The organism is Geobacter sp. DSM 9736 (assembly GCF_900187405.1).
In the GTDB taxonomy this organism is placed as follows: domain Bacteria; phylum Desulfobacterota; class Desulfuromonadia; order Geobacterales; family Geobacteraceae; genus DSM-9736.
On record NZ_LT896716.1, the window covers coordinates 2,906,096 to 2,963,766 of the forward strand.

Here is a 57,671-nt window from a genome sequence, read left to right on the forward strand (position 1 = left end):
GGGTGTGCATGCGGCAAAGATCGAGCATTTCTATGGTTCCTTTTGGCGTGGTTTCAGGTGAAGGTTACACAAGAGGAGAGGAAAGGCAAGTATTCCGACCCGGTCAGGGAATATAGTCAGGCGGAACCATCATCTGTGGGGGAGGCGGTGGCGGGATGGCTCTCTTTACCCGATTGTGCTGCACGCGGCCCGGAATCTGATTCACTTCTGCATACATGCACTGCATATAGGCGTGGTCATACCTGCGCTGGGCTTCCCATCCGTAAACCTCTCCTGCATTGGCGCCTGCAGCAGTACCTACCAGCAATCCGCTACCTGCACCGATGGCCGCCCCGGCGCCGGCGTTGCCGGATGCGGCTCCCAGAAGCGCCCCGGCGCCAGCACCGATGGCGGTTCCCAGGGTAGCTCCTTTGACGGTATTGCGGTTGGCTGTATCCTGAGCGCTTATTCCGAGCTGCTGTCCTGCCCACTGCCTGCAGATTCCGTCTTCAGCCTGAAATTCGCTCAACGCCTTGCCGCGACTCGGCAACACCAGGACGCTCGGCCCTGTCGGCAGGGTCGCGCACCCGCTCAGCGCCAGTAACAGCGCACCGGTCAGTATCCGCTTGACGAACATGACCTCACTCCTCTCCATCGGGCGGAGTTGTGGAAGGAACGACCTTCAGCCACCCTTTGGGACAGGTTTTCACATAGGGATAGTATCCCTGCGGATCCGGGCAGTAGTACCAGTATTGCTGTTCTTCTGCCGGAGGGGGCGGTACGTATTCTTCACGCGGTTGCTGGATGATGATGGGCGGCTGCTGATAGTAGGGGTAATAGGGGTATCTTGGACCCCACCATCCCGGTCCCCACCATCCCGGGGAAAGGAAGATGCCGAAGTGAGTACCGCCATGCCTGCCGTGTCCTCCACCATGCCCGCCGCCACGTCCGCGGTCGGCGTAGACTGGGGTAGCCAAGGCCATGATTAGTAACGCTATGAGCATGCGTGTGATCTTTTTCATAACCGCCTCCGGATTTTTGCTTCTCTGTTACCGAGCCTCCTCTATCTTGTAATCTCATTATACATCCAGCTGAGGTCAATGCGTGTGAACAAAATTAAAATAGGGAGGCTGGGGGCGGCTATCGGCATGTCATGGAGGAGGGGGTTTGGAGAGCGGAAATAGGCGGAGGAAGCCCCGGGATGGGAATCAGAAGATACTCAATCAGGTGGAGGCAATTATGGAATACCCGTGGTTCAAGCTACAGTGACTCTTGCGCAGGCAGCGGCACAGACGCCGGTACTGACTGTGCCGACGACCCGTTCACTTCTTGTGGAGGCCGCATGGTGGGGAGAACCAGGATAACAGAGTACCTCTCAGCTGTGAAATTACTGCGTGCAACCTCCACTTCCATCGATCTAAGCTTTGTAACAGATGCCCTTGATTGATCAAAGGTAATAGTCGCGATTTTTCCGGTCGCTGCGAATGAGCCGGCGGAAATGGCCGCCAGACGTACCGTTCCCGAGGTGGTAACCGATGCCGAGGTTATGGTGCCTGCCAAATGTGAGTTAAATTCTACCCGCGGGTTGGTGATAGTGGCGGTATCATAGACAACGGATACCGAAATTCCTATTACATCGGACAAGCCACGTGCAGTGACGTCGAATACACCAGGTGCAGACTCCACAATCTCTATGGGCAGACCACCTCCGACCGAGACCGCTGCGGTGTTACTTCTTCCCGGATCTGAAACACTCGTCGCCTTCACATGATATGTTCCGGGAGTCGAGGGAGCTGTATAGATTCCCTCGGGGGTGATAGTGCCGCCGCCTGCTTCCTCAACGCTCCAGATGAAGTGTTCGTTTGCAGCTCCGGCCCTGATTGCCATAAAGGAAAAACTCCCGCTAGCCTCCACTGTTGCTGTGATCGGCCATACGGAAACTTGGCCTGCGCGAGGAATAGAGGTAGCTACGAGATCAAACGATCCTGAATCCAGGTCAGAAAGATGTGTATAGCTGGTCCGGTTCAGGCCCCTGTCGGTAACCTTAACCACGCCGTTGCTCGTGGAAATAGAGGTCATGTCCAGAAATAGGTCGAGTCCGGTATGGTTCGCTGCAAATGGGTCGGAAATGAAATTGGCCGTCGTTGCTTCAAACCAGACAAGCGTCGGCTGAAAAACCCTCTGGAGGGCTGTGATCGCATCGGGCAGAGCCGCAGCAACGGTGCGCATTCTAGCCGTATCAGTAGAGCTGTAAAGATCGGTGAGGTTGTCGCTTCCGTTTGCCATGGATACGGCAAGGTGAGAGAGCGGGTTTATATTGGCAATGCCTGGGGAGCTTGAAGCGGAATAAAGCGTAACGCTGCTCCCGTTGGATGTGCCGGCTGCTTTAAGGAGAAAAGGTGGTGTCAGATTGGTGACATCAAAGGAGAACGACCCGTCTGCAGCTATGGGTACCGAAAGTTCAACAGCTGGGCTGGAGGAATCCTTGAGGTACGCGGTGCCGGAGAGGGGTGCCCCGGCAGCGGCGACTCCGGACACGGTGGAAACGGAGCTGTTCCCGCCGCCACACGAAGAGAGCAGCAGGAGTCCGGCCACTACACTACAGTACATAACCATTTTCTTCACCATGTTCAAACTCCCTAAGTCAATATTACAGCCCTGAGACTTCCCGATCCTTCGGGTACTCCACGGCGATACCGAAGGTGAGCGCCTCTTTCTTCCCCGGCTCGACCCGAATCTTCCACGTCAGTGTGCCATCCGGCTTCTGCTCGTCCGGCTTCCTGCTTGGGCTTTCGAGGGAGACCTTGATCTCCTCGTCCTCCGCCACCGGCAGCTGGTCGCGGATGGTAAGTGTCTGCCCTTCTTTCCGGAAGTTCCCTGCTTCGATGCGGTAGAGGTAGGTCTGCCTGTTTTTGCCGAAAAGCCCGGCCTCAGCGTGGCGCTTCAGCTCCTCCCGCTTTACTGTTATCTGGTCGTCGACTCCGAAAAAGAGGTCGAACTTCTCGCCGGGGGCTACCCTTTTCAGGTACGAACTGCCGGTAAAACTGCCGCCGGAGAAAATATTCACCTTGCCGGGAAGAAGAGGGTAGGTGGCCCTGTTCACTAGCTCCGACCGGAGGTAGGCGTGGGGAGAGCGCTTCGGCACTGCAAGGTACTCCACCGTCACCGGAATCTTCTGGATCGCCACCACGTTCCCGTGCCGCGTGCCGTCGGAGGGGATGTCCACCGATCGCGATATCTGGAAGAGGATCGACGTCTGCTCTTCTGCCACCTGTGCGGTGAGATAGTCCGCAGCCGGAGCCGCCTCCGCCATGGCGGCGCCATCTTCCGCTTTTGGCGCTGCCCCGTAAGCCCTCATTCCGAGTGGCGCCGGTGGCGGTGCCGAAAAGGCGCGGACAGGCATCGGACGGAAGAAGGAGACCCGCCAGGGATTCAGCTCGGGGGGGGTTCCGCCGATGGCGGGGCGGGCGGTGGAGAGGGAAAGGTTCACATCATTCCAGTCCTCCCCCGTCTGCTGCCGCACCTGGGCCCTGAATACAAGCTCCGTCGAGCTTCCTTCGGGGGAGAGGCGCGCATCGTAGGAAGGCTCCCACCCTGCATGGGGTACAACCCCGGAAAGCTCCAGCGTGAGTTCTCCGTCAGCAGCCGCCTCGACCGTCACCTCCACGCGCTTCGATTCCCTCTGGGATGAGCCGCGAACGGCTTCCAGCTCGCGATGGAGCGCGTCAATCCTGTCACTGAGCCGAGTCTTCTCCGTCTCCAGATCCCGTGTCTTCTCCTCCACCGTCGCCACTCCGTCCCCGACGAATGTAAGCGCCTCGTTCAGCTCTGTCGAGGTCGGTTTCCCCACTGCCAGCTCCTTGGATATCCGGTCCCCCCATGCCACCCTGATCGATTCGATGAACCCCTTCTGGGCAGAGAGTGCCGTGATACGGGCATCCAAGCTCCCGAGCTTGCGCTGCAGGGTCCGTATCTCCTCCTCGATCTCCCCGGCCCGCTTTTCCGGGACCTGCTCCAGGAAGGTCCGCTTTACCTCGGTGCCCACGATGGTCGCCCTGGCGCTTCCCTTCCCCTCGACCCTGATGGAATCGTCCTGCAGGAGAACCGGCAGCGGTTCCAGCGCGATGAGGTAGCTTCCCCGTGTCAGCTTCACGGTTGCCGTGCGGGTCGTCATGGCTCGGTCTGGGTAGACGGTGACGGCGGTTATTCGTGGAATCGCCTGCACGCTGCGGAACTCGGTGGCATTGGCGAAAATGGGAAGGAATAGAGCGAGGAGGGGGATTATGCGGATGAGGTGCATGGTAGTCTCCTGTTGCTGGGCTTAGGTCACGAGCCTGGGATAGCACACCTCGAAGATGTTTCCGGAGGGATCGCGGAACAGGATCGTTTCCCCTTCCCGTTGCGGTTTAGGTCCTGAAACTATCTTCGCCCCGAGCCGCTTCACCTTTTCCACGACATCGGGAAAATCCTCCTTGGCGCAGGAAAAGGCGATGTGGGCCATGGTGTGCCGGCTGAAATCGTACTCCTTGTTCTCCATTATGCCAAGTACAACGCTTCCGTTGCCGACAAAAGCCTGCCTCGGTTCGTCCCAGCGCTTGATAACGCTGAACCCGAACATCTCCTGGAGAAACGCAATGCTCTCATCCACATCAATTACATTCAGACCGACGTGGTCATATCCTGGTTCGATCATAATTTCCTTGCAATGGCAGCGAGGGCGAGTTTTTGTAGGCCCTTATGAGGCTTTTACCATTAAACAGTCGGCTTCGGCAGGATTTGCCGAAAAGTACTTTAGAACTGGAAGTGGCAGGCACTAGTATTACCCATCTCACAGGCAGACCTGATATCTGTCTTTGCCTCAGCATTATTATTTAGTCTTAAGTGCGTTTTTCCGCGTACTAAGAGAGCATCTGCATAATCTGATTTAAGAGATATTGCCTTGTCAAGGTCGGATAAAGCTTTTTTGAATTCATCCTTTTTTATGTATAACTCCGCTCTCTCCTTATATCCCCTGGGATAATCTGATTTTAACTCGATAGCCTTGTTAAGGTCGCTCATTGCTTTTTCTAGCTCACCAATTCTGACAAATGCTGCGCTTCTTAAGCAATAAGCATCAATGTATTCAGGATAGTATCCAATTGCCGTGGTAGTGTCGCTTATTGCTTGGTTATAGTCATCATTTTTGTACGGTTCTTCACCATTATATTTTTCTGTTGCTAGTGAAATCCTGCCTTCCTTACTATCGGGATATAATTTGACATTAATATTGTCATCATAAATTTTCCACATTGCTCCTGTAGCGGGATCTACTATTAGAATGCCAATTAATCCACCAAAGATAATGTTGCCGAAATACCATCCGTTAATGCTTGAATCAATTTGATGTTCTTGGGGCAAATAACCATCCTTAACTAATTTGATCTTGTATTTTGCATTCTGGAAAAAACCAGCCGACCGTTCAAGGGTGGCAGTGTAAGGCGTTCTTGCCTTAAGAATTGTATTTCCCGTCCTAATGTCAATGATTTCAAAATTTGCCTCATCCGGTTGAGACATGATGGGCAGTGTCTTTGGACCACCTGAAACTATAGAAGCGCAACTACAGAGATAAATTATTGATGACAGTAGTGCAATTCCCTTTATCCAGCTAAGACCTGACATAATATTCCTCCTGTTATATAATTTTAAATGGCTAATATTTTTGGATGCTGCTTAACATGTAACAAAACGTAATGACTAACACTTATGCTGCTTTTCTGGTTGACTAACTCCTTCTTTTCCTGGGGAAATACAGACTAAGACAGCAGCAATAATACAAAAGAACTTCTACAACCTCTTCATGCATTTCCCTCTATCGTGAAATGAAAAAAAGCCGCCCCGACAGCTAATGCTGACAAGACGGCTCAAAGAATCGAACTAATGAAACATCTGCGCTCCCAATGCATAGTGTTACACGACCGTGACTGTGTAACACCGGCATCAGGAACAAGTCAAGCTGAATGTGTATTTAAATTAAGGAGGGGCAAAATAATTCGTAAATTTGAATGAATGTGTAAACTTTATTTACGGACAGGTAAAATGTTTTTTACGTTAAACCCAGAAAAACGCTTCGAGTACCACCGAATCGCCGGAGTAAAATCGAAGTGGTGCAGGAATCCGCAGTTGCATCTCCGGGGAAAATCAGGGACACTCCACATTTATTACACATTCAGGGAAACAGGGAAGTGTATCTTTTTTTAGTGCAGGCAGGCTGACCCTACGCTCTTAACTCGCGTACAATCGATTTTCCCAATGACTTAGTGATGCAAGTTAGCAGAAGTGACCAACCTGAAGCCCTCCAGGACTGCAGCTTTGCAGACCCCACTTGCTCTCCATGGCCGCGAATCGAACTGTGAGAGAGGAGTGTATGCCTAGCTTCGTCCGTTCAACATACCTGACGTATCCTCTTTCATAAATTCTACGACCTTTTCAGGTGTCATCGGCCTGCTGAAGAGATATCCCTGGATCTCGTCACACATGGTGTCGCGCAGGAAAGATAGTTGCCCCTCTGTTTCGACGCCTTCGGCAATGACATTCAAGTTGAGATTGCTGCCCAAAGAGATGATGGCCTTGGCTATCGTCGCGTCAGTTACATTGGTGACAACATTACGCACGAACGATTTGTCGATTTTCAGGGTATTTACCGAAAAACGCTTCAAGTGGGAAAGAGAGGAATAGCCGGTACCGAAATCATCAATCGAGATGTGGATCCCCATCTCCTTCAGTTCACTAAGCACGGCAACGGTAAATTCTGGACTCTGCATTATTACCGTTTCGGTAATCTCCAGTTCCAGGTATTGGTACTCCAGGCCGCTTTGCTCCAGCGCCTGCTTCACCACTTGAACGAAATTCTTCTGCTGGAGTTGATGACCTGATATGTTGACGGCAATACGGAGCTTGAAAAGCCCCTCTGCCTGCCACTGCTTGTTCTGGATGCATGCCATGTTCAGCACCCATTCTCCCAGAGGGAGGATCAGCCCCGTTTCTTCGGCGACAGGGATGAATTCCACCGGGGAGACGAGCCCAAGGTCGGGGTGTTCCCAGCGCAGTAACGCCTCCATTGCCGTTATCTCTCCCGTCACGATATTTACCTTGGGCTGATAGTGCAGACGGAATTCGTCATTTTCGAGCGCTTTGCGGATGCCGTTTTCAAGCGTGAATCTCTTGTAAGCATGTTCGTCCATGGAGGCGTCATAGAACTTGAAGGTGTTGTGCTTATGGCTCTTTGCTGCGTACATGGCAATGTCGGCTTTTTTGATCAGGTTGTCCAGATCCTCATCATCATCAGGATAGAGGGAGATACCGAGGCTGGTCGTGATAAACAGTTCGTGCTCATCGATCAGATACGGTTCGGACAGGGCCGATAATACCTTTTGGGCGATTTTGTCGGCATCGAGCCTTTCCTTTATCTGCTCCGCGACGATGATGAATTCATCGCCACCGATGCGGGCAACGGTATCAACTTCGCGCATACACGCGGAAAGCCGTTTGGCTACCGACTGGAGCAGCTTGTCTCCTACCGGGTGCCCCAATGTATCATTTATGATCTTGAATCGATCCAGGTCGAGAAACATGATGGCGATTCCCGATCGGGATCGGCTCGCCTGCGCCTTGGCCCGTTTCAGCCAGTCTACGAACATGGCGCGATTGGGGAGGTTGGTGAGGGTGTCGTAGTGTGCCAGGTAGTAAAGCTGCTCCTGGGCGATCTTGCGCTCGGTTATGTCGCGGAATATCCCCCATACCGCCACTTGCGTTTCATTCTCACGGCTGCAGGTTACTGCTCCTTCGAGAGCCAAGTCCTGTCCATCACGTGTTGTAAAAGTAGTCTCGATAACCGCGCCGCTGCCCCCTTCGATGACATGCTGCACATGCTTCTTGAACTGTGTCCTGCTGTGTGGATGGACCATGTCCCATAGTAGCGTTCCGGCAGATTCCTCTGGGGAATATCCCAGATCCTGCCGCCAGGCCTCGTTCACGTAGATAACCTCTCCTTTCGGAGTAACGCAGACGATAAGGTCATTTGCCGCATCGATGAAGCTGAGCAGTCGTTCCTCGCTTTGTCGCAAACGGCGTGTTTCAAGCCTGATCACCGACATGAGGAACGTGAGGATAACCGCAGCCGTAGTGTTCAGAATGGCGACCCATGACCACATCAGGACAAGATGAAGATAATCCAGGTGAACGTCACCTGCTACAAACGGCATTTTCATGTGTTGAACGGATCCGGCGTATTCCGCTGCCAGCAATGTTCCGTATATAACGCCGCCGACAGCGCCCATCACCCATACATCCCTGGTCCGGTCCAGGAGAAAAGCCGCTTCGATCGTGACCAGCAGATACACTGGCCAAAACCAGCTGGCAACTCCGCCGCTGAAATGGATGAGGATGGTGACGAAGAGGATGTCGAGCAGAATCTGGAAAAAACCTGCCCACCTGATCCGGGAGATCGTTCCATAGAAAAAGTGATAGGCAGAGTTGTAGAACACAACTGCGAGCACGCTGCCTAAAAGGACGAGCTGCTGTGAATGCGTAAGGAAGAAGCCGAATCGGCTGAAATAAAAAAAACTTCCCGCGCAAGCACCGTAAATACCTATCAACAGCAGTATGATCCATCTCGCTTTGGCTACCAGCACCGTCCGGCGATGGAGATCGCTGAATTGCTCCTTTTCATGAAGTTCATGACCCTTAGTGATTTTTCTGTAGAGGGTGCGAGTTACGATGTCAGACCAGGTGGAGGCATCGTCTTTCAATATTCCCATTCAATTGCTCCGGAAGTTGTAGTTGTTATGTTTTTTCTTCTTCGGGAAAAAACGGACTTTCTTAACAAGACAGGCACCCATCCGGGCAGGCGGGGCAGCAGGCAGAATTCTCAGGGGGCAGGCGGGGGCTACCATCCTATCGCCATCAGGAACAAGACAAGCGGATTTAACTATTATCTCTTACACCGTTCGGCACTGTCTCGTGTACGTTTGACGCATGAACAGGCCGAAGCTCAGCTCACGCGGCATAGTCGGCCGGTTTGTGGAAGTACTCGAACGCTGCTCTCAGCCGCTCCTTCTGCGCCTGCTCGACGCCATCGAACTCGACGCCGCACGCCAGGCCGTGCTCCTGGTTTCGGCACCACACTACCCGTGCCCCCACCTTAAACGGTTGCTGGCTGTTGTACTCGGCGAGCGAAGCGCAGGGGGTCATCACTTCGAGCAGTACCGGGTCGCCGGTGGAAACACCTGCCGACACGGGGATTCGAAGCTGCATCCCCGACATGCTGAAGTCGCTGCTGATCCCCTCGACCTTCGAGACCCCGTCCGGGAGATGCAGAAGCGTCAGCAGGCCATTATGTGCCCGCGGGTGGCGGCGTTTCTCAAGGCCGGCCGTGCGGACAACGGCGTCCTTGTTGAAGTGGAACCGCGCCATCATCGAGTTGAGATCGTGAGCAACCCGGTTGAGGTCGGCGCTGATGGTCGCAGTCACTTCCACTCTCGAGGTGCTCTCCCTGAGCGTCGTGGCGAGGGAACCGAGCGTTTCCTGGAACTGCGCGAGTCTTGCCATCTGCTCCCGGCTCTCCTCCGATATGCGCAGGTTCGCCGTCGCCGAGTGGCGTACCGAATCCACCATCCGCTCAATCACTGCGGCGGTTTCCTCGGACTTGCTCTCGCTCTCTTTCACCCGTGTAACGACTGTTTCCATGGTGCGGGTCGTCTTGTCCACCTGCCCTCCGAATTCATCGATGATGCGAGCTATCTCTTCCGTCTCTTTGGAGGTGCGGGCAGCGAGCGAGCGGACCTCGTCTGCAACGACGGCGAATCCGCGACCCTGGTCTCCTGCCCGTGCAGCTTCGATGGCAGCGTTGAGCGCGAGCAGGTTCGTCTGGTCCGCAATATCGGTGATGCTCACCACGATCTGCTGGATCTTTTCTCCCACGGACTGAAGCGCCGACGTCTCCGCCGCCGCAACGTCAACCTCCCGCACGGTGCTCTTCATCATCTCGATGTTGTCGGTAACGGCCTGCATCCCGCGTTCCGCCTCGGTCTGGGTTTCTCCCGCCTTTCCCCGCGCAGATTCCGCCATCTCCCTGATCGAGTCGGAGGTCTGCTGCAATTCGACGGTCGCGGAGGAAACGGCCTCGAAACGCTGCTGCTGTTCCGCGCTCACCTCCGAGAATTTCCCGGAGATGTCCGCGATCTGGAAGGAAGACTGCTCCATCTGAAGCCCCGCATCCTGCACCCCCGAGAGCACTCCGCACATCGATTCCTGCATCGCCATCATCGCCCTGAGCATCCGGCTCAGTTCGTTGTCGAACTCGATCTCCATCTGCCTGCTCAGGTCACCCTGGGACATCGTGTTCAGATGGCCGACCGCCCGCTGAAGCGGCCCGTCGATGGACCAGATATTGAGAGCGCCGAAGATCCCCCCGAGAATGATGAAGAGCGCGAGAGAGCCGTACTTGACGGCAAAGGAATCGAACTGGAAGGCGACTGCGGTGGCAACGATGCAGGCACTGTAGCAGATGCAAAGAATGGCGAGGCGCACTCTGATGGAGAAGTCGAGGTAGAAACTCCAGAGACGGTTCATGAGCATCCTTTCTATATGTTTAAATATATATTGCCGTTTCGGCAGCAACACCCTGCACTTGAGCCTGCTGGAGCTGACACGGCGAATGCCGGGCGGGGGGAGCTGGAAGGAGTTTGCTGCGGGAGGGTTTTTGGGGTGTAGTCAAATTCCTGTTTGCATCAGGCAGCCCATTGGCTATAGTAACCGTTACCAGCCTGCAGCAAAAGCTGCCAAGCGTGGCACCGCTGCTGTGCGATTTCTGCCATTGCTTCATGCGACTTGAAAGGTATCGATGACTCAGGATAAAGATGAACGCAAACGCCCCCCCCTGCGGCTTGTGGTGAACAATCCCGAAAAGCGGGGCAACCGATCCAAAGGGAAGGAAGAGGAACAGTTCATTCCTCTCGAAGAACTGATCGACGCCCGTGATGCGCTGCGCACAGGATTTTACCGTGGCATGGACCGTTGGCAGACAAAGGCATACCAGCACCTGGAGCGCTACCTGCAGAACCGAGAATGGCCGTACGGTCTCGATCCCAACCACGGACAGCTCATGGTGCTTCCTGCCGCCGTGGTCTGCACTGAAACGGCAGGGCACGGGGGATCACCCCAGGACGAGCTTCTCCTCTTCATCATGGAGGACGTGACGGGGGAAGGTCTTTGCCTCTCCCTGGAAACGATCCTTCCGTACTGGAGCGACGACGAAAGCATCATGGAGGAAGCTCTTCTCTATGCCCCGATCCATCAATACGGCGGGCTGTTCCTCGAAGAGAACAGGCACGACGGGCTGCTCGACCTTGTATACCGCCTGGCGCTCCCCCTTTACCCCCCCGCACCAAACGGAAAGATTTTCCGGCGGTTCTTCGGCATAGCCGCCCTGGAGCTAGCGGACACGCTTCGTCACCTTGCGGGAGAGTAACGTCAGGGTGTGATCCACCCCCATTTCCTGAATATCTTAGCCCCCTCAGGTGATGCTAGAAAATCAGCAAATCCCCTGGCCGCAGGCTTTCCCTTCCCCTGCAGGGTCAGAGCTATGCCGGTGTCGCGGTAGATGCGGTATTCCGGCTCCAGGGGGACCGTCTCTGCGAGCTCCCGGTTTGCCACCTGCCAGATATTCCAGATGAGCCACACGTCGATGTCCTGCCGCTCCATCCACATCTGACGAGCCTCTGCGCTGCTTTTAGCGAATGCGGCTATATTGCCCCGTATCGTTCGCACTGTCCCGATATCCCCCTTCCGCCCCGCCATATCCTCCCATACTCCGCTCTGCCCCGCACCGTTCACCACCAGGATCTTCACGTCGGGCCTGAGCAGGTCGTTGAATCCCTTGATCGCTCTCGGATTACCCGGGCGGACCAGCATCGACAGGGGCCGCAGATAAAGAGGTCGAACGTCGGTGTGAGAGATGATGCCTTCCAGAGCAAACACCAGATCCGTCATCATGGTTTCCGATCCGCTGTAGATAATGTCGGCATCCTTTTTTGCACGATCGACCCACTGACTTGACGGCCCTGCTGTAATTTCGATCTGCACGCCCGCCTTCTTTCCGAATGTCGTCGCCGCTTCCTTCATGGCAGGGGCAGGCCCTCCCGGCCCGTACAAACGGATCACCTCCTGCGCCTGTGCCGAAGTTGCACCGACCAGGAACCATGCGACTGCCGCCAGCATCAGTTTTTTCATGATTTCCCTCCTTTCAGGGCGACCAGTTTCCCGACACGCCGTTGATACATCCATTGTAACAAAAGAGATCAGGGAAACATGCGCCATCCCCTCGCAACAACGGGATATTTAATCTATACTATTGACCTAGCCCACTTCCGAAGCTAATAGATTGGTGTGGAAGCCATGCGCAAAGGAGGTTCACTATGGATGCACTTGAAGCTATCAGGACGAGAAGGAGTGTACGTAAATTTTCGAGTCGCCCGGTAGAGGCGGAAAAACTTGCCGCAGTCCTCGAAGCGGCCCGCCTCGCCCCATCCTGGGCCAACATGCAGTGTTGGCGATTTGTTGTGGTTGAGGACCCGGAAGCGCGCGCGCAGCTCAGCCAGTTGTCCAACGTGGAAAGCTACTTCGCACCCAGGGGATACAAGACCAACCCCGCCCAGAAGGCCTTGGCGGAGGCTCCGGTGGTGTTGGTCGCTTGCGGAGTGCCGGGAGACTCGGGTGACCTTCGGGGGCAGCAATACTACCTCTGCGATGTGGGGATCGCGGCCCAGAACCTGATGCTCGCCGCCCATGCCGTGGGGCTGGGATCGGTCTTCGTCGGGGTGTATGACGAAGAAGGAATAGCCGAAATCCTCGATATTCCACCCGAAATACGGATCGTAGGGCTCTTCCCCCTGGGGTATCCGGAAGGTGAGTCTAAGGGAGGCCCGCCGCGCAAGCCGCTGGAGGAAATCGTCTTCCGCGGAAAATGGAAGGCATGAAGCACCTCATACTCGGCACAGCAGGGCACATCGACCACGGCAAGACATCACTAGTCAAAACCCTTACCGGGATCGACACGGACAGGCTTCCCGAGGAGAAGGCGCGCGGGATTACCATCGAGCTCGGCTTCGCCCACCTCTCGCTACCGGGGGGCATCGAAATCGGCATCGTCGATGTTCCCGGTCACGAACGCTTCGTACGGACGATGGTGGCGGGAGTCGGGGGGATGGATCTCGTTATGCTCGTCATTGCCGCTGACGAAGGAATCATGCCGCAGACCCGGGAACACCTGGAAATCTGCCAGTTGCTCGGGGTGAAACGGGGGGTTGTGGCGCTTACCAAAAGCGACCTCGTGGATGCGGACTGGCTTGCCCTGGCGGGCGAGGAGGTTGCCGACTACCTCTCGGGCACCTTTCTCGAAGGAGCACGGATCATCCCGGTATCGTCCAGGACGGGTGAGGGGATCGATGCACTGAAAGTCGAACTGGCACGTCTCTGCGCCGAGGTGGAAGAGAAGAAGGCAGCGGGCCGGTTCCGCCTTCCGGTTGATCGCGTATTTACCGTCCCCGGGTTCGGGACGGTGGTCACAGGAACGCTCCTTTCCGGGGAGGTACGGGTGGGTGATGAGGTCGAACTACTCCCGCTGCACCGGGAAGGGCGGGTGCGCGGCGTTCAGACACACGGCATGAAGAGCGATGTTGCCTCTGCCGGTCAGAGGGTCGCGGTGAACCTGCAGGGGGTCGAGCACACGGAGGTTTCCCGTGGTGACATCGTGGTTCCACGGGGCATATATCACCCTACCTGGACTGTGGACACACGACTTCACTACCTCCCTTCCGCACCGCGGGAACTTCGACACCGGGCAACGCTCCGCCTTCATTCCGCTACCTACGAAGTGCCCGCCCAGGTCATCCTACTGGACCGCGACAGCCTGAAGCCGGGAGAAACTGCTTTTGCGCAATTGCGGCTCGGATCGTCGGCACTCCTTCTTCCCGGGGACCCTTTCGTATTGCGGAGCTATTCACCCCAGGCAACCCTGGGAGGTGGAAGGGTGCTCGATCCGGCGCCTCCCCGCCGCCGGCGCCGCAACGAGGATGCCCTCGCCCTGCTGGCCGCTCTGGATGAAGGGGATGAAGCCGACCGCGTTCTTTTTCTCGTACGGGAAGCTCTACTGTCGGGCATCTCTCTTGAGGAACTCTCCCAGCGAAGCGGCCTTCCCATCAGGCGGTTGGATGTTCTCCTGGCGGAGCTCCTGTCAAAAGGCTCAGTTGTGCAGGTAGTGCGGGAACCGAGGATCTTCATGACCCGCCCCACCTTCGACTCGCTGAAAGAGTTTATCTCATCCGAACTGGCAACTTACCTCAGGGAGAATCCGCTCCGCAACGGAATGGGAAAGGAGGAGCTCAAATCCCGAATCCCGAAGCGTGCCGACTCCCGATTCTTCGGGCCTCTTCTCGCTGCACTGGAAAAAGAAGGGAAAGTGGCGGTGGAGCGGGACCTCGTGAAGGCAACGACGGGAGAGAAGCCCTCCGATAATGGGTCGCGTCTCTCTGTCCCCTTGCAGGCCGCGCTCCGGAAGGCAGGAATCGAGCCCCCCACCGTCAAGGAACTGGCCGAGGCCGTCAAGGCGAAGGAGAAGGAAGTGCTGGACCACCTCCACCTCCTTGTTCGCGAGGGAAAGAGTGTGAAGGTGAAAAACGACCTCTTCTATGCGCCGGAGTCCCTTGCGCTTCTCCGGGAAAAGCTCGTCGGGTTCCTTAAGGAGAAGAAGGAAATAACGCCCGGAGAGTTCCGTGAACTGACGGGGTTATCCCGTAAATTCATGATTCCGGTCCTCGAATATTTCGACCAGGAAAAGGTGACAATTCGTGTAGGAGACAAGCGGGCGCTTCGGCGGGGCTGATGCTCACTGAAAAGGTCGTTGAAAAAACTCGGGTTGTTCAAAAATAGCCAGATAGTCGCACCCGCAGAAAGCCCTACGGAGGCGTAGCAACACTACGCCGCACACGGAGGTTTTCGAGGACGGCGGCGAGATGGCTGTTTTCAACAACCTTCCGATTACCAGACATAATCCTTGGCGATCTCTCTTTTATCCTTGCCGTAGAGAACGTGGAATACCCTGAGCTGCTTCAGCTTGACCGGGGACAGTGAGCCGAGGGGGATGTAGACGATCTTCTTGCCGAGCCTGGCAGCTATCTGCCGAAAATAGCTCCGCGGAGGTTTTGCCGCTGCATAGACCACGTGGGGCTCCCGGGAGTAGTCCAGGGCGGCAAGAAGCAGCACTTCCGGCTTGCTTCGCGCAAATGAATAGTCCGGGTCGTGCCACACATCGAGCATGCGGCGGGGCGGGTAGGAGAGGATAAGCCCTCCATACTCGCAGCGCGAGATTCCAGGCCCTACGATGTTGTCGCCGGGAGCGGTCCCGTAGAAGGCCATGTCCGACTCCTGCTCGTGCTCTCCAAGCCAGGTCATGAGGTAGGGGTAGCGGGAGCTTCCCCCGTCTTCGTCGAATATGACTACGACAGCCCCCACGCCTCCCTTCACCCGCTGGTTCTCCCGCACGTAAATCCTCCCCTCGTGCAGGTTGCGCAGAGTTTCCCGCATGTCGATCCCGTCAAGAAGCGAAGCACTGAAAGGTTCTACCCTGCTCTGCTCTTCAGACAGCTGCTTCGCGCCTTTCTTCTTCAGGAAGTGTCCGTACTGCTCGATGACGATGTCTTCCGGCGGATAGGAGCAGATGGAAGGATCGTCGAAGCCTTTCAGCCAGTCTCCCGGCTTTTTCTCCCTTTTCCGCTTCAGGAACTGGAGATGCGACAACCCCTTGCCGGGACGCTGCTGCCGCGGCCTGAACCGCAGACGGCGCGTACCTGCACGGAAATCCTCCGGTGAAAGTCTGACTGTTTGTACGTCGGAGGCCTCCTTCTGCCAGGGGTAAAAGGTAGCGAGGCGGAAAAGGGCGTAGGCGAAATTGTCGTCAACACAGCCGCGGGCACTTGCGAGCATCTGGAACAGGTCGGGAAGGAGTTGGCCGGACGCCAGCGCATAGTTGCGGGAAAACCTGAAGAAGGCGCGCTTCTGCCATAGATGGACCGGCTCGCCCGTCTCCTGCCTGTAGTGGCGGGCAGACTCCAGGAAGAGCCGGAGAGCAATCCGCTGCCGGTCGGGCATCTCCCTTTCCTTCCCCAGAAGGCGCGCGCTTCGCTCAACCGCTTCCCGCAGCACCTCCTCTTCGGGAACTTCCTTCTTTCCGCCGGAAATCAGTTCGAGTGCATTGAACCGCTTGCGCAGGGAGTATGCCTGCACCGCCGGAAGGGGAGGGAGGGGGTTGCGGCGCAGATCGTAAAGGGCATTGAGAAACGGGTACTCTCCCAGCACCTCCCGGCAGGAGTCCGGGTGAAGGTTGCAGAGCCGCACGTTGCTTCGCCTCGTTTTTTCCAGCGGCATCGCCTGAGGTTTGGCGAAGAGCTCCTTGATACGCGCCAGGTGGGCCATTCCGCAGATGAAGAGGATCCGCTCGTGCCTAGAGGAAAGCTCCTGAAGCCGGTAAGCCATCCCCTTCTCCCGGCGCAGGTCCTCCGGTTCCGGAACGGTGGAGGAGGTTGCGGCCGCGTACTGCTCGTAGTAGGCCGGCAGACCTACCCGGTGGATGGCGTAACTGTCGGGTACCGGCTCCCGGTGTTCCGGATAATCGTCCAGATCCACGTCGATCAGGTGGAGGGGAATTCCCCTCTCTACCGCCATCCTCCCTGCTTCGGTAACAGGATCCGCCGGCTCCAGGAGAAGGCAGACGGTTTCGGGCGCTGCCTGCCTCCCCGTCGTTTTTATTTCGTACATGAGCACGGACACCTGGGGCAGCCGGGCGATTCCCCTGCGGAATGGAGCATCGAGAGTTGCGGGGAGTTCGATGGCGATGCAGTCGGGCTTGAGCGACTCGACCGCCTGGCGCACGAGATGGGCAAACTCCATTCGGTAATGGAGTATGGGAAGCCCATGTACTGGTCCGAATATTTCGAGGTGAAGCCGGTGCGGCATTACGTGCTACCTCTGGAAAGTATGGCTACCTGAGATATCTCAGCGCCTCTTCACCGAGAATCCGCTCGACAGCCAGCGGCAGCAGATCGGCCGGCTCTTTTTCGGTGGCTGTCATCATCTTGAGGGCGTATCGGGCGATATTGATCCCGTCCCTCACCGAATAGAGCTCATCTGCGGCATGGGCGCGCTGGAGGAAGTCGACCACGTAGCGCAGAATCCGGTCGCTCGAAAAAGGAAGGTTCTCCCTGAGGATAAGGAGCTCCTCGTCAGCTTCCGGGAAATCGATGTAGATCTGCGGCTGGAGCCGGGAGTGGATGTACTCGGGGACCTCGAAAGTGGAGGCGTCCTCGTTCATGGTGACGACGATCCTGAAATCAGGATGGGCGGGGATGCGAAGCCCGGTGATGATCGACTCCACGTACCGCCGGTCGTCGAGGAGCGGGGCGAGAGACGCCCAAGACTTCTCGCTCATCCGGTTCCCCTCGTCTAGGATGAGCACCCCTCCCTTGACCATGGCGGAGACGAGGGACGATCCCGCGTACTGGATCTTCCCGTCCGGCCCCACCACGGGGGTCACGATAAGGTCCTCGGGGCGGGTGTCCATCGTCGCCTGGAAGAGGTAGACCGGCCGATCGAGGCGGCGCGCCGCCGCATAGGCGAGGGTGGTCTTCCCGACCCCCGGTTTCCCGATGAGACGCGGGTTGAAGGGTATATCCCGGTCGTCGATCACCATCCAAGCTGCAAGGAGCTGCCGCAGCAGTTCCTCCTGGCCGATCCATTTGAGAGGGAGCTTTACCGGACTCGCCAAAGAGAGCGTGATCCCATCAAGAGTGACTGTTTCCATCCGGTTTCTCCTAAAAAGTCCGATATGAGGTGTCCAGATTCGGCCCAGATTCTGTCGCGACCGAGGAAGCGGGCCCGCAGGCGTAGTACCCTCTGGGGCATAAACAGCGCTACGTCGAGGAGCCGGTGCCCGAGAAGCGGCGGAAGATGGGCTGAAGGTGGACGCCGATCAGGTGTTATATTCGTGGAGGTACATCATGGCCAGCTTCGCACGGTTCTCCAGACACTGCTGGCACAGCTCTCCGGCGTCGAGCCAGAGCTCCTCCGAAAGCCACTCTCCCGCCTCGACGAATACAGAACCTGACGAGTCTTCAGAAAACTCTTTTTTGCAGATGTGACACGTCTTCATGTTTACAGATGTTTACACGTTTACAGGTTTGTCAACCGGCAGCGTTTCCGCCTATACTCTACCACACCCCAGCCTAAAGGAGAACGAGCCGATGCTCACGATGCAGGAAATCAGGATGCATTATTTCTTCACCGAAGAGGATGCAGAGCTTCTGAAGGAGCTTCTTCCTCTCATGGCGGCAAACCAGGAGCGGATGGCGTCCGAGTTCTACGACTACCTCCTCGGCATACCCGAGACCGCAGAATACCTGAAGGATGACATGCTCCTGGCGCGCCTGAAGGCCACCCACAAGCACTGGTTCGTCTCGCTCTTCAGCGGAGCTTACGACAACCAGTACCTCCACACTCTGCAGAAGATCGGGCACGCCCATGTGCGCGTCGGCCTCAATGCACACTATGTCAATGCGGCAATGAACGTGGTGCGCCACTTCGTCATAGAGGTACTTCAGGAGAACTTCCCCAACATCCAGGAAAGGCGCAAGTATCGGAATGCGGCAGAGAAGATCATCGACATCAACCTCGACGTACTTAGCGCCTCATACCAGGAGGCGGAGCTCAGCAAAGTATTCCTATCCCACCGCCTCGAATCGAAGCTCATCCAGGCGACCGAACGTTTCACATACGGCCTGAATCTCGTACTGGTGCTCGCACTTGCAGGAGTCTCGATTTCGGTGGTGCTCCTGTTCGTCTGGGACCTCTTTCACATCTTCAGGGGGAACATCGAAAAGGGGATTCTCTCGGCACTCGGCTCCCTCCTCATCCTCTGGATGATGATCGAGCTGATCGACAACGAGATCAAGACCCTCAAGGGGGGAAGATTCAATATCCTCGTGTTCATCGGTGTGATCATCGTGGCGCTGATCCGGGAAATCCTCATCTCCACGCTGCGGCACGACGCTCTAGAAACTCAGATATTTCTTGCCGGTACCCTGCTAATCCTCGGCATAGTTTACTACCTAGTCGCAAGGAGCCAGAATCAGGGAGCGCCGGCAACGCATCACTAGCCGATCGTAGCGTGCCCCAGCGGCTGCGAGATTTGCCCCATATCGTCTCACCCGCAGGAGCGCCCGCGGAGGCGTGGCAGCGCCACGTCGCACAAGGGAGGGACGAGGACGGAGGCGAGATGGGGCGAAGATCGAAGCCGCCTATTTGACCCCGCGCACCAGGTCCGCCAGACAGTCTATGAAAGCAGGCGAACTATTGAGCGACGGGCTTCGCCAGAACTTGGCGTAGCCGATCTTGAACGCCTCTTCCGCCAGCTGAACGTCAATCTCGTAAAGCGTCTCGATGTGGTCGGAGACGAAGGAGAGGGGCACCACGAGCAGGTTCTTGGTTCCCTTTGCTGCCAGGTGCCCGAGCATTTCCTCTGTCGAAGGCTCCAGCCACTTCACCGGGCCGGCGCGAGACTGGAATGAGAGGTGGTGGTTTACGTCCTGGAACCGTTCCATGACGAGCCGCACTGTCTCCTGGATGTGGGAGAGGTACGGATCCCCCTCCTCGATGAAGGACTGGGGAAGTGAGTGTGCGGAAAAGAGGAGCTCCACCTCAGCCAGCGGGTGGAATGCCTGAAGCCCCTCCCGGATCTTCTCCTCCAGTGCATCGATATAGCGGGTATGGCTGTAGAAGCGATCGATGATCTTCAGGTCGAAGGACACCCCCGCCTCTCCCAGCACCCGGCGGAGCTCGTTTATGCTGGAACCGGTGGTAGCCCGTGAATAGTGGGGGTAGAGGGAAAGAGCGACGACGCGGGAAATTCCCTCCCGTTTAATTGCCGCGAGTGCCTCAATGGTTGAAGGCTTCCAGTAGCGCATCGCCACGAAACACCGGTAATCCGGACCGAGCACCTCCTCCAGCGCCCGAGCCTGTGCCTCAGTCAGCTCCCGGATTGGAGACTTGCCCCCGATCTTGTCATAGTAATCCTCGACCTTCGGTGCTCGCCGCCATGCGATGAAGCGCGCGATAACCGGCTGGAGCCACGCAGGCCCTATCCTGATGATGTCCCTGTCGCTGAAAAGGTTTATCAGAAAAGGCTTGACGGCGTCGAGGGAGTCGGGCCCTCCCATCTGAAGGAGCAGGATTGCGGTTTTTTGTGCCATCGGGATGACCTCCTCTTGAGTGAACTTTTTTGTGCGACTGTGACTACTTTACAAGGTCTGACAGCACCAGCACCGTCCAGTAAGGGGACGCCATAAGGACCGCGATGGAGATGATGTACGACGGCATGTAGTACAGCCCGCTGCGGAACACGGTACCGAGAGGGATGCCGGACATGCCCGAGACCACATAGCAGCAGATTCCGATGGGGGGCATGATCGAGCCCATTGTGGTGACGATGGTTATCACCTGCCCGAACCAGATCGGATCGTAGCCTAGCTGCGTAACTAGCGGATAGAAGATAGGGAGCGACACCAGGAGGAACGCCAGAGCATCCATGATGCATCCGCCGATGATGTAACACAGAAGGATTACACAGAGCACCATCCACTTCGGGAGCGCCAGTGTCCCGATCCACTCAGCTGTCTCATAGGGAAGTCGGGTGATGGTAAGGAATTTGGCGAAGATCACCGCTCCGGCCACGATCATAAAGACCATGCAGGAAATTCGCAGGGTATCGATGAACGCCCCGCTCAGCTTCTTCAACGTCAGTTTCCTGCGAACCGTGCAGATGATGAGGGCGAGGAAACAGCTGACGGCAGCGGCCTCGGTGGCGGTCACAACACCGGTGAAGAGAGCGAACATGATCACTGCGAAGAGGAGGAGTATATCGACGGCTTCGGGAAGCGCCGCAAACCGTTCGCGCCAGCTGCTCCTGGGCCCCGCAGGTCCCCATTCAGGATGCAGGCGGCAGAGGACTACGACGGTACCGAGGATGAGGGTGGTGAGGATGGCGCTCGGAATCACATTGCCGAAGAAGAGCTTGCCTATGGACTGGCCGGTATATAGCCCGTAGACAACCAGAACAATGCTCGGGGGAATCAATACGCCAAGGGTTGCCCCGGCGGCGACCGATCCTGCATTGAGGAGAGGATGGTACTTGTACTCTTTCATGGCGGGTATCGCCACTGCGCTCATGGTGGCGGCGGTGGCGGTATTGGAGCCGCTGATGGCGGAAAAAGCTGCGGATGCCATGATGGTGGTCATCGCCAAGCCTCCGCGACGGTGGCCGAACCACTTGTAGGTCGCGAAGTAGAGGCTGTTGTTGTACCCGGCGTAGTGGACGATCTCTCCTACGAGGATGAAGAGGGGTATCACCGTGAGGCCGTAGCTGGAGAAGCTGTTCCAAAGCTCTGAGCCTATCATCGCGCATGCCGCCTCGAAGGAGGTGGCTGCGGCCATGCCGAAGAAACCGACGAGAAGCATTGTGAACGCCGCAGGGATGCGGAGCACGAAGAGCATGAAGAACATCACGAGGATCCCGGTGACCCCCATCATCGGACCGGTCATTGGATCTCCTCGCGGTGGAAAATTGCGCGCATGCAGTCAAGGAAGAGCACGAGGGTGAGAAGGGCGAAGCCGGCCGCCACTCCGTACACGAAGGGGTAGTACCGGAACTGCAGGGTTTCCGACAGCTCTCCGGACAGGCGCAGCTTATCCCCCCAGACGACCAACTGCCAGCTGACGATGCCGAAGAGGATGCAGGTTACGGCGAAATTCACCACGTCGAGGAAGCGCTTTACAAGAAGTGGGAACTTCTCCGAAAGGATGTCCACGACGATGTGATCTTTCTTCCTCTGGGTGTGCCCGAGCGCACCTGCAATCACCAGCGACCCCAGGAACGATACGATTTCGTACGTTCCCGCGAAAGGAACCTTGACGATGCGCAGCACCACGTTCCCCGTCGCGAGCAGGACAAGGAGCAGCAGGGCAATTCCTCCTGCCAGCATGAAAAACCTTGATAGATAACTGACGAACCTGTCCATAAGACGCAACAACCCGGGAATCCGGCTAGATGCCGGTTCCCGGGTTCCGACTCCGACTCCTCGTGTTTATTTCTTCCTCGGTGCCTTCTTCCCTTGGGATTCGTACTTCGACTTGAGCGCCCGGACCTCGGCCACCAGCTGGTTGCCGTTCAAGCCCTGGGAACTTACTTTTTTCACGTATTCCTGGACCATCGGCGCCAGGAGGGCGTCCACCTGCTTCTGATCGGCAGCCGGAAGGGTATGGACATTATGCGCGTAATTCTTCTTCGACCAGGCCAGGGCCTCCTGCACGTGGCGATCTACGTATTCACCGGTCCAGACCGCCTGCTCGCGCGACAGGTCGTCGATCACCTTCTTTACGTCAGCCGGGAGGGAATCCCACTTTGCCTTGTTCATCACCACGGCGAAGGAAACCACGGGAAGATTGACAATCGTCGCATGAGGGGTGTAGGCGGCGAACTTGAAATCCTGGAGTATCTCCAGGGATGAAACCATCCCCTTCACGACCCCTTTCTGGATCGCCTCGGGGGTTTCCGACTGGGGCATTGCAACCGGCACAGCGCCAAGCCGCTTTGCCACTTCCGCGCTAGTCCCCGCCACCCGCAGTTCCATCCCCTTGAGGTCTTTCAGAGACCTGACGGGCTTGCTCGTCATCAGGTTGGTTGGAGGGCAGGTGAAGAGGGTAACCATCTTGACCTTCTCGAATTCTCTCGGCTTGTATTTCTGTACCAGGTCGAATAGTACTTGGCTCGCTACCTTGGAGCTTGTGAAGCCGTAGGGAAGGTCCACAGCCTCGGAAACAGGGAAGCGTCCCGGCTGGTAGCTCATGGCAAAATTGCCTATGTCGGCAATCCCGGAATTGACCCCTTCCAGCATGTTCTTGGCGTTCAGGAGGGTGCCTCCAGGAAAGGTCTTCACCTTCACCTTCCCCCCCGTCCGCTTCTCCACCTCCTTCGCCCAGCGCTCCATCTGAACGCTCGGAAAGGTGGCGGCGGGCGGGAAGTTGGCGTAAGTGAGTGTAACGGGGCCGGCAGCGTGAGCGCCGACAGTCGGCAGGAGCAGCATGGAGAGGGAAAGGAGCAAATTGCGCAATTTCATGGTTACCTCCTGAAACTAAAATCTGCCACAGAGGCGCGGAGACACAGAGATCAATCCAGTAGGAAAAACACCAGCAGATAAGACTGGAGTTTGTCCCAAGATTGCCGGAAAGGCACAAGCTTTCTCCGTGCCTCTGTGCCTCTGTGGCAGGTTGTCAGTTAAAACTTCCGATTATCGAAAATCCGCTTCGTCTTCCGCTCCGACCGCGGGAGGGTCCCATAGTCCAGCAGCTCGACCTGGGGAGAGACGAGCAGTGTATGTTTCACCCCGGAGGAAATCTTTTTCGCCACCTGCTCATCTGGTAGCGCCTCTCCGTTGCATGCCCGCTCCACCCGGATGAGCATGTAGTCACGGCCATCTGATCCGTGATCGAACAGCACCTGATACTCGCTCCCGATGCCGCTCACCCTGGTGAGGATCTCGTCGATCTGACCGGGATAGATGTTGACGCCACGGAAAATGACCACGTCATCCGAGCGCCCCAGGATCCGATCGTGACGCGGAAGCCAGCAGCCGCAGGGACATTCCCCATCGATTAGGCGCGTCAGGTCACGGGAACGATACCGGATGAAGGGAACCCCCTCTTTGTGCAGCGAGGTGTAGACCATTTCCCCCACTTCCCCGGGCGCCACCGGCTCCAGGGTCTCCGGGTCGAGCACTTCGAGGATGTAATAGTCGGGCCAGTAGTGGATTCCGGTATTGCAGCGGCACGAAAGCCCCGTACCGGGGCCGTAGAGTTCGGTAAGGCCGGTTATGTCGTAGATCTCCTCGACCCCCAGGAACTCTCGCATCGTCTCCAGCATGGCCGGGCTCGACCTCTCCGCCCCCATGATTATTTTTTTTACGTTGAGGGTACTCTTGAGTCCAAGCCGGTTGACCTCCTCGGCTAGAAGGAGCCCCATCGAAGCGGTGCAACAGAAGACGGTGGACTGAAGGTCCTGAAGAAAGGTTATCTGCAGCTCCAGGTTTCCGGGGCCGACCGGTATGGCCAGGGCGCCGAACTTCTCGCACGCCTGCTGAAATCCGACTCCGGCAGTCCAAAGCCCGTAGCCGACGGCAATCTGCACCCGGTCCTCCCTGGTGAGGCCGGCCATCTCGTAACAGCGGGCAAACATGTTCTGCCAGTCGTCCAGATCCTTCTGAGTGTAGCAGAGGACCTTTCTCTTTCCGGTGGTTCCGGAAGACGCGTGGATGCGGACCAGGTCGGCAAATGGGGCGGCCCGCAAAGCGAAGGGATACCCGGCGGCAAGGTCGTCGGCAGAAGTGAACGGCAGGCGGCGCAGGTCGTCAAGGGAGGTGATCAGGTCCGGTGTTATGCCGGCGGCAGTCAGTCTATCGCGGTAGAAGGGGGAATTGTTGAACGCGTGGCTGACGGTCCACTTCAGGCCTGCAACTTGATAATCGGCCAGCTCAGCGAGGGACGCAGGTTTGGGGGGAAAACGTTTGAGCATGAAACAGGAACTCCTTAAACATGCACAACCCGGAGGGGTTGCAATTAACCCGGATGCACGCGGATCAGGCAAGGCTGGAGGAAAAGCTCAGGCCGGCTCCACCCTCAAGCCTCAATCCCTGCACGCAGGGCGGCAAGTGAGTCCTCCAGCAGGGCCGGCTTCCGCACCAGCTTCACCCGTATCATCTCCTCCACTTCGCCGACACTGCAGAAAAGCCTTCCCGGCTCGGCAAGAGCCCGTCCCAGAACCATAAGATTCACCGCCTGGGGAGTACCCCGGGAGAGCGCCATGGCATCGGCATCGAGTGTCGCTATGGGGTGCTCATCCTCGACGACGGCAACAGAGGAGGCGTTACCGACAATCCAGCCTTCCTTCCGGAGGAAGTGGCGATGAAGCATGACATTCTCCGGTTTCAGTGCCAGGAGTCCATCAGCCTGCCCCGGCCGAACCAGCGGGCTTGCGAACTCACCCACCTTGAGGTGGGATATGACTATACCCCCCCGCTGGGCCATGCCGTGCGTCTCGGATGTCATTACCGGCAATCCCTTGGAGATAGCAGTCTCGGCTAAGAGGCGGGTGACAAATAGAATCCCCTGCCCACCGACGCCGGAAATGATGAGCTGCTGCGAGATCATTGCTGCTCCTTCCGCCTGATCGAGCGGGAGGGGCAGACGTCAAGACATACTCCGCACCCGCTGCAGATCAGGAGATCAACTTGGACCTTCCCGGTGGCCTCTTCGACGATGAGAGCAGGGCATTCGAACTGGCTCCTGCATATGCCGCAGCCGGTACAGGTGGCATCCACTTCCGCCTGAACCCGCTTTTGCCGAGGCATGTTCCTGTCCACGAGGCACGGGCTCTTTGCGATAACTACGGCTACGCTGTCGGTCCGCGCGAACTCCACCGCCTCCTTGACGAGCTTCGTGAATTCCGGAAGATCCAGAGGGTCCCCCGTTTTGCAGAACCGCACGCCGCAACCACTTACAACTGTGGCAATGTCAACGGCCTGTCCCGCCTCCGTTCCCATGGCGGGGGTAGGCTGGTTCCCGGTCATGGCAGTAGTCGTGTTGTCCAGAATGAGCAGTACGAAGCGCGAGCCCTGAACCACCGCGTCTATCAGTGGGGGTATCCCGGCATGAAAAAAGGTCGAATCGCCTACCGTTGCAATGATATCCCGCTGCTCTCCCGTCACACGGTAGGCATGGTAGAAGCCTGCGGCCTGGCTGACCGCCGCGCCCATGCAGAGCACCGTATCCACCGCCCCAAGGTTCAGGCCGAGGGTATAGCAGCCTATGTCGCTGGGATAGATCCCTTTGGGAGCGGCCCGTTTGATCGCATAGAAGCTTGCCCGGTGCGGACAGCCCGGACAGAGTGTGGGCCTTCGTCCCGCTGCCGCAGGTGGCTCCGGGACTGCCGGAGCAGGTATGCCCGCGAAGCCTGCGAGTATCTGCTCGACAAGCTCGGGGAGCAGCTCACCCGCCTCTGGTACCGCCCCTGAAATCTTGCCCCGCACCTTGCTGCGGTCGCGCAGCTGCATCTCGATAACGCCCGTAGTCTCCTCCAGCACCAGGATTTCATCGAAAGAAGAAAGGACCTCGTCCATAAATCCGGTATGGAGCGGAAAAGGCTGGATTACCTGATACAGGGGAAGTCGGTCCCACAGCCCGAGACTCTTCATCACCTCCCGGGTATGGCCTGCGACAGCCCCCGAGGCGATGACGGCCTTTTGGCCGGGGGAAGGAGAATTGAGAAGGCGAGGTGCGGTGGGGCCATAAGCCGCTATCTTGGCTAGCTTCTCGTTCAGCTCCAGGTGGAGCCGGTAACGGAACTTGGGGGTGGCCGCCCAGCGCGAAGGGTCCTTTATGAAATTAGCCTTCCGATCAAGTTTTGTGACGGGAGCGGGTGCTATATCCTGGCAGGCATGACAGACCCGCGTCGTAGGGCGGAGCATGACCGGCACCCTGAATATCTCTGACAGCTCAAAAGCCACGCCCGTAAGTTCTTTCGCGTGGGCCGGAGAGTCGGGATCGAGCACCGGAACCTTTGCCAGCATGGCAAGGAGCCGGCTGTCCTGCTCCGTCTGGGAGGAGTGTGGGCCCGGGTCGTCGGCGCTGATGACGATGAACCCCCCGGTGACGCCGAGATAGGCCGCACTCATGAAAGGATCGGAGGCGACATTCAGCCCGACCTGCTTCATTGCAACGGCGGCGCGAAGCCCCGACTGGCTCGCGGCATATGCGACCTCGAGCGCCACCTTCTCGTTCACCGACCACTCGGTATGCATGGAAAGGCGCTCCCCCTCCTTCCATGCCATCACCGCTCCAAGGATCTCCGATGCCGGCGTCCCCGGATACGATGTTGCTACAACGCAACCGTTTTCAACGAGCCCGCGGGCAATTGCCTCGTTCCCCTGCATCAGTTGCCGGCTCTTTTCGACCACCGCATATCCTCCGGGCACATCGATGTTTACTGCACGTTCCCCGCGGGAACGGGCCATTGTGTGGGGAGTATCACGATTTGTCAATATTAAAAAGAGCCGCTGTGGCAGCCATCGTCAGCAGACAAAAGCCGCGGCTGACGCCTCGCCGGGAGGAGCAACAAAGGGGGTTTGCAGTTAGGATATATGAAACCACTTCAGGAATGGGAAAATGGATGCATGCCGGCAGACACAGGTTCCCGCGATGCCCGAAGGAGCCTTACAGTGTCTCTGCCCGCCGGTTAACTTGTGGTGAATTCATTCCCGGCGCTGCCCGAAATACCTGGACGGTTCCGGTTCAGGAACATCCGTACCGCAAGATACACCACAGGAAAGATTCCTCCGACAATAAACAGCATGTCACCAGGGAATCGCAGCCACTCAAAGAACCTTACGAGCGGCTGCTTGAAGAAGTCCGGCTCCCGCGCATGCCAGTAGGAGCGGGAGAGGGCATCATTAAGCTGGAGCAGCCCCACCGGGAAAAGGTTTATGAAAAGCATCCATGCGAGCCCGATATTCATGCTCCAGAAAGCGCACCCCATGGCAAGGTCGCTCTTCCGGTCACGGGGAATGAAGTAGCGGGCGACGAACATGAAGAACCCCATGGCAAGCATCCCGTAAACCCCCATCAGCGCGCCGTGGCCGTGATTCGCGGTCCACTGCGTTCCGATCTCGTAGTAACTCACGATTGGAAGATTGATCAGAAAGCCGAAGACCCCTGCGCCGAGGAAGTTCCAGAAGCCGACCGCCACGAGAAACATAGCCGCCCACTTGTGGGGGAAGTCGGCGGTGCTGACACTAAAAATGGATATATCCCGCGCGGCCGGGGCACCCAACTGCATGAACCGCCAGGCCTCGTAGGTCAGCAGGACGAGGGGAATGACCTCCATTGCCGAGAAAAATGCCCCGAAAGCCATGTGTGCAGCCGGGGCGCCGCTGAAGTAGAGGTGGTGCATGGTGCCGATGACGCCGCCCACCGAATAGAGAATGATATCCAGATAGACGATGGTGGCAGCTACCCGTGGACGTACCACGCCGAGCAGGACGAAGATGTAGGCAACCATGATCGTGGTAAACAGTTCGAGAAAGTCTTCCACCCAGAGATGAACCACCCAGAACCGCCAGAAATCCATGACGGCGAAGTTCACGTTCCGTCCGAACACCATGCCCGCCGCATAGAAGAGGGGAATAGAAAGCGCACTGTAGAGAAAGAGCCATGGCATGTTACCGGGATGCTCCTCCGGAAGCCGTTCTTTGAGGCCCCGCACGAGGATCACGAGCCACAGGATCATCCCCACTGTGAGAAGCATCTGCCAGAGCCGCCCCAGATCGAGGAATTCCCATCCTTGCGCCCCCACCCAGAACCAGGCCAGATCCCCCGGCATCTTCCCCATCAGGCTTGCAGCTTCACCGGCAAGGCTTCCCACGACGACCACGACCAACGCGCCGAAGAGAAGCAGGGCAAGCTTGTCCTGGTGAGGCGGCTCCTTCCCTGCGATAATCGGGGTGATGAATATCCCCATTGCGAGGAAACTGGATGCCACAAAGAAAAGGGCCAGTTGCAGGTGCCACATTCTGGAAAGGTTGTAGGCGAGGATCTCCCCGATGGGTAAGCCATAGAAACCCTCCGGCTCCACGTGATAATGGGCATTCACTCCTCCGAGCAGCCCCTGGCAGAGAAAGAGCCCGGCGACTACCAGGAAGTACCAGGCAGTTGCCCGCTGTGAAGGTGTGAGGTTGACCTTGTCTACAGGCCTGAAAGACGCAGATGCGCGCACCCCCGGCTCATCACGATGCCACCCGAGCCAATGATACCGACCGAACGCGAATAGAATTACCCCGACACCACCCAGAAGCGCCACGAGACTCAGCACGCTCCATATGAGAGCATCAGCAGTGGGAACGTTGGCAGCGAGCGGATCGGGGGGCCAGTTGTTGGTATAGGAATAGGAAGTGCCTGGTCGGACCGCCGCACTCGTCCAGGCCGCCCATGAAAAGTAGGAGGTGAGCGCCCTGATCTCTTCCTGATCGCGCAGGTGGGGGCGCCGCAACCCCTGCTGCGTCTGTGGAGGGCCGAACCACTTACCGTAGTAATCGACCATGGACTCGAAGGCGCGGGCCTGGCCGCTGCTGAATGTCAGGGTGCCGGTTGCCGCGTCGTACGTATTGTTCTTCAATTCCCTCCTGACCCGTTCTGCCGCCTCAGCCGCGGAAACTCCTTCGCCCCTGTAGTATGCCTGCATCTCTTCACCGGCCAGGTGCAGGTATTGGGCGGTAAAATCTGGGCCGAGATAGGCACCGTGGCCGAACAGGGTGCCGTACTGCATGAGTCCGTACTTCTGGAAAAGGTGTTGCCCCGCCATTATTTCGGAGCTGCCGAAAAGCACTCTCCCGTCCGCGCTTACCACCTGGCTGGGAATGGGAGGGTGTTCCCGGTTGATGCGCATAGCCAGATAGCCGAGGATGGTAAAACCGGCTATAAATGTAATCACTGCAACCAGGAGCCACACCGGGGAGAGCATCATCTTCTTTTCCGGCATGATCATGGGACACCTCCGCGTCGGAAAATGAAGTAATCTACTGTTTCATCGTAATTGAGAACTGGGGGAAGTCAACGGGAGGGGAAGTTTGGCGGGACCTGGGGACGAATGTCAAACCTAGCAAGTATATCCCGAAAAAAAATTATTACCAGACTGGAAGTTTCAGATACTGGTCGCTATAGTTACATCAGGGTAGCTACCTGTAACGGCTGTTTGGAAGAAGGAGGATGCTTATCGAGGACACTCCACCGGACAGAAAAAACACATAGCGAAGTACCGAGCCGACTGCACCAGGAAGCCGGCAATGCCCCGTGAAAAGGGGACAGTTCAGAATGAAGGTCCGCGAACAATGCGGGCCTTTTTCATTTTCAATCCGGAATCAGCACCAGATCGAACCGCCCGCTCCGCGCACTCTTCCGCGGATAGTGCTGCGTGATGAGTCGCTGATAGCCGGGAGCCTGGACAAGTATATGGATGTGGGACGGGCGGGTCATGTAGGGTGGGGGGAAGTGGGTGACGAGCTGGTACCTCCCCCTGGAGTCCGAGATGATGGTGGCCCTATGCGCATCATCGTATTCCCCCTGGGGCCCCACCTGCCAGAATTCGATCCGGGCATTGGGAAGAGGACGGCAATCGACAGAGGAGCGGACAACGCCGGAGAGGACATACCCTGTGCCGATCTTCGACCTCAGAGGCGCGTTCGGCTTATAGAACGGTCCGACTTCGTCCGGCTCGGTGGGAGGGCAAGGGCCCGCAGCAGCGGACCCCGCCAGGAGAATCCCTACGAGCAGCACACGAACAGATATGATCTGGTTGCAAATTTTCATGTCGATAAGGCTAGCGCATTTCTACCAGGAAGCAAGAAGAGTCAGCTACCACATCTGAGACAGAACCCCATGGCGAAAGTCGAAAATCTGCCGCAGCCGCGCCGCCACGAAGGGAGCCGCCATACGGCCTGCGAGCCCGAATCCGAGAGCGTAGGTGACGGTATCAGCCATTTCGACTCCGCTCTCGGCCTGTCGGAAGTGGTGCTCGTGGTGCCAGAGCCGGTACGGCCCGAACCGCTGCTCGTCCACGAAGTAGTGGGGCTCGCTGACATGAGTGATCTCGGTCACCCATACAACGCGGAGCGGCGGGAAGGGAGTCACCGTGTAAGTTACCAGCATCCCGGGATACATTCGCCCAGGAAGCGGAGAAGTCACGCGGAAGCCGAGAGAAGGCGGTGTTATGAGAGGCAGGTTGGCCGGGTCGGAAAAAAAGCGCCATGCCTCTTCCACCGTCGTCCGAAGAAGCTGCACCCGCTCCAGGCGATACACCTTCATCATTGCCTCCTGATGGGATCCTTAAAGAACCACCGGGACCGGCTCCGCCAGTCGAATCTCCTCTGTTGTGATGGTGGTCCTGAAAGCAAGAGCCTCTACACCTGCTGAGACAACCTCACGCAGCGCTGCGCCGTACTTCGGATCGATAGAATCGGCAGGGGAAAACGAATCGCAATCCGTCCTCTGAATGACGAACAGTATAACCCCTCTCTTCCCTTCCGCCACCCCGCGACGCAACTCCGTCAGGTGCCGCCGTCCCCGTTCCGTCACCGCATCTGGGAAGGTCGCCCGGCAACCCTCCGCCAGCGTCACGCTCTTTACCTCCAGGAGGCAGTCCCCTTTTCCACCGGAGAGGAAGAAATCGAGGCGGCTCTCGCCATACGGGTATTCTGGACGGATGATCTGGTAACCGGAGAGGGAAGGTATGGCACCTTCGTGGAGCGCCTCGGCGACGACGCGGTTAGTCCTAGAGGTGTTGACGCAGACGAAGGTGGAGCCGTCCTGAAGAAGCTCCCAGGTGTAGCGGCATTTCCGTGTGGGCGAGCAGGAGTCGGAGAGATAGACGGTGGTACCGGGAGAAGAGCAGCGAAGCATGCTCCCCGAGTTGGGGCAGTGGACGGTGACGGTTTCGCCGGAAGGAAGAACCACGTCCGCCAGAAACCGCTTGTACCGCTTTACCAGAGTCCCTTCCAAAAGGGGAGGAAACTTCACCGCCCCTCCCGGTCCTTTACTAGCCGCGCAAAGGAGCGATCATAGCTCCGCTCGGCAGCGGGGGTGAAGAAACAGGCAGGGAACTCGTTCTTCGGCCTGTGGTAGGCGATGCAGGCGCAGCAGTTGCCGCGATTTTCGCACTGGTAGGTGCAGGCGCACTTGTCGGGATTTCCTTTGCATTCCATTTCTTGTCTCCGTTATCAGGATGAAGGGGAGCGGCACTTCACCACGTGAAGCGGGAGCTCTCCTGTCGCCTATTGTTCTATCAAAAGAAAGGCGGCCAACGGGCCGCCTCGTAACATCGCTTCAGAGAACAAGCTTTCTTATTTCTGCGACAACCTGTGCACGCATTCGACCATGTGGATCGCATTCTCCGGCGGGACCGTCGGGAGTATTCCATGCCCGAGATTGAAGATGTGCCCGGGGCGCCCTGCGTTCTCGTCGAGGACCCGCTTCACTTCCGCCTCGATGACCTCCTTCGGCGCGTAAAGAACCGTCGGATCGAGGTTCCCCTGCACCGCCATCTTCGGGCCAAGGATGTCGCGTGCCTTGCCGAGGTTGATGTGCCAGTCAAGGCCCATGACGTCGCCGCCTGCCTTCTGGACGATGTCGAGCATTGTGCCAGCACCCTTGACGAAGTGGATCACCGGGGTGTTCTGGCGGTTCAGGCCGTTGATGAGCTTTGTGGTGTAGGGGAGGACGTACTTTTCGTAGTCGGTGGGGGAGAGGACGCCGCCCCAGGTGTCGAAGACCTGGATGGCCTGGGCGCCGGCCTTGATCTGGGCGTTCAGGTACTCCATGTCCATCATGGTGACCTTCTCCATGAGGGCGTGGAAGACCTCGGGAGCGGAATACATCATCTTCTTGATGGTGGCCCAGTCTTTGGAGCCTTTCCCCTCGACCATATAGCAGGCGAGGGTGAACGGCGCGCCGCCAAAGCCGATGAGGGGAACCTTAGTGGCGAGCTCACGGCGAAGGATCTTGATGGCTTCGAGGACGTAGGGTACGTCCGCTTCCGGATCGGGTATGCGGAGCTTCTCCACGTCGGCCATGGTGCGGACCGGGTTTTCGAAGACGGGTCCGGGGACGAAGTCTAGCTTGAGCCCCATCGGCTCCACCGGCGTGAGAATGTCGGAGAAAAGAATAGCAGCGTCGACGCCCAGGATGTCCACAGGCTGTATCGTCACTTCGGCGGCAAGCTCCGGCGTCTTGCACAGTTCGAGGAACGTGCACTTGGAACGCACCCTCATGTAATCAGGGAGATAACGCCCCGCCTGCCGCATCAGCCACACAGGCGTCCTGTCAACGGGTTTGCCCCAGCAGGCATCGAGAAAACGAGTGTTCATCCAAAATCCTCCTCAGGAATTATTTGCTTTTGGAGGTTGTTGAAAAACAGCCATCTCGCCGCCGTCCTCGAAAGCCGCCCTTGTGCGGCGTAGCGCTGCTACGCCTCCGCGTGGGCTTTCTGCGGGTGCGACGATCTGACTGTTTTTGAACAACCTGATTTCACCAGCTGTTAGATGTTACCTTCGACTAAAACCACGGAACGCGAGATTTCGTCCAGATTGTCGCACCCGCAGGAGCGCCCGCGGAGGCGTGGCAGCGCCACGTCGCACAAGGAAGCGAGGAGGACGGCGGCAAGATGGGCGGAAGGTCGCGTTCCTTATCCGCGCACGCGGATAGGTACATAGTTGCAAAACGGTTCCTCTGCCATGTAATCCCCGTACACTGCGTCAGCGCGAGCCCTGCACCCTCCGCAGACGTTGATATACTCGCACTCCCCGCATTTACCCTTGTACGCCTTGAAGTTGCGCAGGTCCTTGAAGATCTCCGAGTTCTCCCATATCTCCCGGAACGGGGTGTTCTTAACGTTGCCGGCGGTGCGGTGGAAGTAGGAACAGGGCTTGACGTTGCCGAAGCAGTCGATGAGGCAAATGGTCTGGGCAGCGATACAACCCTTCCCTCCGCCGGTGGAAAAGGTGAGTGAGCGGCGCTCGAACTTCACCCCCTCGGCCTTCGCCTTCTGGGGGACAATCCGGTAATAATGGGGGGCGCAGGTGGGGCGCATGAGGATGTCGTCCTCAAGCTTCTCCTGGTGGTAGTGCCAGTCCAGAATCTCCTCGTAGTCCTCCTTGGAGATGAGCTCATTCATGATCTCTTCCCCGCGACCTGTGGGTACGATCATGAACATGTACCACGCCGTGGCGCCGAGTGACTTGGCCGTCTTGAAAGTGGCAGCGATATCGTGCTGGTTCCTCTTCGTGAAGGAGGAGTTGATGAGGAACTTCTGGCCGTGGCGGCGGAAGTGCTCGGCCGCCTTCACCACCCCCTGGAAGGCCCCGGGGCACTGGCGGAAATCATCGTGAACCTCTGCACAGGACCCGTCGAGGGAAAGGGAGACCATCTTGATCTCCGCCTTCTTCATCTTTTCGCAAATCTCGTCGTTGACGAGGGCGCCATTGGTGGCCATGCACATGCGAAGGCCGAGCGACGTACCGTATTCTGCGAGTTCGAATATGTCGGGGCGCAGGAGCGGCTCACCGCCGGAGAGTACAACCACCGGCTTCGAAAAGTCGGATATCTCCTTGAGAAGCTTCTTCCCCTCTTCGGTAGTGAAGTCCCCTTCGGAAGAGGTCATATCTGAGGAGCAGCGGCAGTGGACGCATTTGAGGTTGCATTTCTGGGTGGTTTCCCAGGCAACCCATTTCGGTATGAATTCTTCAGCCATGGTATCTCCGGATAAACTGTCGCAGGTCACAGCCCCCCAGTGCAACTCCTGTTGGAGGGAGAGGTTTTTTAATGTGTCAGACTACTATGAAAGGGGCGCGGAACTCAAGGAATTTCACCGCTCCTGAAGCCGGCGGGGCCGGCGTCACTCCTCGATCTTACGATTGAAGGTGTAGACTGCTATGACGAAGATCGCTATGGCCGTAATAGCTAAGAGTGTCATGTATCCGGGCGAGAGGGTACCGTAGAGCAGTGACTCACGAGCGCCATCGAAAATGGCGGTAGTGGGAAGAGCGGTTATTGCCGGTAGCACCGCAGGAGGGTATGAAGAAAGCGGGAAGAACACTCCCGACATGAATACCAGGGGAATGATCACCACCGCCTCGATACGTCCGATGTTTTCAGGCTTGTCGATGGTGGTGCCGCAAATGGTGCCTACGCAGGAAAAAATGATGGAGCCGAGGAAGATGTAGAGAAGGTAGACGAAGAGATTCGACGGAGGGAAGCGGAATGGGGTGAGGATGAAGATCACGACCCCTACGGCCATCCCCTTGATGACCCCCTGGGTAAAACCTGAAATGATCTTCCCGATGACGATATCGTAGACGGTGATTGGAGCTACACGGTATTCTTCAATAGTGTGCTGCACACGGCGATGGAACCACATGCTCCAGGCGCTTTCGTTGAAGGCAGAGTTGACGGCGGTCATGGAAATCAGCCCTGGAGCGATGAAGAGGGAATACGGGATGCCGTCGACTTCGTTGATATACCCCTTGAGGCCGATGCCGAAGGCAAGGTAGAGCGTGAGCGGATAGGCGATCACCGCCACGAACTCCGAAAGGATGCTTCGGCGCAGCACGAGCATGTCACGCCGCCAGATATTTATAGCTCCACTGAACATATGCCTCCGTAACCGTGCGAACCGGTTTCTATGAAACCCTTTGCGCCAACAGGTCAGGTCGCTCAAAAACAGTTAGATCGTCGCACCCGCAGAAAGCCAGCGGAAGCTAAACACCGATGCGGCATGCCGCTTCCTATGTCTACCAGCGGCGACAGATTCGCGATGATTCCGTCGACGGCGACGACCGATGGCCCGCAGGCGTAGCAGCGCTACGTCGAGGAGCCTGAGGAGGAGCCGGCGGCGGAAGGGCGCGAATATGGCGGCGCCTTCGACGAGGACGGCGGCGAGATGGCTGTTTTTCCTCGACCGGTTCTCACTCCCTCACCGTCCTTCCGGTGAGCTCGATAAACACATCCTCCAGAGAGGGTTCCCGCAGGCAGATCTTACGGATGTCGGAACTGCCGATCCGGTCCATGAGTGGTTTCAGCGATTCCTCATCGGTCAGGGTAAGTCGGAAACCGTTCCCGCTCCGCTCGACGTTCCGGACGAAATTCATCTCTTTCAGCATGGCCTCGTATCTGTCGGCGTCCCGGACGAACTCAAGCTCGTAAATATGGGCATGGGCCATCCGTTCCTTGAGCTCGGCGGCAGTTCCATCTACGAGGGCCTCGCCATGGTCCATGATGACGATCCGGTCGCAAAGGGCATCCGCCTCGTCCATGTAATGGGTGGTGAGAAAGATCGTCATCTTCTCCTTCAGGGACTCGATGTATTCCCAGACCGCGCGCCGCGACTGCGGGTCCAGCCCGGTAGTCGGCTCATCGAGGAAGAGCACCCGCGGATGGTGCACCAGGGCCCTGGCAACGACGAGCCGACGTTGCATTCCGCCGGAGAAGGTATCGGGAAAATCGTGCTGCCGCCCGGAAAGTCCGATCAGATCGAGAAGCCGGTCGATGTGCGGGTTGTACTCGGCTGGATGCATCCGGTGCATCCTGGCGTGGAGCACCAGGTTCTCCCGGGCCGTCAGGTAACGGTCGAGATTGTTTTCCTGAGGCACGACGCCGATGAGACCTCGAACCTTCTTCCCTGCCGACAACACGCTGTGCCCCTCTATCAAGGCATCACCGCTGGTGGGGCGGATAAGTGTGGTAAGTATCCGGATGAGCGTAGTCTTCCCGGCCCCGTTAGGCCCCAGGAGACCGAAGATCGTCCCCGTTTCGACTTCAAGGGAAAACCGGTCTACGGCCACAAGCGGTCCATAATGCTTGCTGACCGCTGCGATAGAAATGGCAGGACTCATTGATCGGTCGCTGGAGGATCTGCGGGAAAGAGAAGCGAGAAGACGCTTCCGCCGTCACGTGAGGCGGATGTCCAGACAAATCCGTGGTGCGCGTCCATGATTCCCCTCACGATGGCAAGTCCGAGTCCCGTCCCTTTAGACATGAATTCGGTCTTCCCGGAGGAGTGATAGGCGATATCGCCGATACCGTAAAATTTCTCGAACACCCTTACCCGCTCCTCAGGAGGTATGCCGATACCGCTGTCCCGGACATCGAGCCGGTAAAAGAGAGACACGCCATCCAGCAGATTTCCGAGCCCCGGATAGAAAGGCTCCAGCAACTCCTGTTCGCTGAGTAGCTCTCCCCTGCCGGTGAGACTTGCGGTAACTTCTACCTTTCCACCGTCAGGTGTAAATTTTATCGCATTCTCCAGCAAATTCCTGATAGCCAGCTTGGAAAAAGCCTCGTCGGCAAGCACCGGAGTATCGTCACCGGTGATATCAATCACCAACTGCCGTTTGGACAATGGGAGCGCGAAGGTATCTAGTATCTCCCGGCAGAGGGGGATCATCCTGAGGGAGCGCTTCTGCAGAATTATCCCGTCCGCCTCCAGTCGGGAGATCGAGAGGAGGTCGTCCACGAGGGTCTTCAGCTGGGTGACTCCCTCGTATACGGAGGTGAAGATATCGAGCTGCTCCGGCGTCATCTGCAGGCCGCTGTACTTGAGGAGGAACTCGACCCCGCCCAGAATCGAAGTGATGGGCGTTTTCAGCTCGTGGGACGCCATGCCGATGAAGCTGTTCTTGGCGTCGTTCAGCCGCTCCAGCTCGGTATTCGCCTCCTTGACGCGCAGCAGGTTGTCTTTCAGCTCCTGGCGGCTCAGCTGCAACTCGACGTTCTGCTCCTTCATCCGGTCGTAGAGGGTATGGTTCTCGATCAGTACAGCCAGCTGGCTGGCGATCGACGTAAGCAGAAAGACCTCACGGTCGGAGTAAGCTTTTTCGGCCTTGTGTGCCACCATCAGCACCCCCATCACCTCCTGGCCGATCTTCAGCGGCACCACACACCATGCCTGCATTCCCATGTCGCTGGCAGTCCGCAGCACATTGGCCGGCAGTTCCCGGTCCGCCGCCTTGGATTTGTAAGGCTTCCCCGAAAGCACCTGGCTAAGCCACGGAACGTAGTTGGGGAGTCTCTTGATGGCCGCTTCGAAGGTGCGGGAAAGACCGAAGGATGCCTTCAGCCTGAGAAAGTTGTCGTCGAGAAGATGGATGCTGGCGAAGTCTACCTGCAGGATGGTATGCAACTGGAGCAGGAGGTCGTTCATGATCTTGTTGGCGCCGATCTTCGAATTGAGCCGGAAGGCCACGGCATGAAGGGTGAGAAGCTCCCGATCGCTGATCTGCTTCTCCTCCTCCATTTTCTTGCTCTGGGTGATGTCCTTGATCACGTGCACAAGACCCTTGAGCTCCCTGGTTGTCGAGCGCATCGGACAGATCGAGACGTGGAACCACCCCTTGAGTGTCGGGAATGTTATTTCTTCAAATGTCTCCTGGGCCGTCGGCTGCACCTTGAAAATGTTCTGCTGCTCGGCGCTGCTCCCGTAGAAGACCTGCCCGATATTCCTGCCGATAAGCTCCTGGTAGTCGGTGTTGAAGTACTCGATGGACTTCCTGTTGCAGCGGATGATGGTGCCGTCTGTGCTGGTAAGGAATATCAGGTCCGAGACCGAGTCTATGACTGCCTCCCACTCCATCTTGCCCGCACGGATTGCGTTATCGGCATTTCTGCGGCTGCGCCGTTCATGGGCCTCCCGCAGTTCCCGCTCTATGGAAGGTATGAGCCGCGACAGCTTCTCCTTCATCAGGTAATCGTGAGCACCCTCCTTGATGGCGGCCGCTGCGAGCTCTTCGCCGATCTTCCCCGAAACGATGATGAAGGGGATGTCCAGGCCGCTCTCCTTCAATATCCGAAGTGCTGCGGGAGCACTGAACTGCGGCATCTGGTAATCGGAGAGGACGATGTCGTACGCAGAGCCCGCAAGGGCTTCCTGCATTTCTTCAGCCGTCTCCACACGCCTGCAGACGGGCCGGTATCCGCCTCGCTCTATCTCCCGAAGCAGAAGGCGCGCATCGTCTTCCGAATCTTCTATCAGCAGTATCTTCAGATCTTCACTCATTCGTCACCTTGTTCCCCTGCAGCATTACCACCGATGGTGAAGAAGAAGGTCGCTCCCTGCCCGGTAATGCCCTCCCCCCACACTTTCCCTCCGTGCCTGCGGATTACGCGCTGGACTGTAGCGAGACCGATCCCGCTCCCTTCAAATTCTTCCGGCCCGTGGAGCCTCTGGAACGGATTGAACAGCTTCCCGGCATAGTTCATGTCGAACCCGGCGCCGTTATCGCGCACGAAGTAGGTTGGCCCCTGATCCGAATTCAGACATCCGAACTCTATTTCGGCAGCATCCTTGTTGCCGGTGTACTTCCAGGCATTCCCCAGCAGGTTCGTCATTACCACCCGGAGCAGTCTCGGATCTCCATAGGCTGTAATGCCATCGCCGATGGAACTTACTACTTTCCGCTCCGGCTGGGCCTGCTGCAGTTCATTCATGATCGTTCTCGCCATGCCGCTCAGATTGACCGGCTGCCGGGTAATGCCGCAACTCGTCACGTTGGCCAGCTTGAGCATGTCGTCGATAAGCTGGTTCATCCGCACGACGGCGTGGCGAACCCGCTGGATGAACATCTTTCCATCGACCGGAAGAAGATCGCTGCAATCCTCCTGGAGCGCTTTGCTGTAGCCGTCGATGTGACGAAGCGGCGCGCGCAGATCGTGGGAAACCGAGTATCCGAATGATTCCAGCTCCTCGTTGGCCACCTCCAGCTCGCAGGCGCGGCGCTGAAGATCCTCGTTGAGGTCATGGATCTCCTGCTCGGCCCGTTTTCTGTCGGTTATGTTGCGGATGAACGCGATAAGCTGGTGATGCTGATAGGGGAGCAGGCGGATCTCGTAATGCTCCCCCTCCTCAGCCCCCTGCACCATATATTCGAAGGAAACAGGCTCCCCCGAAGCAGGCAGCGCTGCAACAGCTTCCCTGAACAGGAGCAGGGCACTCCCAGGGAGAATATCTCCGATTGCTTCAGGCTTGACGGAAGTGTTCTGGCTGCAGCCGGGGTGCTGGTAATCCAATATCCTCCCGTTCCGGTCGAGTTTTATGAATACATCCGGAAGCGCCCTGAAAATAGCTTCGAGTTCCTGGTTTGCCTCCCCCAGTTCTGCAGTTCTCTCCGCTACGCGCTGCTCCAGCTCGGAGTTGAGCTGCATGAGCCGCTGCTCGGAACGCAGGATAGCCGCCATGTACCGGTAGACAAGCCAGTAGAGGTAGGCAGCGGTTACCACCATGAAGAGCCAGCCCTTGTAGATCGAGAGACGCACGACGAGGGCGGGATCCCGTACCAGGGTGGACAGGATCAGGTCTGAAAGAAGAATCCAGGCGCAGCCGGCAATCAGGAATATGAGAGTTATCTTCAGCGGCGCCGCAGTCGTCCTGCTCACTGAGCGCGCCCTTCACGAGGTTCCGACGCAACAGGAAAGAGCAGTATGAAGGAGCTTCCCTTCCCATCCTTGCTCTCAGCCCATATATAGCCTTGATGGGTATCCATCACCTTCCGGCAGAAAGCAAGCCCCAGCCCGGTCCCCTTGGTCTTCCCTATCCGGCGGGTCCTCGCTTGTACGAAGCGGTCAAAAATGAGACCCAGGAGCTCGGAGGGGATGCCGATGCCGTTGTCGCGCACCGTGAGCTGCAGGTACTCCTTTTCAGCAAGGAGAGTGTCGGCCGGGTATGCTTCCGTCGCGATCATCCGCTCCCTCAGGTTCGGGAGATCTTGCGCCCGGTGCGCCGACACCTCGATCTCTCCCCCTTCCGGCGTGAACTTGAATGCATTGGTGAGAAGATTGCCGAGCAGCCTGGAAAACTTGTTGCGGTCAACTCTGATGGGGGGGAGGTTCGGGGCGAGGGTAGAATAGAGGTTCACCTGAGTGCGCCTCGCCACGGAGCGGAAGCGGGATAGCGCCTTCTGGATCAACTGCGGCGGCTCCTCCACCTTGAAATCCAGGACCATTTTACCTGCCTCGAACTTGTGGATATCGAGGAGAGTATCGATCAGCTCTACCATTTCGGCGCAGCTCTCTGTTGCGGATTCGAGAAACTCCTGCTGCTCCTCGTTCACCGGGCCGAGCCTCCCCTCGCGAACCAGGTCTATGGACCCGACCACGGCGGTGATGGGGGTCTTCAGGTCGTGGGAGAGCATGCTTACAAAATCCTCTTTCTCCTGCTCCAGGGCCTTCATCGCGGAGATGTCGCGTATGATCTCCACTGCGCCGATCAGTTTCCCCGAGCTGTCATGAAGGGGCGCGGCACTTGACAGAACGGCGATCTTCTCCTCCTGTCCGATCCGGAGGTTGTAACCCACGTCGAGGCAGGGGGAAGCGGTCTGAAGGGCGACCATGCAGGGGAGCCGTTCCGGAGCTATGTCCGCCTTCAGAACCGTTTCGACCCTCGCTCCGACCATTTCCCCACTGGGCTTTGCAAGGAGCTTCCCGGCCGTCCGGTTCACCATCATGACGCGCCCCTCTGTGTCCACCGCTACCAGAAGGTCCGCCATTCCCTGCAGGATCGTTTCCGTCTTTTTCTGCTCCTCGGCCAGGCGGAGCTGCAGGCGCAGGTTCTCCTGCTTTGTTTCGTTGAACTGGATCGCCCGCTCCACTCGCTTCAGCGCATCATCCGTGGAGAACGGCTTGGAGATGTAGTCGATTGCCCCCTTTTTCATCGCCTCGACGGCGATGTCCTCGCTCCCGTGGGCAGTCATCATGACGACGGCCACCTCCGGGTATTCGGTGTGCGCCCTTGCCAGCACCTGCAGACCGTCCATCCGCGGCATCTTGATGTCGAGGAGCATCAACGAGAATTTCTGCTTGGCGAGATAGTCAAGGGCCTCGATCCCGTCCCTCGCCCGGATGGTCCGGTACCCGGCATCCTCCAGCTGAAGCTTGAGAATGAGGCTGATATCCGGCTCGTCATCGACAATGAGAATCACGTCTTTGTTCATCGCTGCTCCTCGTAGACGGGGACGGTAAAGGTGAAGACATTTCCCCCCGCCGCCCCCATTTCGTAATATATCCTGCCATGGTGCCGCTCGACGATCTCCTTGCAGATGGCGAGCCCCAGGCCGGTTCCTCCCCGCTCGCCCCGCTCGGTATTGTCGAGCTGCTGGAACTTCTTGAAGAGCTTGTCACGGTCCGACCAGAGAATGACTTTGCCGTGGTCGGCTACGGAGATGGCTACATAGTTCCCCTGTCTCGTCGCGCTTACCATCACCACCTGGCCCGCTGGTGAGAATTTTACCGAGTTTGAAAGGAGGTTGGTAAGGACCTGCACCAGCCTGTCGTGGTCCCCATACACCATCGGTATCTCTTCGCCGACACAGTTTACAATGGAGATGTTGCGGCTCATGGCGAAGCTCTTTATCTCCTCGATGGAATAGATTACAAGCTCCCCTATCGACTGCGGCTTCATTGTAAATTCTATCCGTCCCGCTTCGATCTTGGAAATGTCGAGGATGTCGTTGATGAGCCTGATGAGCCGCTCCGTATTGCGCAGACACACGGTCAGCAGCTCACGCTCGGTGCCGGTGAGCCATTTACCCTTGTTCATGATGAACTGCAGGGAGCCTTTCATGGAGGTAAGGGGAGTCTTCAGCTCATGGGAGACGGTGGAGATGAACTCGGTCTTCATCCTATCCACTTCCTCCTCCAGCGTGACATCCCTCAGGGACATTACGACCCCTGCAAAACCACCCGTCTCGTCCAGTATCGAAGATACATTGACCTTGAGCTTCTTCCCCTTGACGGTCACCTCCTCCTCACCGCCGCTGAAACGTGAGTCGTCGCTCCTCAGCTTGCTGATGAGGTCGAAGAGGATGCAGAAATTCCCCGCCTGGCATACCTGCTCTATCGGCTGCTGGAACACGCGGTGGGGAACGATGTCGAGAATCTTCTGGGCGGCAGGATTGAAGAGGATGACCTGGTTGTCGCTGTTGGTGACGACGATCCCCTCCGCCATGCTCGTGAGGATTGCTTCCAGGCGTCCCATCTCCATCCGCAACTCAATGGTTCGTTCCGCCACCCTGTTTTCAAGCAGCTCGTTAAGCTCCTGCAGCGCATCCGTCTTACGCCTTATCGTCCCGTCCCTTTCAGCAAGAGCGCTGGCCATCCGGTTGAACGCATCGGCAAGAAGTCCGAATTCGTCCGCCGTCCTGACGTAAAGCCGCTGGTTCAGATCTCCCATTTCCACATTTTCCACGCCTGCGGCAATTGCCTTCAGCGGCTGCGTCAGGTGCTTCGAAGTAATGTATGCGATTCCGAAGGAAAGGATGATCCCTATCGTAGCCGAAAAGAGAATGTTCCGTTGGTTGTCCTTGCGGACCCTGAGATACTCTCCTTCCGGGATGGAAACGGAAAGCGCTCCGACCCACTCCTTGCTGCTGTTGAATATCGGTTCATAAACCGTACGGAATGATGTATCGCCGGTCTCCATCCTCCCCCAGTAGGGGAGGCCCTTCTGCAGCCGGTCCAGGATGGCTGTATCCAGTGAACTCCCAGGAGGCTGCTCCTTCAGGCTGCTGGCGATTACGATCCCCCCCTGGGTTATGGCAAGCTCCATCTCCTTGCCGAAAACATCGCGGATCATGTACGGCAGGTGCGATCCCTTGTTAAGGATCTCTCCAGCGATGATTCCGCCCAGGAGATTGCCGTCGGGGGTGAAGAGGGGCATGGCCACGGTAACCATCATGGCGTCTCCCTCCTTCTGGTTCACCAGCCCGAGGTCGGTCTTCCCCTCCCGGACAAGCAGCGAATGCGGCACAAGTTCGGTGGAAATGACCGGTTTCTTCTCCTGCACCGCCTTGTCGAGCAGGTATCCCAGCTCGAAACGGTCATTGTTGATGTCGTTGTTGACACGGGCAATGACTCTTTTCCGGTTGTCGATTATGGTAATGATATCGAGAAAGGGGATGGCGTTGCGCCAACGTTGAAGTGCATCCTTCAGCCATTCCTGGTCGCGGGCGACGAGGTGTTCACGCACAGGTGGAGCCTGCACCGGCTGAAGAAAGGAATGTTTGGCAAGTTCGGCACGGGAATAGTACTGGCTGCGGGCATAACCCAAATGCTCGCCCAGATCTTTGTTGACCTGCTCCTCGACAAACCTGCTCATGCTGTTGATCGTGGTGAACAGAAGGACCGAATAGGAGACGCAGAGAATGAGAAGTATGGAGAGAAACAGCTTGCTTCTGATACTCAGATGAGGTTTCATCACATCCCTCTTCTGTCCGCGAAGCTACCTGCCGTCGTCACCGGGTGTGCAACCGGTTGCCACGGCCGCCTGTCTGGAGGCGTTACAGGTCCTCTGCCTTGAGGTCTCGCGTCATCAGCTCGATAACCGCTTCACGGGCAGGCTTGTCCTCGTGAAGTATCCGGTATACAGCTTCGGTAATCGGCATCGATACGCCGAGCCTCGCGGCAAGATGGTAGGTAGACTCGGTTGTTTTGACCCCTTCCGCGACCATCCGCATTTCACCGAGGATTTCGGAAAGCCGCTTCCCCTTGCCCAGGGCGATACCCACGCTCCTGTTGCGGGAAAGGTCACCCGTGCAGGTGAGAACGAGGTCACCCATGCCCGCCAGCCCCGAGAACGTCCCGGGGATAGCCCCCATCCTACGTCCGAGCCTGGTTATTTCAGTCAGTCCGCGGGTTACCAGGGCGGCTCTCGTGTTGCTGCCAAAGCCCAGGCCGTCGGAAATGCCGGCTGCTATGGCAATCACGTTCTTGATTGCCCCCCCAAGCTCCACACCGACCACGTCGCTGTTGGTATAGACTCTGAAAAACGGTGTACTGAATATCTTCTGAACCTGCCGGCAGGATTCTGCCTCCTCCGCTGCCGCCACTACCGCAGTCGGCATCTCTTGCGCAACCTCCCGGGCAAAGGAGGGCCCGGAAAGCACCGCGAACCGCCGATACATCTCGGAAGGAAGAAGCTCGGCGTAGATCTGGGATACAAGCAGCAGTGTGGTGTTTTCGATCCCCTTTGAGGCACTTACGATCAAGGTCTCCGGGGAGAGCAGCGGGAGGAGGGTGTTGATGACCCCGCGGAGCACTTGCGTAGGTACGACAAAAAGAAGCAGGTCCTTGCCGGTTGCAGCCTCTTGGAGAGAGCTGGTGAACGAAAGCGAGGGACTGAGAGTAATCCCCGGAAGGAACACGCTGTTCACCCGGCTTTGCGCCATGTCCGAAGCCACTTCCGGCTCATATGCCCATAGAGTTACAGCGTGCCCTTTTTTCGCAAGGAGATCGGCAAGGGTGGTACCCCAGCTTCCCGCTCCGATTACTCCTATTTTCCGGTGCTCCATTTCAAACCCCGCTGGTGTCGGTGTCATTCCCATTCCTCGGCATCGTCCCCCTGCTGATCACGGAGATCATATCCTTCGGCGAGAGCTTCCCGCGCCACCTCGATACTCTCCAGGGCGATGCGCCGCAGGAGCGGATGAACATGACAGGGAAGGGGAGGTACCGGGAGACTGGCCGCGGCATCGATGGTGCAGTCGATGAGAGCGGTCTCGCGCCCTGCTTCCCGCATCAGGTCCGCCATAAGCAACAACCGATGCCTGATCTGCTCCAGGTCGGGGCTTAGGAGTTCCCGGCAGAACTGCTCCAGCAACTTGGCCTCTCCGCGCCTGCTTCCTGTCTCCTCGATCCTGCTCCACTCTTCGGCATAGTCGTATACCCTGCCGGTCGTCATGAGCCATCCGGAAAAGTAGTCGTCGTCAAGGATGGTAGAGGTGGCTGCCAGCCTGTGTGCAGGGACCGCGTCACGCCACACCTGCGAGCTGCTGCAGGGGGAGTAGGCGACCGGGGTAAGCTTCTCGTCGGGAAAGAGCCGCGGATAGAGCACGTAGAAGTCGGCGGGTAGGTAGAATCCACCTGAGCGATTCAGCTCCATCGCGTCGCGTATCAGCTTGAGTGCGTACTCGTGGGAAATGGCCACGAAGCCTTCCTGCTCGACCAGTTCCCGTAACCGTGCTTCCGTGTCTGCGGAGGTGGCGGCTCCCCCCCACGCAGCCTTGATTCCTTCATGGTCATGAAGATGCAGGTAAAGGGTCGCAAGCTGCTCGTCCAGCCAGCGTGACACCCAGAGCGAACGGCAGCCGTCTATATCCGGAGGGGTGATGAACACGGCATGAAAGGGGCCGGGCTCGGCAATAGGGGCATCTTGGGCGGAAACCCCCTGGAAGGAGAGCCGGCGAAGGCTTCGCTCCACCTCTCCCCGAACCTCGTCGTCCGCATGCCGGTAAAATGCGTCTAGAATTCGGGCTGCCCGCGGGTCCTTTATTTTCCCCAGCGAGGTAGCGGCATGCTTTACGATTTCCGCGTCGTCGAAACGGAGCAGAACTTCAAGGAGGTCGAGTATGCGAGGGTTGCCAGTGCCACCCAGTTCCTCGATCAGCTCCCGCTGCTCAGATCTGCTGCGGCAGATGAAGTCGTCCACGAAGAGTGAGAGTCCCTCATCTCCCATGTCGAGGACCCTGGTGAACACCTCGAGCGAGGCTCCCGCCTCGGCAACCAGCCTCGCAAACGGGGGAGCCGTAATATCGACTCCGTATCCCTTTAGCGCAGCCAGCAGCACCGCTTTTCCCTCCTCGTCCAGGTCCCTTCTCTTCAGGGCGATCTGAACGAGTTGATCGATCCAACCTTCCTCATCGAAAAAGTCTAGGAGATATGCATAGCGTGAAATTACATCGCTGTCGCGTTCCCGCCAAAGGTTTCGCAGGAGGGGAATCAAAGCACGGTCCCCCGACTTCCGCAGGCTGCCGCCTATCTCTTCCATCTCGTCGAGGGTGACACCGTTCTGCCTGAGCCTTTCGAGGAGCGATATGATCCCGTACCGCTCCTTGAGGCTGCGATCTATGTTTTGCCGGCGTTTCTCCATGTTCATCAAACCTCGCGTAACGCCCGCCCGTATTCCAGATCTATTCTTCTTCTCCTTCCACCAGATCCGCTTCAGGGATATCGTCCTCTCCCGCTCCCTCGTCGCTATCGTCCTTTTCGGCCAGACGTGCAACGGCAACGATCCGCTCCTCCGCCTCCGTGACCATCAGTCGAACCCCCTGGGTGTTGCGCCCGATCACCGAGAAGCCGGCCACCGACATCCGGAGGATCTTACCCTGGTCGCTGATGAGCATCAGGTCGTTCTCGTCGGTCACCTGGAGGATGTCGACCACGCAGCCGTTGCGCTCGTTGGTCTTGATGGTGATGACCCCTTTCCCGCCGCGGGACTGCAGGCGGTATTCGGTGAGTTCCGTCCGCTTTCCGAAGCCGTTCTCAGTGACGGTGAAGAGGGTGGAGCCGGAGACGTCGTTTATGATTTCCATTCCGATCACCACGTCGTCGTCCTCCAGGGTCATCCCACGCACGCCTCGGGTAACGCGCCCCATGGGGCGGGCATCCTCCTCCCGGAACCGGATCGACTTTCCATTTCGGGATGCGAGCAGGACATCCTGCTTTCCGTCGGTGAGGGCAATGGCTATCACCTTGTCCCCGTCGTCCAGATTTACCGCGATGATCCCCCCGGAGCGGATGTTGGAGTATTCCACGAGCGGAGTCTTCTTCACGACGCCGTTCCTGGTCGCCATCATGATGAACTTGTCCTCGGCGAACTCCTTGATGGGGAGAATAGTCGTGATCTTCTCGCCTGCCTGGAGGTTGAGGAGGTTCACGATAGCCTTCCCGCGGGTGGCCCTGCCCCCCTCGGGGATCTCGTAAACCTTGAGCTGGAAGACCTTCCCGGCGTCGGTGAAGAACATGAGGATGTCCTTGGTGGAGGCGATGAAAAGCTGCTCCACGAAATCCTCTTCCTTCGTCTTGATCCCCGTCTTCCCTTTGCCCCCCCGTCGCTGGGCACGGTAGAGAGAGAGGGAGCTCCGCTTGATGTAGCCGGAGTGGGTGACGTTCACCACCATGTCCTCCTCGACGATGGTGTCCTCAAGGGTTATCTCGGCGGTCTGATCCACAATTTCGCTTCTGCGCTCGTCCCCGAACTTCTCCTTCAGCTCGGTAAGCTCCTGGACGATGATGGCGAGGATCTCGCTCTCCGAAGAGAGGATCTCCTTCAGCCGGGCGATGAACTTGAGGATGTCGGCGAACTCCTGAAGGATCTTCTCACGCTCCAGGCCGGTGAGTCTCTGGAGACGCATCTCCAGGATCGCCTGGGCCTGCTTGTCGGAGAGGTGCGGCCGCGTCTCCTGGCGGGGGAGGGAGAGGCCGAATTTGTCGAGGAATGCCGGGTCAGCAAAGGTTCCCTGCATTAGCCCCGCCTTCGCCTCTTCGGGATTCTTGGATGCCCTGATCAGCTCGATCACTGCGTCGAGCCAGTCAAGGGCGATCTTGAGGCCTTCCAGGATGTGGGCGCGCGCCTCGGCCTTCTTGAGCTCGAAGATGGTACGACGGGTCACTATCTCCCGTCGGTGGTCGATGAAATGGCCGATCATCTCCCGCAGGGAGAGGACCTTCGGCTGCCCCCCGGCAATGGCGAGCATTATGATCCCGAAGGAGGACTGCATCTGGGTAAGCTTGTAGAGGTGGTTCAATATCACCTGCGGGTTTTCGTCCCGCTTGAGCTCGATGACGATCCTCATCCCGTCCCGGTCCGACTCGTCACGGATATCGGAGATCCCTTCGAGCCGCTTCTCCCGAACCAGCTCGGCGATTTTGGTGATGAGGTTCGCCTTGTTGACCTGGTACGGTATCTCGGTGACGACGATGGACTGCCGCTCGGTCTTCTTCTGGGTCTCCACCGAGGCCCGGGCGCGCATCTGGATGATGCCGCGGCCGGTGCGGTACGCCTGCCTGATCCCCTCGCGGCCGTAAATGAAACCTGCCGTCGGGAAATCGGGGCCGGGGACGAGTGAGATCAGCTCCTCGAAGGTGAGGTTCGGGTCCTTGATGACGGCGATGATCCCATTGATCACCTCCGAGAGGTTATGGGGGGGGATGTTGGTCGCCATCCCGACGGCGATGCCGGCGGAGCCGTTGACGAGAAGGTTCGGGAACTTCGCCGGGAGCACGAGCGGCTCCTCCATGGAGCCGTCGTAGTTGGGCCCCATCTCCACCGTTTCCTTGTCGATGTCGTTCAGGAGCTCATGAGCGAGCTGGGACATGCGGATCTCGGTGTATCGCATTGCCGCGGGGGAGTCGCCATCCACTGAGCCGAAGTTACCCTGGCCGTCCACGAGGGGGTAGCGGAGCGAAAAGTCCTGGGCCATCCGAACGAGGGTGTCGTAGACGGCGGTGTCGCCATGGGGGTGGTACTTACCGATGACGTCCCCGACTACGCGGGCCGACTTCTTGTACGGCTTGTTGTAGTCGTTGCTCATCTCGTGCATGGCGAAGAGGCAGCGCCGGTGCACCGGCTTGAGGCCGTCTCTCACGTCGGGGAGGGCGCGGCCGATAATGACCGACATGGCGTAGTCCATGTAGGACCGCTTCATCTCGTCTTCGATATTGACGGAGGTCTTGTTTACCGTTTCAAGCATTCTGTAGCATTCCCTCGTTGTAAATTAATCTCTCAAGATCGGTACGTGCCGAAGGTCGCCCACTGCGCGATATTTCCGCCACATGAGAAGTTACTGCAATTGCCTCGGATGATGATGTTCGAACGCTCCCTACGGCCGTGCCTGGCGGGGCTTCAAACTTCAACCACGGGGAGAAGATGGCGGGTCCTGAGATAAACCGATTGCAGACGATAACACAGTTAAGTCTCTATTAAAACCCCTTTTCCGTCTGCCGGAAACGCGGTTGTTTCGATATGCACGGATGACACAAGTGAGCCTTCATCAAGCGGTCCAGCCTGGAGGATGGGAGATGGAAAAGGCGGAACAGCTGAAGGGTGGGAAGCGGAACTTCAGGCAGTGGAGTGGGTATCGAGACGAGAGCTTGACTGAGACTTCAGCAGCCGTGGACAGTACCGGCCTCTATCCTGAACTCGGCGCCATCGCCGGTATTGCGCACGCTGATGCTGCCGTTCATGTTCTTCTCCATGATGTTCTTGGCCATGAACAGGCCGATCCCGGTACCCTGCGGCCCCTTCGTGGTGAAATACGGGTCGAAGATCTTGGGCATTATGTTGTCGGGAATGCCGCCGGCATTGTCCCTGACGGTAAGAACAGACGCCTCCCCTGTTGCGTATGCAGCTATCACGATCCGGGGGCTCTCGATCTTGCGTGCCTCGAAGGTATCCTTGGCGTTGTTGAGTATGTTGAGGACGACCTGGGCGTACTCGTTTGGGTAACCGCAGATGACGGGGTCCTCCCCGTAATCAATGGCTATGTCTATCTGCCGGCTCTCGAAGCTCCCCTCGATGAGTCTAAGCGCATTATCCACAGCCTGGCTGATCTTGAAGGCCGTCTTGTCCCTGTCCAGCCTGAAGAAATTTCTGAAGTCGTCAATGGTGACGGACATATGGTTGATCATTCTCATGGCGTTGGTGACCGACTCGTCAAGGAATACTTCAGTGAAAAGACCCTTCCTGTATGCCAACGGCATCTTCTGGATGATGAGCCCCAGCACGTTCAACGGCTGTCGCCATTGGTGTGCTATGTTACCGATCATTTCGCCGAGTGCCGCCTGTCGCCCCTGATGTATGAGCATCCGCTCCTTTTCTCTGAGGGCTTCTACAGCATTAATCCGTGCGACCATCTCCTCCTCCAGCCGGGCGAGGGTCTGGGCGAGTTCGTCGGTCCGCATCGCAACCTCCCGCTCCAGTTCGTCCTTTGCCACCAGAAGGGAATTTTCGGCAAGCTTTCGGTCGGTTATGTCGCGAAAAATGACAAAGGCGTGGGGCTCCTCTCCGCCGACGATAACGGAGGTGACATCCGCCGGAAAGCGCGTTCCATCCTTCCTTTTGAAGGTCAGTTCGCCCCTGGTCTTCCCGGTTCGGCGCCTCTCTTCCAACAATTCAATGACTGCCGGGTCATCCTCATCGACGATGCCGCCTCGTCCGAGCTCGCACAGTTCCTCCTCCGGCATCATGAAGATTTCACATGCAGCCGGATTGGCGGCAAGCATCCTTCCACCAGTGCTCGTCAGAAAAATCCCGTCCAGGGCACCTTCAAAGAGGGACCGGAAACGTGCTTCACTTTTCAGAACTGCCTGTTCGGCCCGCTTACGGTAGGTGATGTCGGTCAGGGTGACGATGCAGCCGATAACCTTGCCTTGACGATCGGTGAGCGTCCCGGCATTCAGGACGAAATGCCGCTCAGGAGAAGTTTTCCCTTCGAGCATCACCTCCTCGTTACGGATGGTCCTTCCCTGCAGAGGATCCAGGATACTGAAAATGCTACGGGAATCTCCCATCCTCAGCACGCACACCTCATCGAAGCGTTCACCGAGCAGGTTTTTTTCATACAGTTCATGTGCAAGCTGGCTTGCACGGATGATCTTGCCGTTCGCATCGCAGACGAGGATGACCTGACCGGCCTGCTCGATAATGGAGCCGGTCAGCTCTCCGGATGCTACTATCTCGTCGGCCCGCTTCTTCTCCGACAGGTCGGTTATTACGGCGGACAAGCCGTCTTTCTCCATTCCCAATCCGCGGCACGAGAAGAGGACCGGGACGTAGTGCCCCCCGCTGGTGACAAGCCTCACCTCGGCCCGGCACTGCTCTTTACGGCATCTCTCGAGAATGGCGGCAACAGTCGTGACATCCGGAGCGGCTGCGCGGGATGTGAAGTTACTTCCGATCAGTTTTTCCAGGGGAACCTGCAGCAATGTGGCAAGGCTGCTGTTGCAGTAGAGGATCGTGCCGTCGGATGCAAGGGTGGCGGCACCCTCGTTGATCGATTCCACCAGCATCCGGTAAGGGTGTTCTGCTCCTTCAAGGGTATATACGCGCGCACCATCGGGAGCCGAAACCACCAGCGCGTCCACCTCGCCGCTCCGGATCGCTTGAAGTGCTTCCTCCGCCTCCTCCAGGCGCAGGCGCAAATCCTCGTTCTCTGCACGGAGTTCTTCGATTGTCGTGTCACGGATTGCCATTCGGGTACCTGAGAAACCTATTTCTTTTTTTCGCGCAGGTCGAGACCCAGGAGGATTTTCTCCGTCTGCGACATATCGCCTATGAATTTCCGCAGTGGCGGAGGAAGCTTCTTGACCAGTGTCGGAGCGGCTACGATCTGCCCCTCCTTGGCGAAGATCGGCTGCTGGTAGATGTCTACGATCTCTAGTTCGTAGCGGCCCTTGAGGTGCTCCTCACAGATCCTTTTTACATTCTCGATGGCGCGCAGCGAATTTGGAGTCGTGCCGGTCACATATAGACGCAGGACGTAGTGACCCTGCTCCGTCTCTTGAATGGCCATCTCATATGCTTCCAGGGCACTGGGCGGTGCCTCTTTCTTCTTTTTCTTTCCCATTGATTTCTCCGGGACTCCCCCCTACAGGTTCATTTATACCGCCTGACGTCGAGCCCCACGAGAACCTTTTCTGTGTTGGAAAGGTCGCCGATGATTTTCTTCACCGGCTCGGGGAGCTTCCGTACCAGGGTAGGAAGGGCGAAAATCTGATCTCCCTTGGCGAGTTCTGGATTTACGAGCAGGTCGATTACCTCGATCTGATACTGCCCAGCCAGGTGCTCTTCGCAGATCCTCTTCAGGTTGGCAAAAGCGGTCAGGCATTTGGGAGTCTGTCCCGCCACATAGAGTCTCAGTAGCCATTTTTCGTCCTCCGGCCCACCGGTTTTCTTCTTGGCCGCGGTCATTTCTTCACCCCTTTTTTGCGGCTGTTTGCGGGGCCACCCACCGATGACGCTTTGTCCGCTTTCCGCGCTGATGCGATTTCCCGTCTTTCCAGGGCAAGAGTCTCCTCGTGCAGCTTTTCGCGAGTGACCAGCCTTTGCAGCTCTTCCCGCTCTATCTCAAATTCGGATCTGAGAGCGGCGATCTGTGCGTCCACCGCCTTTTTCCTTGAAACGATTTCCCGCTGCTTGCGCTCGACCTCCTGCTGCCGCTCGAGGGTTTCCGCCCGCTCCTTCGCCTCCTGTGAAGTACGCGCCGCGCCGGTCAGCACCCCTCCCGGCCCCACGTAGACATCGCGCAACTGGATCCCCTGATCGGTCAGGAGGAACTCCCTCACCTGGTTCGAATGGTCGATCCCCCGCGCTTTGAGGATGTAAAGGCCGCGGTTGCGCTCACCACTCGTCTCGATATTCTGGAGGAGAAGCCAGGCGTCCATGATAGAGGAAATACCCACCTCCGTATGTTCGAGACTCCCGGCACTGCTTGTCAGATCGGTGCAGAAGGCGGTGATCTGTTTCAACTTGAGGTAGTCGACAAGCCGGGAGAGCATCCCCTTGACCTCCCCAGCAGTAGCGGCTGAGATCAGATTGGATATCGGGTCGATAACTACGATCCCGGGGCTAAACGCCTCTATTGCCTTGTGCATTGCCACCAGGTGCATCTCGAGGCCGTACATGGTAGGGCGCGTGTTGTGGCAAAGGAGAAGGCCCCGCTTCACCCACTGCTCCAGGTCGATTCCGATGGAACGCATGTTGCGGATGATCTGGGTCTGAGACTCCTCGAAAGCGAAGTATACGCAGCGCTCACCCCGCCGGCAGGCGGCATCCACAAAATGGGCGGCCATGCTGCTCTTCCCTGTCCCGGCGGTTCCCGTAACGAGGATGCTGCTCCCCCGGTAAAACCCTTTTCCGCCAAGCATCGCGTCGAGGCGCGAAATGCCGGTGGGAACCCGTTCGGTGGAAGCCTGATAGTCGAGCCCGAGGGAGGTGATCGGAAGGACGGAAAACCCCTGCTCATCGATGAGGAACGGGTACTCGTTGGTTCCGTGGGATGATCCCCGGTACTTGATGATCCGCAACCGCCGGGTTGCGATCTGCTCCGACACCTTGTGGTGCAGGAAGATCACGCAATCCGCGACGTACTCCTCCAGTCCGTGGCGGGTAAGGGTGCGCTCTCCCTGCTCGCCGGTAATAACCGCCGTCACCCCCTTGTTCTTGAGGAACCGGAACAGCCGCCGCAGTTCTGCTCGCAGGATAGACTCGTTGGAGAGGCCAGAAAACAGGGCTTCTACAGTATCTAGCACCACACGCTTGGCCCCGATGGAGTCGATGGCGTGGCCAAGACGGATGAATAGCCCTTCCAGGTCATACTCGCCGGTTTCCTCGATCTGGCTCCGCTCTATGTGAACGTAGTCCATCGCGAGGGAGTTTTTTGCCAAGAGCGCATTGAGATCGAACCCGAGAGAAGCGAAATTCTGCACCAGTTCCTCAGGCCTTTCCTCGAATGACATGAAAACTCCCGGCTCGTCGTACTGCAGGGCCCCTCGTACCAGGAACTCCATCGCAAAGAGGGTCTTGCCACAGCCGGTCCCACCACAGACAAGGGTAGGGCGACCCTTCGGCAGCCCTCCGCCTGTTATCTCGTCAAGGCCCTTTATTCCGGTCGGCGACTTCTGCAATACCTGGGGGGCGGCCTTATTTCTTTTTTCAACTCTTGCCATCGGTCCTCCGCAACAGCTCCTTTTTAAATGAAGGGACTCAATATCACATCGTTAGGTAAATATCTATTAGTTAATAATATGAAACCTGCCCCTTATTGCAACAGAGTACCCGCATTGAGCTTGTCCGGCCTGTCCGCCCGGCTCCGCACGGAGAGGTATAAAAAAGAGAAAAGCCGCCTTCCCTTTCGGAATGGCGGCTTTGCAATTTTGCAGCGGTGATCCGTCCTGCCTGATCCTCTTTTTCAGATATCCAGGTTCGACACGTTCAGCGCGTTCTGCTCGATGAACTCCCGGCGCGGCTCCACCTGGTCCCCCATCAGAACTGTGAAGACGTTGTCGGCCTCAACGGCGTCCTCGATCTTCACCTGGAGGAGGGTCCGGTTGTTCGGTTCCATGGTGGTCTCCCAGAGCTGCTCCGGGTTCATCTCGCCGAGCCCTTTGTAGCGCTGGATGGAGAGACCCTTCTTGGCAGCCTCCATGAACCAGGCGATCAGCTCCAAGCCGCTCTTCGTGGTGAAAAGCTCCTTCTCCTCGCTGGAGACGACGGCACGGCCGTCACCGAACATCTCCCGGACCTTTCGGTGGCTCTCCGAGAGGAGTCCGTACTCATAGGACCCGATGGACGCCATAGCGTGGGTGTCGAGGGCGAAGCGCAGGTTGCCGAGCCGCAGGATGATCCGGTTGTCCTCCATCACCGTATAGTCGGCACCCGGCATCACTTCGGGGAGGCGGGTCATGAAAGGAGCCAGCTCCTCCAGGTCCTCGATCCCCGGCTTCACGCCTAGCCGCAGGCAGACCCGCACCACCTCCTCGTTTATCCCCTTGCGGACAACCTTGTCCAGGAGCGTGCGGAATTCCCCCAACTGGCGGAGGATCGGGATGATCTGCTTCCCTGTGTAGGTCTTGGAGCCGTTTTCGAGGAAGAGGGTCATATCCTCGGTCCCCTCCTCGAGGAGATAGTTCTGGAGCGCCTGCTCGTTTCGCAGGTAGAGCTCCTTTCTTCCCCGCTTGACCTTGTAGAGCGGCGGCTGGGCAATGTAGAGGTGGCCACGCTCCACCATCTCCGGCATCTGCCGGAAGAAAAAGGTGAGGAGGAGGGTAAGGATGTGCGAGCCGTCGACGTCGGCGTCGGTCATCACGATGATCCGGTGGTAACGGAGCTTTGTGATGTCGAAGTCCAGCTTCCCGATCCCGGTGCCCAGCGCCGTGATGAGAGTCCCGATCTCCTGGGAGGAGAGCATCTTGTCGAAGCGGGCCTTCTCGACGTTTAGTATCTTACCCTTCAGCGGCAGAATTGCCTGGTACTTCCGGTCGCGCCCCTGTTTGGCCGACCCTCCTGCGGAGTCACCCTCCACCAGGAAGAGCTCGCAGAGGGAAGGATCGCGCTCCTGGCAGTCGGCGAGCTTTCCCGGTAGGTTGGAGATGTCGAGGGCCCCTTTGCGGCGGGTGAGCTCCCTTGCCTTACGGGCGGCCTCGCGGGCACGGGCGGCATCGATCGACTTCTCTAGAATCTTCCTCGCCACCGCCGGATTCTCCTCGAGGAACATGGCTAGCTTCTCATTCATCAGGGTTTCAACGTACCCCTTAACCTCGGAATTCCCGAGCTTCGTCTTCGTCTGCCCTTCGAACTGGGGCTGGGGAATCTTCACCGATATGACCGCAGTGAGCCCCTCCCGCAGATCCTCACCGCTGATCGCCACCTTGACGTTCTTCAGGAGATTGTTGGCCGTAGCGTAGGTGTTCATGGTGCGGGTGAGGGAGGATCGGAAACCGATCAGGTGGGTTCCCCCTTCGTGGGTGTTGATGTTGTTGGCGAAGGTGAAGACCTTCTCGTCGTAGGAATCGTTGTACTGTATGGCTATTTCCATATCGACGCCGTTCTTTTCCCCGCGGATGTAGATCGGCTTCGGATGGAGCGGATTCTTGTTCTTATTGAGGAACTCCACGAAGGAAATGATTCCCCCCTCGTAGTGGAACTCATGCTCCTTCTGGGGGTCCGTCCGCTCGTCCGTAATCCTGATCTTTACCCCTGCATTGAGGAAGGCGAGCTCGCGAAGCCTTTGGGATAGGGTGTCGAACGAGAATTCGGTGGTCTCAAAGATGGTGTCGTCGGGAAGGAAGGTGATCTTTGTCCCACGTTTCTTCGTCTCCCCGTCCAGAGTGAGGGGAGTGAGGGGGTCGCCGCAGGCGTAGGTCTGGCGCCACACCTTTCCGTCCCGGCGGATTTCAAGATCCAGTTTTTTTGAAAGGGCGTTTACGACCGAAACGCCGACGCCGTGGAGTCCTCCCGACACTTTGTAGGAAGTATTGTCGAATTTTCCTCCGGCATGGAGAACCGTCAACACGACTTCAGCTGCGGAACGTCCCTCCGTTGGATGTATGTCCGTCGGGATTCCCCTGCCGTTATCCACGACGGTCACGGAGTTGTCGAGATGAATGGTTACCTGAACCTCGTCGCAGTGGCCGGCAAGAGCCTCGTCGATGGAGTTGTCTACGATTTCGTAAACCAGATGGTGAAGCCCCTGTACGGCTGTGGATCCAATGTACATGGCAGGTCGCTTGCGTACCGCTGCCAGTCCCTCCAGTACCTTGATCTTGTCGGCACCGTAATCTTTGCTTGTTTCGTCGGTCATTATTGCCTCGCGTCTACTACCCTTCCAGCCTCTATGTGGAAGGAGGGGTACTTTTCTATATCGTGGAGCTTGATGTTCTGCAGTGTCGTTGTGGTAATGAAGACCTGCATCTGCCTCGATTCCAGAAATTCCATCAGATTGCCGTTCCGATCCTTGTCCAGTTCCGACGTCATATCGTCGAGCAGGAGGACCGGAGGGAATGTGAACTTCGTACGCAGGTATTCGATTTCCGCCATTTTAAGGGCCAATACGAAAGTACGCTGCTGCCCCTGAGAAGCATGCACTCTCAGGAGTTTTCCATCGAGCAGAAATTCCAGATCGTCCCGGTGAGGCCCGATGACGGTTGTTCCTCGCTGAAGTTCTTCCCGTTCCCGCGCAAGCAGTCTTTCTGAAAAATGGGCCTCCGGATCGGGTACAAGCCGGTCCCGGTCGAGACAATGCGGCTGGTATGCTATTTCCGCTGATTCGTCTTTTCCTGCAATCTGCCGATAAAAGCCGCTGACAAGAGGGTTGATCGCCTCGATATACGTAAGCCGACTGGTTATTATCTTAGCGCCGGTCTCAACCAGCTTCCGGCTCCAGATATCCAGGGAGCCGGTATCTCCGCTTCTGAGCAGGCTGTTGCGATGGCGAAGCAGTTTCCCGTACTCATGGAAGTGCCGCAGATATGTAAGGTCGCTGCTGAAGACCGCACGGTCGAGGTATCTCCTGCGAGTCTCAGGAGCTGCCTTTATCATTGCCAGATCTTCAGGCGAAAAGACGACTACATTGAGGCTTCCGAAAAAGTCGCTCAAGCGTGATACAGCTTTTCTGTCAACACGTACCTTTTTGCCCTGTCGC

Annotated in this window: 46 protein-coding genes (2 of these 46 running past the window's edge); 4 read left to right on the forward strand and 42 right to left on the reverse strand. The window is 57.6% G+C overall.

Annotated elements, in window-relative coordinates:
- From CFB04_RS13260 to CFB04_RS13300, 9 genes are all read right to left on the reverse strand, one after another.
- Window positions 1-28 carry the 5' end (the start) of a S1 RNA-binding domain-containing protein gene (locus CFB04_RS13260; protein ID WP_088535712.1) on the reverse strand. 809 nt of this gene lie to the left of the window's left edge, so the window shows 28 of its 837 coding nt (coding positions 1-28); the start codon lies at window positions 26-28; the stop codon falls past the left edge of the window.
- 75 nt (window positions 29-103) lie between these two features.
- Window positions 104-616 (reverse strand): YMGG-like glycine zipper-containing protein, encoded by a 513-nt coding sequence (locus CFB04_RS13265; protein ID WP_231934184.1) that lies wholly within the window; start codon window positions 614-616, stop codon window positions 104-106.
- 4 nt (window positions 617-620) lie between these two features.
- Entirely contained in the window at window positions 621-1,001 is a 381-nt protein-coding gene (locus CFB04_RS13270; RefSeq protein WP_088535714.1) for a hypothetical protein, read from the reverse strand.
- Window positions 1,002-1,239: 238 nt separating this feature from the next.
- A complete protein-coding gene (locus CFB04_RS13275) occupies window positions 1,240-2,607 on the reverse strand; it encodes a hypothetical protein (protein ID WP_088535715.1) in 1,368 nt (455 codons plus the stop codon).
- Window positions 2,608-2,629: 22 nt separating this feature from the next.
- Window positions 2,630-4,279: a mucoidy inhibitor MuiA family protein gene (locus CFB04_RS13280; RefSeq protein ID WP_088535716.1), complete on the reverse strand. Its 1,650-nt coding sequence runs from the start codon at window positions 4,277-4,279 to the stop codon at window positions 2,630-2,632.
- Between the two features lie 21 nt (window positions 4,280-4,300).
- Window positions 4,301-4,672 carry a VOC family protein gene (locus CFB04_RS13285; RefSeq protein ID WP_088535717.1) on the reverse strand — a complete coding sequence of 124 codons (372 nt, stop codon included), beginning with the start codon at window positions 4,670-4,672 and terminating at the stop codon, window positions 4,301-4,303.
- Between the two features lie 98 nt (window positions 4,673-4,770).
- On the reverse strand, window positions 4,771-5,637 hold the full coding sequence (locus CFB04_RS13290) for a tetratricopeptide repeat protein (RefSeq protein ID WP_088535718.1): 867 nt from the start codon (window positions 5,635-5,637) through the stop codon (window positions 4,771-4,773).
- A 749-nt stretch (window positions 5,638-6,386) separates the two neighbouring features.
- Window positions 6,387-8,774 (reverse strand): bifunctional diguanylate cyclase/phosphodiesterase, encoded by a 2,388-nt coding sequence (locus CFB04_RS13295; RefSeq protein ID WP_088535719.1) that lies wholly within the window; start codon window positions 8,772-8,774, stop codon window positions 6,387-6,389.
- Window positions 8,775-9,012: 238 nt separating this feature from the next.
- Complete coding sequence (locus CFB04_RS13300; RefSeq protein ID WP_172825505.1) at window positions 9,013-10,587, reverse strand: methyl-accepting chemotaxis protein; 1,575 nt, start codon at window positions 10,585-10,587, stop codon at window positions 9,013-9,015.
- Between the two features lie 271 nt (window positions 10,588-10,858).
- Here CFB04_RS13300 and CFB04_RS13305 point away from each other — a divergent pair, with 271 nt between their 5' ends.
- A complete protein-coding gene (locus CFB04_RS13305; RefSeq protein ID WP_088535721.1) occupies window positions 10,859-11,485 on the forward strand; it encodes a hypothetical protein in 627 nt (208 codons plus the stop codon).
- A 2-nt stretch (window positions 11,486-11,487) separates the two neighbouring features.
- Here CFB04_RS13305 and CFB04_RS13310 read toward each other — a convergent pair whose 3' ends face one another.
- Window positions 11,488-12,246, reverse strand: coding sequence for a substrate-binding domain-containing protein (locus CFB04_RS13310; RefSeq protein ID WP_088535722.1), 759 nt, complete (start codon window positions 12,244-12,246; stop codon window positions 11,488-11,490).
- A gap of 185 nt (window positions 12,247-12,431) precedes the next feature.
- Here CFB04_RS13310 and CFB04_RS13315 point away from each other — a divergent pair, with 185 nt between their 5' ends.
- On the forward strand, window positions 12,432-12,992 hold the full coding sequence (locus CFB04_RS13315) for a nitroreductase family protein (RefSeq protein ID WP_088535723.1): 561 nt from the start codon (window positions 12,432-12,434) through the stop codon (window positions 12,990-12,992).
- The gene (gene selB, locus CFB04_RS13320) at window positions 12,989-14,896 is read left to right on the forward strand and encodes a selenocysteine-specific translation elongation factor (RefSeq protein WP_088536838.1); all 1,908 of its coding nucleotides are present in this window, start codon (window positions 12,989-12,991) and stop codon (window positions 14,894-14,896) included. The genes CFB04_RS13315 and selB overlap by 4 nt, the downstream gene beginning before the upstream one ends.
- A 155-nt stretch (window positions 14,897-15,051) precedes the next feature.
- On the opposite strand, the gene CFB04_RS13325 is transcribed toward selB, so the two are convergent.
- From CFB04_RS13325 to CFB04_RS13335, 3 genes are all read right to left on the reverse strand, one after another.
- Window positions 15,052-17,025, reverse strand: a complete 1,974-nt coding sequence (locus CFB04_RS13325; RefSeq protein WP_088535724.1) for a hypothetical protein — start codon at window positions 17,023-17,025, stop codon at window positions 15,052-15,054.
- Between the two features lie 25 nt (window positions 17,026-17,050).
- On the reverse strand, window positions 17,051-17,869 hold the full coding sequence (locus CFB04_RS13330; protein WP_088535725.1) for a MoxR family ATPase: 819 nt from the start codon (window positions 17,867-17,869) through the stop codon (window positions 17,051-17,053).
- A 168-nt stretch (window positions 17,870-18,037) separates the two neighbouring features.
- Entirely contained in the window at window positions 18,038-18,217 is a 180-nt protein-coding gene (locus CFB04_RS13335) for a hypothetical protein (RefSeq protein ID WP_088535726.1), read from the reverse strand.
- 91 nt (window positions 18,218-18,308) lie between these two features.
- Here CFB04_RS13335 and CFB04_RS13340 point away from each other — a divergent pair, with 91 nt between their 5' ends.
- Window positions 18,309-19,220, forward strand: coding sequence for a protoglobin domain-containing protein (locus CFB04_RS13340; RefSeq protein WP_088535727.1), 912 nt, complete (start codon window positions 18,309-18,311; stop codon window positions 19,218-19,220).
- 141 nt (window positions 19,221-19,361) lie between these two features.
- Here the strand turns inward: CFB04_RS13340 and hemH are convergent, their stop codons facing one another.
- The 29 genes from hemH to recF all read right to left on the reverse strand — a co-directional run.
- A complete protein-coding gene (gene hemH, locus CFB04_RS13345) occupies window positions 19,362-20,312 on the reverse strand; it encodes a ferrochelatase (RefSeq protein WP_088535728.1) in 951 nt (316 codons plus the stop codon).
- Window positions 20,313-20,355: 43 nt separating this feature from the next.
- Window positions 20,356-21,660 carry a TRAP transporter large permease gene (locus tag CFB04_RS13350; protein WP_088535729.1) on the reverse strand — a complete coding sequence of 435 codons (1,305 nt, stop codon included), beginning with the start codon at window positions 21,658-21,660 and terminating at the stop codon, window positions 20,356-20,358.
- Complete coding sequence (locus tag CFB04_RS13355) at window positions 21,657-22,136, reverse strand: TRAP transporter small permease (RefSeq protein WP_088535730.1); 480 nt, start codon at window positions 22,134-22,136, stop codon at window positions 21,657-21,659. Before CFB04_RS13355 ends, CFB04_RS13350 begins: the two co-directional genes overlap by 4 nt.
- Window positions 22,137-22,202: 66 nt before the next feature.
- Window positions 22,203-23,234, reverse strand: a complete 1,032-nt coding sequence (locus CFB04_RS13360) for a TRAP transporter substrate-binding protein (protein ID WP_088535731.1) — start codon at window positions 23,232-23,234, stop codon at window positions 22,203-22,205.
- Window positions 23,235-23,392: 158 nt separating this feature from the next.
- Window positions 23,393-24,685: a phenylacetate--CoA ligase gene (locus tag CFB04_RS13365; RefSeq protein WP_088535732.1), complete on the reverse strand. Its 1,293-nt coding sequence runs from the start codon at window positions 24,683-24,685 to the stop codon at window positions 23,393-23,395.
- Window positions 24,686-24,789: 104 nt separating this feature from the next.
- Window positions 24,790-25,320, reverse strand: coding sequence for an indolepyruvate oxidoreductase subunit beta (locus CFB04_RS13370; RefSeq protein ID WP_088535733.1), 531 nt, complete (start codon window positions 25,318-25,320; stop codon window positions 24,790-24,792).
- Window positions 25,317-27,101: a thiamine pyrophosphate-dependent enzyme gene (locus CFB04_RS13375; RefSeq protein WP_231934489.1), complete on the reverse strand. Its 1,785-nt coding sequence runs from the start codon at window positions 27,099-27,101 to the stop codon at window positions 25,317-25,319. The genes CFB04_RS13370 and CFB04_RS13375 overlap by 4 nt, the downstream gene beginning before the upstream one ends.
- Before the next feature lie 302 nt (window positions 27,102-27,403).
- Window positions 27,404-29,707, reverse strand: coding sequence for a nitric-oxide reductase large subunit (locus CFB04_RS13380; protein ID WP_088535735.1), 2,304 nt, complete (start codon window positions 29,705-29,707; stop codon window positions 27,404-27,406).
- A gap of 362 nt (window positions 29,708-30,069) precedes the next feature.
- Entirely contained in the window at window positions 30,070-30,528 is a 459-nt protein-coding gene (locus CFB04_RS13385; protein ID WP_088535736.1) for an intradiol ring-cleavage dioxygenase, read from the reverse strand.
- Between the two features lie 45 nt (window positions 30,529-30,573).
- A complete protein-coding gene (locus CFB04_RS13390; protein ID WP_231934185.1) occupies window positions 30,574-31,026 on the reverse strand; it encodes an SRPBCC family protein in 453 nt (150 codons plus the stop codon).
- 18 nt (window positions 31,027-31,044) lie between these two features.
- Complete coding sequence (gene sfsA / locus CFB04_RS13395; RefSeq protein WP_088535738.1) at window positions 31,045-31,734, reverse strand: DNA/RNA nuclease SfsA; 690 nt, start codon at window positions 31,732-31,734, stop codon at window positions 31,045-31,047.
- Complete coding sequence (locus tag CFB04_RS13400; protein WP_088535739.1) at window positions 31,731-31,919, reverse strand: hypothetical protein; 189 nt, start codon at window positions 31,917-31,919, stop codon at window positions 31,731-31,733. The genes sfsA and CFB04_RS13400 overlap by 4 nt, the downstream gene beginning before the upstream one ends.
- Window positions 31,920-32,057: 138 nt before the next feature.
- Complete coding sequence (gene hemE / locus CFB04_RS13405; protein WP_088535740.1) at window positions 32,058-33,080, reverse strand: uroporphyrinogen decarboxylase; 1,023 nt, start codon at window positions 33,078-33,080, stop codon at window positions 32,058-32,060.
- Between the two features lie 317 nt (window positions 33,081-33,397).
- Window positions 33,398-34,462 (reverse strand): radical SAM protein, encoded by a 1,065-nt coding sequence (locus CFB04_RS13410; RefSeq protein WP_088535741.1) that lies wholly within the window; start codon window positions 34,460-34,462, stop codon window positions 33,398-33,400.
- Between the two features lie 144 nt (window positions 34,463-34,606).
- Window positions 34,607-35,362 (reverse strand): ABC transporter permease, encoded by a 756-nt coding sequence (locus CFB04_RS13415; RefSeq protein ID WP_088535742.1) that lies wholly within the window; start codon window positions 35,360-35,362, stop codon window positions 34,607-34,609.
- A 313-nt stretch (window positions 35,363-35,675) separates the two neighbouring features.
- Window positions 35,676-36,602: an ATP-binding cassette domain-containing protein gene (locus CFB04_RS13420; protein ID WP_088535743.1), complete on the reverse strand. Its 927-nt coding sequence runs from the start codon at window positions 36,600-36,602 to the stop codon at window positions 35,676-35,678.
- Window positions 36,599-38,761, reverse strand: coding sequence for an ATP-binding protein (locus CFB04_RS13425; protein WP_088535744.1), 2,163 nt, complete (start codon window positions 38,759-38,761; stop codon window positions 36,599-36,601). The genes CFB04_RS13420 and CFB04_RS13425 overlap by 4 nt, the downstream gene beginning before the upstream one ends.
- A complete protein-coding gene (locus tag CFB04_RS13430; protein ID WP_088535745.1) occupies window positions 38,758-40,137 on the reverse strand; it encodes an ATP-binding protein in 1,380 nt (459 codons plus the stop codon). Before CFB04_RS13430 ends, CFB04_RS13425 begins: the two co-directional genes overlap by 4 nt.
- Entirely contained in the window at window positions 40,134-41,690 is a 1,557-nt protein-coding gene (locus tag CFB04_RS13435) for a response regulator (protein WP_088535746.1), read from the reverse strand. Before CFB04_RS13435 ends, CFB04_RS13430 begins: the two co-directional genes overlap by 4 nt.
- A complete protein-coding gene (locus CFB04_RS13440) occupies window positions 41,687-43,951 on the reverse strand; it encodes an ATP-binding protein (protein ID WP_088535747.1) in 2,265 nt (754 codons plus the stop codon). The genes CFB04_RS13435 and CFB04_RS13440 overlap by 4 nt, the downstream gene beginning before the upstream one ends.
- A gap of 82 nt (window positions 43,952-44,033) precedes the next feature.
- A complete protein-coding gene (locus CFB04_RS13445) occupies window positions 44,034-45,044 on the reverse strand; it encodes an NAD(P)H-dependent glycerol-3-phosphate dehydrogenase (RefSeq protein WP_088536839.1) in 1,011 nt (336 codons plus the stop codon).
- Between the two features lie 23 nt (window positions 45,045-45,067).
- Window positions 45,068-46,759, reverse strand: coding sequence for a HEAT repeat domain-containing protein (locus CFB04_RS13450; protein ID WP_157698797.1), 1,692 nt, complete (start codon window positions 46,757-46,759; stop codon window positions 45,068-45,070).
- The gene (gene gyrA / locus CFB04_RS13455) at window positions 46,662-49,223 is read right to left on the reverse strand and encodes a DNA gyrase subunit A (RefSeq protein ID WP_088535749.1); all 2,562 of its coding nucleotides are present in this window, start codon (window positions 49,221-49,223) and stop codon (window positions 46,662-46,664) included. Before gyrA ends, CFB04_RS13450 begins: the two co-directional genes overlap by 98 nt.
- Window positions 49,224-49,635: 412 nt before the next feature.
- Window positions 49,636-51,723 (reverse strand): PAS domain S-box protein, encoded by a 2,088-nt coding sequence (locus tag CFB04_RS13460; RefSeq protein ID WP_088535750.1) that lies wholly within the window; start codon window positions 51,721-51,723, stop codon window positions 49,636-49,638.
- Window positions 51,724-51,740: 17 nt separating this feature from the next.
- Entirely contained in the window at window positions 51,741-52,097 is a 357-nt protein-coding gene (locus tag CFB04_RS13465; RefSeq protein WP_088535751.1) for a circadian clock KaiB family protein, read from the reverse strand.
- Window positions 52,098-52,126: 29 nt separating this feature from the next.
- Window positions 52,127-52,441 carry a circadian clock KaiB family protein gene (locus CFB04_RS13470; protein ID WP_088535752.1) on the reverse strand — a complete coding sequence of 105 codons (315 nt, stop codon included), beginning with the start codon at window positions 52,439-52,441 and terminating at the stop codon, window positions 52,127-52,129.
- Complete coding sequence (gene kaiC / locus CFB04_RS13475) at window positions 52,438-54,198, reverse strand: circadian clock protein KaiC (RefSeq protein WP_088535753.1); 1,761 nt, start codon at window positions 54,196-54,198, stop codon at window positions 52,438-52,440. The genes CFB04_RS13470 and kaiC overlap by 4 nt, the downstream gene beginning before the upstream one ends.
- A 242-nt stretch (window positions 54,199-54,440) precedes the next feature.
- Complete coding sequence (gene gyrB / locus CFB04_RS13480; protein ID WP_088535754.1) at window positions 54,441-56,831, reverse strand: DNA topoisomerase (ATP-hydrolyzing) subunit B; 2,391 nt, start codon at window positions 56,829-56,831, stop codon at window positions 54,441-54,443.
- A protein-coding gene (gene recF, locus CFB04_RS13485) for a DNA replication/repair protein RecF (protein ID WP_088536840.1) crosses the window boundary here: on the reverse strand, window positions 56,831-57,671 show its 3' portion. 263 nt of this gene lie beyond the right edge of the window; 841 of the gene's 1,104 nt are visible here — the last part of the coding sequence; the start codon falls outside the window, past its right edge — the gene reads right to left on this strand; its stop codon occupies window positions 56,831-56,833. Before recF ends, gyrB begins: the two co-directional genes overlap by 1 nt.

Bases quoted from the DNA above. Each gene is read 5' to 3' on its own strand.
- CFB04_RS13270 (WP_088535714.1), bottom strand. From the start codon at position 1,001: ATGAAAAAGATCACACGCATGCTCATAGCGTTACTAATCATGGCCTTG.
- CFB04_RS13305 (WP_088535721.1), top strand. From the start codon at position 10,859: ATGACTCAGGATAAAGATGAACGCAAACGCCCCCCCCTGCGGCTTGTG.
- CFB04_RS13300 (WP_172825505.1), bottom strand. From the start codon at position 10,587: ATGAACCGTCTCTGGAGTTTCTACCTCGACTTCTCCATCAGAGTGCGC.
- selB (WP_088536838.1), top strand. From the start codon at position 12,989: ATGAAGCACCTCATACTCGGCACAGCAGGGCACATCGACCACGGCAAG.
- CFB04_RS13325 (WP_088535724.1), bottom strand. From the start codon at position 17,025: ATGCCGCACCGGCTTCACCTCGAAATATTCGGACCAGTACATGGGCTT.
- CFB04_RS13315 (WP_088535723.1), top strand. From the start codon at position 12,432: ATGGATGCACTTGAAGCTATCAGGACGAGAAGGAGTGTACGTAAATTT.
- CFB04_RS13380 (WP_088535735.1), bottom strand. From the start codon at position 29,707: ATGATCATGCCGGAAAAGAAGATGATGCTCTCCCCGGTGTGGCTCCTG.
- CFB04_RS13425 (WP_088535744.1), bottom strand. From the start codon at position 38,761: ATGAGTGAAGATCTGAAGATACTGCTGATAGAAGATTCGGAAGACGAT.
- CFB04_RS13335 (WP_088535726.1), bottom strand. From the start codon at position 18,217: ATGAAGACGTGTCACATCTGCAAAAAAGAGTTTTCTGAAGACTCGTCA.
- CFB04_RS13285 (WP_088535717.1), bottom strand. From the start codon at position 4,672: ATGATCGAACCAGGATATGACCACGTCGGTCTGAATGTAATTGATGTG.
- CFB04_RS13280 (WP_088535716.1), bottom strand. From the start codon at position 4,279: ATGCACCTCATCCGCATAATCCCCCTCCTCGCTCTATTCCTTCCCATT.
- CFB04_RS13385 (WP_088535736.1), bottom strand. From the start codon at position 30,528: ATGAAAATTTGCAACCAGATCATATCTGTTCGTGTGCTGCTCGTAGGG.
- CFB04_RS13420 (WP_088535743.1), bottom strand. From the start codon at position 36,602: ATGAGTCCTGCCATTTCTATCGCAGCGGTCAGCAAGCATTATGGACCG.
- CFB04_RS13375 (WP_231934489.1), bottom strand. From the start codon at position 27,101: ATGCAGGGGAACGAGGCAATTGCCCGCGGGCTCGTTGAAAACGGTTGC.
- hemE (WP_088535740.1), bottom strand. From the start codon at position 33,080: ATGAACACTCGTTTTCTCGATGCCTGCTGGGGCAAACCCGTTGACAGG.
- CFB04_RS13445 (WP_088536839.1), bottom strand. From the start codon at position 45,044: ATGGAGCACCGGAAAATAGGAGTAATCGGAGCGGGAAGCTGGGGTACC.
- CFB04_RS13275 (WP_088535715.1), bottom strand. From the start codon at position 2,607: ATGGTGAAGAAAATGGTTATGTACTGTAGTGTAGTGGCCGGACTCCTG.
- CFB04_RS13410 (WP_088535741.1), bottom strand. From the start codon at position 34,462: ATGGCTGAAGAATTCATACCGAAATGGGTTGCCTGGGAAACCACCCAG.
- kaiC (WP_088535753.1), bottom strand. From the start codon at position 54,198: ATGGCAAGAGTTGAAAAAAGAAATAAGGCCGCCCCCCAGGTATTGCAG.
- CFB04_RS13360 (WP_088535731.1), bottom strand. From the start codon at position 23,234: ATGAAATTGCGCAATTTGCTCCTTTCCCTCTCCATGCTGCTCCTGCCG.
- CFB04_RS13350 (WP_088535729.1), bottom strand. From the start codon at position 21,660: ATGACCGGTCCGATGATGGGGGTCACCGGGATCCTCGTGATGTTCTTC.
- CFB04_RS13295 (WP_088535719.1), bottom strand. From the start codon at position 8,774: ATGGGAATATTGAAAGACGATGCCTCCACCTGGTCTGACATCGTAACT.
- CFB04_RS13365 (WP_088535732.1), bottom strand. From the start codon at position 24,685: ATGCTCAAACGTTTTCCCCCCAAACCTGCGTCCCTCGCTGAGCTGGCC.
- CFB04_RS13265 (WP_231934184.1), bottom strand. From the start codon at position 616: ATGTTCGTCAAGCGGATACTGACCGGTGCGCTGTTACTGGCGCTGAGC.
- CFB04_RS13435 (WP_088535746.1), bottom strand. From the start codon at position 41,690: ATGAACAAAGACGTGATTCTCATTGTCGATGACGAGCCGGATATCAGC.
- gyrA (WP_088535749.1), bottom strand. From the start codon at position 49,223: ATGCTTGAAACGGTAAACAAGACCTCCGTCAATATCGAAGACGAGATG.
- CFB04_RS13340 (WP_088535727.1), top strand. From the start codon at position 18,309: ATGCTCACGATGCAGGAAATCAGGATGCATTATTTCTTCACCGAAGAG.
- CFB04_RS13470 (WP_088535752.1), bottom strand. From the start codon at position 52,441: ATGACCGCGGCCAAGAAGAAAACCGGTGGGCCGGAGGACGAAAAATGG.
- CFB04_RS13310 (WP_088535722.1), bottom strand. From the start codon at position 12,246: ATGAAAAAACTGATGCTGGCGGCAGTCGCATGGTTCCTGGTCGGTGCA.
- hemH (WP_088535728.1), bottom strand. From the start codon at position 20,312: ATGGCACAAAAAACCGCAATCCTGCTCCTTCAGATGGGAGGGCCCGAC.
- CFB04_RS13400 (WP_088535739.1), bottom strand. From the start codon at position 31,919: ATGGAATGCAAAGGAAATCCCGACAAGTGCGCCTGCACCTACCAGTGC.
- CFB04_RS13415 (WP_088535742.1), bottom strand. From the start codon at position 35,362: ATGTTCAGTGGAGCTATAAATATCTGGCGGCGTGACATGCTCGTGCTG.
- CFB04_RS13460 (WP_088535750.1), bottom strand. From the start codon at position 51,723: ATGGCAATCCGTGACACGACAATCGAAGAACTCCGTGCAGAGAACGAG.
- CFB04_RS13330 (WP_088535725.1), bottom strand. From the start codon at position 17,869: ATGGAAACAGTCACTCTTGATGGGATCACGCTCTCTTTGGCGAGTCCG.
- gyrB (WP_088535754.1), bottom strand. From the start codon at position 56,831: ATGACCGACGAAACAAGCAAAGATTACGGTGCCGACAAGATCAAGGTA.
- CFB04_RS13355 (WP_088535730.1), bottom strand. From the start codon at position 22,136: ATGGACAGGTTCGTCAGTTATCTATCAAGGTTTTTCATGCTGGCAGGA.
- CFB04_RS13290 (WP_088535718.1), bottom strand. From the start codon at position 5,637: ATGTCAGGTCTTAGCTGGATAAAGGGAATTGCACTACTGTCATCAATA.
- CFB04_RS13370 (WP_088535733.1), bottom strand. From the start codon at position 25,320: ATGATCTCGCAGCAGCTCATCATTTCCGGCGTCGGTGGGCAGGGGATT.
- CFB04_RS13465 (WP_088535751.1), bottom strand. From the start codon at position 52,097: ATGGGAAAGAAAAAGAAGAAAGAGGCACCGCCCAGTGCCCTGGAAGCA.
- CFB04_RS13390 (WP_231934185.1), bottom strand. From the start codon at position 31,026: ATGATGAAGGTGTATCGCCTGGAGCGGGTGCAGCTTCTTCGGACGACG.
- CFB04_RS13440 (WP_088535747.1), bottom strand. From the start codon at position 43,951: ATGAAACCTCATCTGAGTATCAGAAGCAAGCTGTTTCTCTCCATACTT.